This is a genomic window from Bradyrhizobium sp. UFLA06-06 (assembly GCF_054820065.1).
The window spans coordinates 1-41609 of the sequence record NZ_JADFUD010000071.1; the positions used below are offsets into that span (position 1 = coordinate 1).

General features: G+C 58.9%; 26 protein-coding genes and 2 pseudogenes. 13 read left to right on the forward strand and 15 right to left on the reverse strand.

Annotation, left to right across the window (positions count from 1 at the left end; genetic code table 11):
- From IF803_RS36210 to IF803_RS36230, 5 genes are all read left to right on the forward strand, one after another.
- On the forward strand, positions 1-744 hold a 744-nt coding region (locus tag IF803_RS36210; protein WP_461195520.1), incomplete at its 5' end, for a group II intron maturase-specific domain-containing protein.
- A gap of 1052 nt (positions 745-1796) precedes the next feature.
- Positions 1797-2438 (forward strand): hypothetical protein, encoded by a 642-nt coding sequence (locus IF803_RS36215; protein WP_461195521.1) that lies wholly within the window; start codon positions 1797-1799, stop codon positions 2436-2438.
- Positions 2439-2522: 84 nt separating this feature from the next.
- Complete coding sequence (locus IF803_RS36220; protein WP_018270173.1) at positions 2523-2801, forward strand: hypothetical protein; 279 nt, start codon at positions 2523-2525, stop codon at positions 2799-2801.
- A 95-nt stretch (positions 2802-2896) separates the two neighbouring features.
- Positions 2897-9637: a shikimate kinase gene (locus IF803_RS36225; protein WP_461195522.1), complete on the forward strand. Its 6741-nt coding sequence runs from the start codon at positions 2897-2899 to the stop codon at positions 9635-9637.
- A 975-nt stretch (positions 9638-10612) separates the two neighbouring features.
- Positions 10613-11392 (forward strand): hypothetical protein, encoded by a 780-nt coding sequence (locus IF803_RS36230; protein ID WP_240536971.1) that lies wholly within the window; start codon positions 10613-10615, stop codon positions 11390-11392.
- A 143-nt stretch (positions 11393-11535) separates the two neighbouring features.
- Here IF803_RS36230 and IF803_RS36235 read toward each other — a convergent pair whose 3' ends face one another.
- A complete protein-coding gene (locus tag IF803_RS36235; RefSeq protein WP_080586185.1) occupies positions 11536-11874 on the reverse strand; it encodes a DUF2478 domain-containing protein in 339 nt (112 codons plus the stop codon).
- Positions 11875-11890: 16 nt separating this feature from the next.
- Positions 11891-12814, reverse strand: coding sequence for an NAD(P)-binding domain-containing protein (locus IF803_RS36240; protein WP_038379317.1), 924 nt, complete (start codon positions 12812-12814; stop codon positions 11891-11893).
- 518 nt (positions 12815-13332) lie between these two features.
- On the opposite strand from IF803_RS36240, the gene IF803_RS36245 reads away from it, so the two are divergent.
- From IF803_RS36245 to nolL, 4 genes are all read left to right on the forward strand, one after another.
- Complete coding sequence (locus tag IF803_RS36245; protein WP_038379318.1) at positions 13333-14631, forward strand: glycoside hydrolase family 28 protein; 1299 nt, start codon at positions 13333-13335, stop codon at positions 14629-14631.
- Positions 14632-14897: 266 nt separating this feature from the next.
- Positions 14898-15890 (forward strand): pectinesterase family protein, encoded by a 993-nt coding sequence (locus IF803_RS36250; RefSeq protein ID WP_050999397.1) that lies wholly within the window; start codon positions 14898-14900, stop codon positions 15888-15890.
- Between the two features lie 320 nt (positions 15891-16210).
- Entirely contained in the window at positions 16211-18490 is a 2280-nt protein-coding gene (locus IF803_RS36255) for a hypothetical protein (RefSeq protein ID WP_050999398.1), read from the forward strand.
- Between the two features lie 1187 nt (positions 18491-19677).
- Positions 19678-20784 (forward strand): nodulation factor fucose acetyltransferase NolL, encoded by a 1107-nt coding sequence (nolL, locus tag IF803_RS36260; protein WP_253594812.1) that lies wholly within the window; start codon positions 19678-19680, stop codon positions 20782-20784.
- A gap of 163 nt (positions 20785-20947) precedes the next feature.
- Here nolL and IF803_RS36265 read toward each other — a convergent pair whose 3' ends face one another.
- A complete protein-coding gene (locus tag IF803_RS36265) occupies positions 20948-22315 on the reverse strand; it encodes a carbohydrate porin (protein WP_253592506.1) in 1368 nt (455 codons plus the stop codon).
- A 1429-nt stretch (positions 22316-23744) separates the two neighbouring features.
- Between IF803_RS36265 and IF803_RS36270 the strand changes: the two genes are divergently transcribed.
- Positions 23745-24266, forward strand: a complete 522-nt coding sequence (locus IF803_RS36270) for a hypothetical protein (RefSeq protein WP_233475513.1) — start codon at positions 23745-23747, stop codon at positions 24264-24266.
- 101 nt (positions 24267-24367) lie between these two features.
- On the opposite strand, the gene IF803_RS36275 is transcribed toward IF803_RS36270, so the two are convergent.
- Positions 24368-24556 carry a hypothetical protein gene (locus tag IF803_RS36275; protein WP_018270183.1) on the reverse strand — a complete coding sequence of 63 codons (189 nt, stop codon included), beginning with the start codon at positions 24554-24556 and terminating at the stop codon, positions 24368-24370.
- Between the two features lie 66 nt (positions 24557-24622).
- Here IF803_RS36275 and IF803_RS36280 point away from each other — a divergent pair.
- Positions 24623-25959 (forward strand): annotated as a pseudogene (locus IF803_RS36280) (IS5 family transposase).
- Positions 25960-26053: 94 nt separating this feature from the next.
- Here IF803_RS36280 and hemN read toward each other — a convergent pair.
- Positions 26054-27388: an oxygen-independent coproporphyrinogen III oxidase gene (hemN, locus tag IF803_RS36285; protein ID WP_026192370.1), complete on the reverse strand. Its 1335-nt coding sequence runs from the start codon at positions 27386-27388 to the stop codon at positions 26054-26056.
- An 808-nt stretch (positions 27389-28196) separates the two neighbouring features.
- Positions 28197-28913, reverse strand: a complete 717-nt coding sequence (locus IF803_RS36290) for a sulfite exporter TauE/SafE family protein (protein ID WP_016840024.1) — start codon at positions 28911-28913, stop codon at positions 28197-28199.
- Positions 28914-29736: 823 nt separating this feature from the next.
- Here IF803_RS36290 and IF803_RS36295 point away from each other — a divergent pair.
- Both IF803_RS36295 and IF803_RS36300 read left to right on the forward strand, forming a co-directional pair.
- A complete protein-coding gene (locus IF803_RS36295; protein ID WP_016840023.1) occupies positions 29737-29922 on the forward strand; it encodes a hypothetical protein in 186 nt (61 codons plus the stop codon).
- 577 nt (positions 29923-30499) lie between these two features.
- The gene (locus tag IF803_RS36300; protein ID WP_016840022.1) at positions 30500-31225 is read left to right on the forward strand and encodes a LuxR family transcriptional regulator; all 726 of its coding nucleotides are present in this window, start codon (positions 30500-30502) and stop codon (positions 31223-31225) included.
- Positions 31226-31496: 271 nt separating this feature from the next.
- On the opposite strand, the gene IF803_RS36305 is transcribed toward IF803_RS36300, so the two are convergent.
- From IF803_RS36305 to nodD2, 9 genes and pseudogenes are all read right to left on the reverse strand, one after another.
- Positions 31497-32219, reverse strand: a complete 723-nt coding sequence (locus IF803_RS36305) for an outer membrane protein (RefSeq protein WP_016840021.1) — start codon at positions 32217-32219, stop codon at positions 31497-31499.
- A 618-nt stretch (positions 32220-32837) separates the two neighbouring features.
- Positions 32838-33110 (reverse strand): hypothetical protein, encoded by a 273-nt coding sequence (locus tag IF803_RS36310; protein WP_075968984.1) that lies wholly within the window; start codon positions 33108-33110, stop codon positions 32838-32840.
- A gap of 1048 nt (positions 33111-34158) precedes the next feature.
- A complete protein-coding gene (locus IF803_RS36315; RefSeq protein ID WP_016840019.1) occupies positions 34159-34533 on the reverse strand; it encodes a hypothetical protein in 375 nt (124 codons plus the stop codon).
- A 945-nt stretch (positions 34534-35478) separates the two neighbouring features.
- Complete coding sequence (locus tag IF803_RS36320; RefSeq protein WP_026192371.1) at positions 35479-36504, reverse strand: LLM class flavin-dependent oxidoreductase; 1026 nt, start codon at positions 36502-36504, stop codon at positions 35479-35481.
- A 169-nt stretch (positions 36505-36673) separates the two neighbouring features.
- A pseudogene (locus tag IF803_RS36325) lies at positions 36674-36931 on the reverse strand (transposase); the annotation flags it as partial.
- 60 nt (positions 36932-36991) lie between these two features.
- Positions 36992-37201 (reverse strand): hypothetical protein, encoded by a 210-nt coding sequence (locus tag IF803_RS36330; protein ID WP_225164195.1) that lies wholly within the window; start codon positions 37199-37201, stop codon positions 36992-36994.
- 679 nt (positions 37202-37880) lie between these two features.
- Positions 37881-38993: a branched-chain amino acid ABC transporter substrate-binding protein gene (locus IF803_RS36335; RefSeq protein ID WP_018270189.1), complete on the reverse strand. Its 1113-nt coding sequence runs from the start codon at positions 38991-38993 to the stop codon at positions 37881-37883.
- A 240-nt stretch (positions 38994-39233) separates the two neighbouring features.
- The gene (locus tag IF803_RS36340; protein WP_026192373.1) at positions 39234-39947 is read right to left on the reverse strand and encodes a MerR family transcriptional regulator; all 714 of its coding nucleotides are present in this window, start codon (positions 39945-39947) and stop codon (positions 39234-39236) included.
- A 923-nt stretch (positions 39948-40870) separates the two neighbouring features.
- Positions 40871-41609 (reverse strand): transcriptional regulator NodD2 (gene nodD2 / locus IF803_RS36345; protein ID WP_461195523.1); only part of this gene is annotated, 739 nt, incomplete at its 5' end.

Consider the following 41609-nt stretch of genomic DNA (forward strand, 5'->3'; position numbering starts at 1 on the left):
ATCAACAACGGCTCCATCGCGCCAGCCGGTGATGACGCGTTCAAAGCGGAAGTTATCTTTTGCGTTCAGGGAGCCATCTCGCCGCTGTTGTCGAATCTGATGCTGGATGTGCTGGACAAGGAACTGGAGAAGCGCGGCCACCGCTTTGTGCGTTATGCCGATGACTGCAACATCTATGTGCGCAGTCAGCGAGCGGGCGAACGGGTGCTGGCCGGCATCGAGAAGTTCCTCGAAAAGCGCCTCAAGCTCAAGGTCAACAAGGCCAAGAGTGCGGTCGCCAAACCGAGCGTTCGCAAGTTCCTGGGCTTCAGCTTCACCGGCGGGACAGCACCGCGGCGGCGCATTGCGCCGCAGGCGCTCGCGCGCTTCAAGGCGAAAGTTCGGGAGCTGACACGGCGCACGCGCGGCCGAAGCCTTGCGCAGATTGTCAAGGAGTTGTCCGTCTATCTGATCGGATGGCGCGGCTACTTCGGCTTCTGCCAAACCCCGTCGATATTGCGCGACCTTGATCAATGGCTCAGGCGGCGGTTGCGCGCCATCGCCTGGAAGCAGTGGAAGCGCGGAATCACTCGTTTTGCCGAGCTGCGACGCCGCGGCGTCGGCCGGGATCGGGCGGCGCAAACCGCCGGAAGCCCACATGGCCCCTGGCGGCTCGCGAACAGTCCCGCACTCACCATCGCCATGCCAATCGCGTTCTTCAGTTCACTCGGCTTGGCTTCCGTCGCGGCGCTGCAGACCGCATAATCCACTGAACCGCCGGATACGGACCCGTATGTCCGGTGGTGTGGGAGGGGCGGAGCCGCGAGGCTCCCCCCTATCCCGATTGGGAACGATCTGCGGTGTTTTAGGACCATGAGTGCAACGCCCTTGTAGAAAATGCTGGCGGCTGGCACTTCGCACCGGTCGCCGTCGACATCTGTCTGCCTCCCCTGTGAGCTGACAAATCCACTTTCATGGTCAGTTCTCATGGTCAGTTCACGTCAGCTTTCCGTCAGCGGAACTTGGTATCGACCTCACACCGCCGTTCGTGGCGAATGTCCGCGTCGGAGAGCCAGTTTGTGGCGGATGGGTCATGCTGTCCCACCTAGATCGGAGATGAATGTTTATGCGCGGCATTGATGAGGGCAGCAAATCGTTCAATTCAGAGGCTGGCCGCACCGCGGGCGACAATGCCGATAGTGCTCGCGTTGAAACGGCTGCTGGCCAAGGTGAAGGGCGTCAATCATTCAACTCGGTCGTAAATCAAATTCGCTCCGAGCCTGACGATTGGCCCGCGTCCTTCTCTGGTGACGAGCGCCGTACCTGCGCTGGTGTGCCGGAGCGGCCTGTCCGTCCAACTTCAGCTGGTCATCGGATGTTGGTGCAGGCGCTGCACAGCGCGACCGGAGGCAATCAGAATCTCCGCTCTTCCTCCGGCGCCGGCGCGCTGCGTACCGGTGCAAGATCCTCGTTCGATGATCCGCAGACGTCAACCTCGTCAGGGCGCGCGCTCCGTGAGGAAGGGCGCTGGTCCGGCAGGGGGAATGTCGCAGGAAGGTCGCGCCTTGACGATGGATCCGCGCCGAGCGCGCGTGCTCCGGATTCCTGGAGGCCGGATCAATTCCGCGAGCCCGCACAAAATGCGGGCGCAGCATCCGCGCGTTCGGCAGACGAGCCATGGCGTGCCAATCGACCAGACGAAAGCTCGCAAATTGTCTTGCGCGGGCCGTATAGGGTCGGCGATTCGGATCGAGGTGGCGGGGCGCCCGGTTGGAGCTTCAACAACAGGCCCTTTCTGGCACCTGATGGCTCGCTCCGTGAGCGATTTGATTCCCGCCATGGCACGGCAGAAGGCAACGCAGACGGCGCACGTCCGGCAGGCGAACGCTGGCGTGCTGATCGCGCGCGGGAAGACGCGCGAGAAGGCGCCCGTGCCCCGACTGTCGAAGGCCGCTTCGCGCGCCCTGGCGAAATGCCGGCCTGGCGCATCGATGATATGCCATCACACAATATTGGTGCGGGCCCTGACCGATTTCACAGAGGCGATGGCGCAGCTCCTGATGGCGATGCCGGCCCTTCGCGTTTCTCAGGCAGGTCCTGGCACGGCGATCAAGCCGCAGGCGGCTTCCCGAGAGAGCCGCGGCATTCGCATATCGAAGCCGGTTTCGGCCAGGGCAGCGGCGCGCAAGGATGGCGCCTCGAGGAGCTGCCCGCGACGTCCGCCGACCTTCGAGGACCTGAGCGAAATCGGAAAGGTCACCGTGGCGCACCGCATCCGGATGCAAGCTCGTCACGTTCGGACCGCGGGCCGTGGCGTGCCGATCGAGCCGCCGGAACACCGCAAGGTGAGGGGCTTGCCTTGCAATCGCAATTTGCCTCCAATTGGCGCGGTGAAGCGCCAGGCTGGCGTCGCTTCGAGGGCACGCCCGCGGCGCCCCTTCATGCCGCACCAGGCATGAACGACGGTCTTCCGGGTCGCGGTGGAGAGCCTTGGCGGAGCGATCGAGTAGCCGGAAACTCGCGGCAAAGCGCACTCCCGCGACATGCCCGGCCGCTTCCCGGTCGGCAGGACCAGAGGGGCGGATGGCATCCTGACGCGGCGCCTGCGCATCAGAATTCGCCGCAGCCTTATGGAGCTTCCGGTGGCGCAGCTTGTCGTGAGGCTGGTGACTTGCGACCGCAAGAGCAGCCCTGGCGACAAGGCCGCGCCGATCTTGAGCAAAGAGGCCAGCTTGCACCGCATCCTCAATCGGTCGCGGGACGAGGTCGCGGACCTGGATGGCGCGGTGACAATGCCACAGGCCGGAACGTTGAGCATGTAACATCCCAAGCTCATTTTAGGAATTCGCACGACCTCAATGCCGCGCTGGCAGACATTGCGGGCGCTCGCAACATCGATGTCTTCTCGCGTGGGTTGGTGCGTTATGCCAAAAAGTTCCGTGGGCACGAACTCGCCGAATTCGACCAAAAGGCGGCTGCACATTTCGAGGCGCGTTTTGTCCCGCAGCTCGAAGACAACATCGGCTGCTCCTGGGCGTACGCAACGGCATGCAACGTGATCAGCCGCACAGGTGAAGCCGGGGCAAGTGCTTGCAGAGCTCTGGCGGCTCGACTCTCGCGCCTTGACAATGCCGATATGAAGCGGGTCGATCCCAGAGGCTTCTCCCTCTTTGCTTCCTCCTTTGGCCGCCACTCCCGGGCCATGGAATGCCGCGATGCGACGATCCGGATCGCCGAATTCTGCTGCGATGAGCCAGGCGTGCTTTACAAGTCAAGCAGTCAAGACCTCTCCCTGCTGATGAACGGCTTCAGCAAGTGGCCCGAACAGCGGGCCTGCCGTGAAGCGGGCCTCAAGGTGGCAAACGATGTAGAGGCCGATCTGTTGACCGATTTTGCCTTACAACATCTCTCCACCCTGGTGAACAGTTTCAGCAAGTGGCCGCAAGAGCCGGCTTGCGAGCGAGCCACAATTGCGGTTGCGAGCGAACTCGTCCGTCGCGGCGCAGCTGAGCTCTTTCGTGCCGATGAGCAGCAACTGGCGAACCTCGTCAACGGCTTTGGCAAATGGCCCCAAGACGCAAATCTTGGCGGCGCCGAAGCCTTGATTGCCGCTGAAATTGATCAACGTGCAAACGGCAGGTCGGGTCTGTCCGGTTTTAAGCCAAAGGACCTGGCAATGCTGCTGAACGGCTTCGCCAACAGGGCGGAAGACGAGGCATGTGTTCGCGCCAGCTCCGAGATCGCCCGGGCGATCGTTCGCCGCGCCGAGCGTCCAGCTCAGCTCTTTGATTTTTCGTCCCAGGATCTGTCGAACCTCGTCAGCGGGTTCGGCAAGTTGAACGGAAAACTGCCAACCGAGGACGTTGCGCGCGCGCTAGCCAGTGAGATTCTTCGCCGCGCCGACCGGCCTTCCCGTTTGTCTGAATTCAACCCACAGGACATGGCCAGCCTGGCGAACGGATTCGCGAAATGGCCGCAGATTGCGCAAGCGTTCCACGCAATAAGCGCGATCGCAGGCGAAGTCGTGGGCCGTCGCGTCCGGCTCTCGCGTTTTCAGGAACGGGAGCTCGCCCGCCTGGTGCACGCGTTCAGCAAGACCATGTCGATGGACGACGATATCAATCGGGCCGCGACGGTCGAGATCGCAAGACAGATCGTGGTCCGTGCCACGCGGGGAGAACGGCTCGCCCGCTTTAGTGAGCAGGATCTTGCAAATCTGGTGAACGGCTTCAGCAAATGGCCAACAGAAGAGGACTGCGGCCAGGCGATAGCTTCGATCGCAGCCGAAATCCGTCGCCGCGCCACAAGCATCGAGGGGCTCGCAGATTTTAGGTTCCAGCACCTGGCAAACCTGGTCAATGGCTTCAGCAAATGGCCGGAGCGGGCGGGTCAAGCCGCGTTGTCGATTGCAACGGAACTCAGCCGCCGCGCCGAGCACCGCAATGGCCTTGCAAATGCAACCCCGCAGGACTTGGCGAATATTGTGAACGGATTGAGCAAGCGGCCCGGCGAACTGAGCTCCCATCCCGTGATTGCAGCGCTTGCCAGCGAGCTCCGCGATCGCGCCGGCCGGGACAGCGGACTGTCCGATTTCACTGAGCAGCACCTGGCAAATCTGGCGAACGGCTTTTCCAAATGGCCAGAACAGGCCGCTCGTCCAGCCCTGATTTCGATCGCCACTGAACTGCTCAACTATCGCGCCAATTCGCTCGCTAGCTTCGATGGCCAGCATTTGTCAATGCTGGCGAACGGTTTGAGCAAGCTCGCAGAAGATGACGACTGCGCGCAGGCAATGGCCTTGATAGGCGGCGAAATCGCACGCCACGCTGGCCAGCGTGGGCTCGCCGAGTTTTCCCCGCAAGGACTTGCAAACCTCGTGAATGGGTTCAGCAAGTTGCCGCGCGAGAGGAATTGCAGCGAGGCCATGTTGGCAATCGCGGCCGAAATCTGCGGCCGCGCCGACCGACGAGATGGGCTGTTCGGCTTTACGCAGCAGAATTTGCGGAATCTTGCGAACGGATTCGGCAAGTTCGAGCATGAACGCTGCGGCGAGGCGACAGCTGCTATTGCGCGCGAGATGATGCATCGCGAGGCCGGACTGTCCGATTTTGAGCCGCTGGCGGTCGCGACCCTGTTGCACGATTTTGCCAAATGGCCGGAAGAGGAGGCATGCAGGCAGGCGGTGATGGAGATCGCGCGCAGTGTCGGCGCCGGAGCGCGACGATTTAATGCCTTCACCACCCCTGAGCTCGGCATGCTTGCCAATGCTCTGGCGCGCTGCACGATGGAGGCCGAAGACCGTGGAGAGAGCGATCAAGCCGCCCTTCTGAAGAACCGCCTGCACAAGCTCGCGCACCATCTGTACTATGCCAACGATCGACTGCAACAGGCTGGCGTTCTTAGCATCGCCAACATTTTCAAAGCCTTTGGCAAGGCGCGGCTGTTTGACGATTTGTCCTTGCTGGCGCCATTGGGGCTGACCAGGCTTGCGGAATTGAGCGCCGGTGACGATTTTGCCGCTGAGCATGACCTTGAGACCATGGGACACCTCAGCGTCGCTGTGCTGCCCCTGGCGCGCAGCTCGCAGAAGCAGCTGCGCTGGCACCGCAGGCAAGCGCTGACCTTGTTGAACGACATTCAGCGCATCGCGCACGACAAGATCACGGCGCATTTGGCCGCGACCGATGCGGAACGGATCCGTGGCCCATACGCGAGCCGTACCCCCGCTTTGTCGATCTACCAGGTCCTTAAGGCCCGGGTGATCCTCGAGAAACTTTATCGACGCCCCTATGTCGAAGGCGATCAATCCCAATTGCGAATCAGGCAGCAGGACATCGCGCGCGGGACCAGAGAGATCCTGCACTCTACACGCGATCTGATTGAACGCGATCTGTCCAACATGAGCTGGAACCTGATCGCGGACATCGAGGCCGACGACCCCATCGATGCGCTGGATTCGTTCTTGGAGCAAAATGTCGCGACAGTCCATGCGCAGCGTCCTGCCGCGAAATTCAACACCCACCAAGTGTTGCGCGACATGGACCACGAGCCGCGTCCCCCGGAGGGGAATGCCGGATTGATGCAGCTGCCGGTCGTGGATATGCGAGGTCAGCGGCTGACCACGGATCCGGAAATACGATATTCGGTTTTGCATCGCCTGACTGAGGGGAAAGTACCGGTGGTTGCGGTCCAACTGCCTGGAAAGCCCAGCAGCTTCATGCTGACCCGCACGCTCAGTGTCGATGGCATCCCGTATCGTATGGATTTGTTCGGCGGCAGCAAGCTGAAGCCGCCGCGATTGACCCTGGCGCAGGTCGGTGCGCGCGCGCCTGGCGGGCGGCGGATCGAGCAGGCGGGGGGGAAGCTGCTCGCAATTCCGTATGCCGACACCGCAGCGGGTACGGACTTCGAGCAGCTATCGCGTGCCTGGGCGCCATTCAAGGAAGCTTACTTTTATACCCAGCGCAGGGGATTTGCAGGCTCACCATCCATCAAAGGCCTCGCGCCCCAGGACAGCGTGCTCGAAGGCGCTTTCAAAATCTCGCTGCTCCCGGACCGGCCTGCGGAGCGGGCTCACCCATTCGCGCTCGTTGGACCAAACGGTCCGATCGCGTTGCGACCACATGACGGCACCGGCTTCATCAAGGCCTCACTGGCTGGGAAAATGCGCGCTGTTCGCCTCGCTGGCGAACAGAATGGCCCCGATCGGGTCCCCGCCTATGCTGAAGGCAAGAGAGCATCTGTGCCTGCCTCGGCGCTGCATCATTATCCGCGCAGCGAAAAGGTGGCGGACGAGGCAAGAGATAAAGCCAGGAACTGGCTCAATAGCAGACAGAACAAGGAGCTCACGTCCGAGGAGCTCTATCGCACCGTAACGGCTGCACACATCGATGCCCCTGCCGCTATTGCCGTGCCCTCAAGCGATGGGCGTCTGCATGTGTCGACCATCAAGAGCGACACCTTGGCGGGTACGACGGGGGTGCTGATCGGGCGATCACCGTATGACAAGCCTAACCTGCGTCCATTTGCAGCTGAGCAAGTCACATCGGCTGCCGATGGAGATCCGACGGCGGCGTTCCTTGATCGGTGCATTGCCGTTCAATATAGCTTGAATGTCGCCCAGAAATCGCATGGCGAACTGGCCGCGGACGATCCGACCTTCTTTGCCAAGGGCTTGCTGATCGTGGTGCCTGACGAGATCTGGCCAGCTGACTTTGCCGACCGCGACCTCGTCATGTCTGCTGAAGACGTCAAGATCCATTCGAGCTGGACGAGCGCGAAGGACCGCACGAAGCAGGACACAGCGCTCGAAACTGTCGGCGTCCTCCAGGCAGCCGAAGTGTTCGCTCCGGGCTCGCTGGTTGCCGTTCCGCCTGTGGAGCAAAAGCGGCTCGATGGCGATTTCGACGGAGACGCCGTCATTATCGTCGGTGACCGTCCCGCGCTTTATCAGCATGTGCGGCAATTCGATCAGCAGGAGCAGGCGCAGGGCGTGCGTTCGCTCAAACCGCCGAAATCGCACACCCCCGCGATCGAGGACGATCGTTATCAATTCAGCCGCACAAGCCAGATCCTCGCCGCCACACAAGGGGTCTTGGAAACTTATACTGGCCTATTGCGAAGCTTTCTGGCGCAATCGCCTGAGGCGCGCCACTGGTTTGCCGAGCGTGCCCTGTTCGGCAGCTACGAGGGCATTCACCACCAGCTCAAGCGCGAGCTTCGTGATCTGCTGGACCAGGAGCCGGCGAGCCGGACCGATATTGAGGGCAAGCTCGACCAAGCGAGAGCGGAAATGGGGGCGGCACGACACCCGGTCGCCCGCGAAATGGCCGATCTACTCATCGCCGACCTTGAGGCGTGGACAGCGCAAGGGCAATCCGTGGGCGTTGCCACCGACGGTTCGAATGACGCAAGGCTGACGCTGAGTGCGCAGCTGTGCGAATTGTTCCCGGACCTGGCCGAGGCATATCCGGCAGCTGCTCAGCCGCGAGAGCGCATCCAGCTGCTTGTCGACAACTATCCGACGCGTATCCATCCTTTGCCGGACGGTTACGTTGCCGATGACCCTGTCAAAAGCGCGAACAACTTCCTGAGTCTTGGCGTCAAGGTTGGCACCGACGCCTATAAATCCGACACCGGCGCCCGGCTGTTCGCAGCGAAAAGCAAACGTCTGCAGGAATTGCTGCAGGCAACCCCGGCTCTGAAATCGGTGCCTTATACCAAGAGCATGGCGGCCCATCTCAACTGCGGCAGATTGGACGTCGAGGCGACTTTGGCCGATCTGAAGGACAATCCGACGCTGGCAGCCTCCGTCATGGAAGCCGCGATCAAGCTTAGTGTGGAAAGTGGTATTCTGCCCGAACCTTCCGCCCCGCGGCCGACCAACGACGACGGTGCGATGATCACGCTAAGTCGCGAGGAGGCCACCGTGCGCGCCAGGCGTGAGGCTGATCGGGCGAGAGGCGAAGATGAGACGATCAGGAAGGTGGTCGGCGATGTCGTCGCGAACTTGCAGCAACAACACGGCATTCAGGTGAATCTGCCGCACGATCAGCATCGCCTGCGGACAGAACAATCATTGAGCGACCAACTCACAGGCAAAAGCCTTCCCTCCGGGACTGCCTCACAGCTGATCAGCAACGCCGTCCGGCACGTTTTTCAAATCCCTGACGGCGCTTTTACAATGGGGTTCAGGAAGGCCGTGCTCGCCTTTGAGGAGCAGGGTTATACCGAGCTCAGCACAACCAATTGGTTCAGGACGCGAAATCCGACCTATGTCGGAATCAAAACCGTCTTTGCAACACCCGAAGGTTACCGTTTCGAGGTCGAGTTCCATACACCGGCCAGCTACCAGGCCAAGCTTGCCAATCACGATACATACAAGATGCTGCAGCGAGGCAGCAGAGGGACGATGGACCAATCGAGGGCCGAGCAGCTCGTGCAGCGCGCAAGACAGATCGTCAACGAGGTGCCAGTTCCCGATCAGGCGACGAGCATCCCCAACTGGGAAGCGGAAGCGGTCGGCACGGCCGACGCCAGCGCGGTCCTCGCCTTGCGAAGTGCCAAGCCCCAGATGCCCAAGCGCTCTCCCATCGCGGGGCAAATCGTTGCAGCCTTGGGCGAGAGGCCGATCGTGCTCGTCGGCATGATGGGCGCTGGGAAATCATCAATCGGCAGCCGGCTCTCCAAGCTGCTGGGCCTCGATTTCGTCGATACCGACAAATCGATCGAGACCAGGATGGGCAAACAGATCAACGAAATCTTCAAAGACCACGGCGAGCAGTATTTCAGGGATCTGGAGGAGAGCGAGATTTTGCAATTGCTCGAGCGAGGTGCCGTGGTGCTCGCAACGGGCGGCGGCGCGTTCATGAGCGAGAGGATCCGCGATCGTATCCGCGAGAGAGGGATCTCGATCTGGATCAATACCGATCCGGAGACCATAACGAAGCGCTTGGTCAAAAACACGACGCGTCCGCTCCTGCAAGCCGACAATCCGGAAGAGACGATCAAAGAGATGATGCGCGAGCGCGCACCTGTCTATCAGATGGCAGATCTGAAAATTGACCCGATCGACCGGAGGATCAACAAAAGCGCAGATGCGTTGCTGGATAAGCTCCATGCGAAGCTGAGCGGTGGCGTTGTCAGCGAACCTGGTTGAGCGGGTGGCTTATCGCGCGTGAGCCACTCACGTATATCTCGAAGGCGCACGGGAATGATGAAGGCCCGCTTAGGCGGACCTTCAGAATTTAGGCGTATACCCACCAGTTCGTATTGAGCCATCAGGGCGTCAATTGGAATGTTCCACTGCTTGCTAATGGTGCGGATCATTTCCAGCGTTAGAGGGCGAATTCGGTTCAGTATTTCAGACGCGCGATTGCGCCCGACAGGATTGCCGAGTGCGGCTTGAGATTTGCCCATAGACTCAAACGCAAAATGGAGGACGTCGACCGGATCGCCGTGTGCGGTGGAGAAATGCCCGTCCTCCTATTCCTCAATGAGCGAGGAAAGCACTTTGAAACGATCGCCATCGGGCGTGCCAGGAGTGGGCTCTGCCTCGAAATAGCGGGTTACTCTGTCTGAGGATGCTGGGTATCTTCAGCATCCTCCGGCAGAGCGAACCGGGAGAAAACATGCCCCCTCACGCAACACGAGGCCTTGGTCGCATGTCCGCCCGAACGCGGAGCCGAGATCTGACGGCGCACTCGTCGCAACGACGGCGATTCAAACGGCGTCGATGACGCGGCACGGAGCCTTCATCCGGGTCTGAACTTGCTGAAAAACACTTGTACAATCGATAACCTCCCGGCGGCACATGAAGCTGCCACGGATGATCCATGAATGGAAAGAAACAAGACGAGCCCAAGTCGCAAAGCAAACAAAGCGGGACACAACGAATACGAATCGCGGGCTGTTACCGTGGCACGAACAATGCAGACCCTTGGAATGCACAGGACGCCCTCACTTGGCATGGCCACCATCGCAAGTTGAGGCCATGGCTGGCCACTGAAGTTGGCGACACGTGGAACTTAAGCCGGAGACGGCGCCTGCTGATGTAGATCCCGGCGGGCCCGTATCACGCCGACGAAGAGCCATTAGCGGGGCGCGCTAGAAAGGACATGAAGGGCCTCGGCAAATGAACGCAGAGAATAACTTCGCGGCGCGGCTCATTGACGCCGGACGCCGCGCAGCAATAGCACGTACATGTGGCCTGAAAGCTGACGTCTCATCTTACGTCAATGAGGCGCTCAAGGAGCTTTGGCGAACCAGGTCTCCTGAAGAGGCAAAAAAGATTGCAGCGCGGTGGGTCTTGTGGGACGCAGATGGAAGGCCATGGCCGCGCATGCCTCCGCTGGAAAACGTGGTCTCGTTCCACCGCACCGCTGCGGCACCGGTCGTGAAGCCGCCTGCGACGCCATTACAGGTAATCCGGGATTGGTTCGAAAAGCAGGATGAAGAGATACGACGCGAGATCGCTGGCATGACGATGCTTTTGGGCTTCGAATTTCGCGGTCCTCCCGAGAATGGCAGCCAAGAGCGGTGTGGGTATCTCCGGCGGTGGCTGAGCCAAGCGGGACTACCAAACCATACGGTCATTGGCCGCGCTTTGACGTTCCGCACGTGTTTTGAGTATTTCGCGGAGAGCAGGTTCACCGAGTCGGGTTGGACGCGGTCCGAAAAGGCCGCTTTCAAAATTCTTGAAGATACCAAGCGCGACCCGAACTCCGAAACTGCGCACCTGGCTCCGATTGCCCAAAAAATACTTGATGCCTTGCCCGCTCGAAAAAGCCGCTGGATCGAGGTGCGGAAGTCCTGGAAACAACTTGCCGGTGCCAGCCTCACACCGCGAGCCCTCAGGGTTTGGAGCGCCTTGCACATGGAGAGGGGGAGGCTGGACACCAGTCGGGAAGTGTAGCGGTACAGCCGAACGATTTTAGCGAGGCACCAAGGGCGGTCCGTAAGTAGGCGGAAGTTTATCTGAGTGCTACTTCAATCAAGAAGTACGATGTCGGTACTACTACTGCGGTCAATCTCGGGCGTGGCGCGCTCCGGTCGGATTCACCCAGGATGAAATCGAGCATATCTCCATGGGTTGGACGCGACGCTAAGGAATCGGCTGCACGCTAGACACGTGGAGACGTCGCGCAACCAATGCTTCACGACTTGATAAACGTAAGGCAATCGGGTGCAGAAATCGGTAAGACACGTAGCCGAAATCACGGTCAGCAGTGGTGCGCCACGGGCGACCGTGCACGCGAATTCGCCGCGCAGGCCGCCGCCAGCTGCATCCTCCCGGCGAAGTTTGCTGATCGCGGAGAGATCGACCCGGCCGGGAAGCGCTCGGGAAACGAAAAGAGAGCCCGGGAATCGAGATTTCTTGCCCTGTCGGAACGACAGTCATACGCCTATGTCTTCAATCTCGATCACACCGCGCAAGGCGGCATTCGCCGGAGCGATACTCGTATTCGCTCATCTCTAGAGGGAAAATCGGGCACGCAAATAGGCGCTCGCAGGTCTCGGCGGCCGGTTTGAGACGTGGCGCGAGATCGCTCCACTCACGGCGAAGGTGATCTAGGACTTCCTGGCCGCCCCCGCTTAGCCTCTCGAGTTCCGCGATCAGACGCAAGCGGACTGCCGCCGCAAAAGGATTCTCCGTCTGAATCTCAGCAAACGTCTCGGGGGCGCCGCTCAACATGCGCCCGACTCCCGCCAGGAGAAGGTGATAAGGAGGCGGACCGACCTCAAGCGGAAATTTAGTGTTCTCGTCGCGAAGGATGCTTGCAAGCGACAGGAGCAGCGCATGCGCAGCCAGCTGACGCTGCGCAAGAAGTCGGTCGTGAGCTTCAGCATCGAGCGCGACAAGGCTTGCATTCGTGCGTCGTAAAAGCTGCAGAAAGACTTCGAGCCGCGGCCCTGATCGATACGCGATCACCGCGACCGGACGATTTGCCCACCCGAGCTCCGGGCCAAACAGTGGATTGAGGCCAAGATATTCCACCTCGCGCGGTAAGGTGACCGCCCAGGAGGCGGGTTTCGTCTTGACCGAAAGCGTCTCGATCAACAATGCGTCGCCTTTGAGCCACGGACAGGCGGATCCGAACGCGGTTCCTGCTACCGTGAACGGCAAGGAAAGAACGACAATATCGGACTCCGCAATCGCGGATTTGGCCTCCAGCGTCAGGTGGATCGCATCGCTCACGATCAGATTCTGATCTATTTCAGCCACCGGCCTGTGATCCACGAAGCGTACTCGTCCGCCAGACGTTGTGAGAAGTTCAGCGAGCTTTAACCCGACGCGTCCGGCGCCAATGATCGTCGCTTGTGAACCTTGTGTCATCTGTTCCCGTTTGATCGCAATTAGAGTGTTTGCGTTGCGTCACCGTTCTCGCGCGCTCAGCCATCAATTGTGGACCACGCGCTCACTCGCAAGATCAATCACAATGCATGCCACATCTGAATTGCGGCCCCGGCGGGCAGCCACCGCCTAGAGGGAACGGAAAGCCATAAATCCGGAACTGGCGTGGTTTGAGATAATCAGAGCCGCTCACCGTCTCTACGCCGTTGGTGTGCAGGCCGTGTAAAGGTTGGGCCGCCTCGAACCGAGTGTCGCACGCCAATTGAAGACGCACCCGTGCTGCAATAGCACCACCTGCCGCTCAAGTGCATGTCGTCACAAGCTGTGATCTCTTGCGAAACGCTCATTCTTCATGGCGTGAACTCCCAAGACCTAGGCCTTTTTTGCGTCTTATAAATGTCATCTTGCGTTGGCCTGTGAGGCGAGCTGCGGCTGGTTGGTCAGCGCTCAGCTCAGGATAACGAAGCGGCGATGATGCTCGCGGCAAAGAGACGAAGTTAATGACAAAGCATTTTCGCGAATGGACGCTGATGTCCATCGTTGCCACCATGGTTGTCTGCCCCGGCGCGAACGCGCAAGATCGCCGCATTGTCGCCGAGCCCGTTGCACCTCATACGGTCTGCGACCGCCCGGTGCCGTCTGGCAGCAACGATACGGCGAGGCTCCAGGATGCCATCGACCATTGCCCCGCCGGTGCTGCGGTCTATCTCGGACGTGGCGAGTTCCGGTCGTATCCGCTCGAGATGAAATCGGGCGTAACCTTGTGGATTGGACGCGGTGCAACACTTTTGGCTATTCCCGAGCCAGCTGCGTACGACAAGGGCCGCGGACAGTGTGGCCGCATCGCAGGTAAGGGCGATGGTTGCCGGCCGTTGATCAGCTTCTCCAAAACGCGCGGCGGCGGCATTTATGGCGACGGCATCATCGATGGCCAGGGCGGTGCGCCGATGGTCGGCAGCGCCGAGACCTGGTGGCAGCTGGCCCGCCGCGCGCAAGCCGAGGGCGGTAGTCAGAACGCTCCGCGTTTGATTCAGATCGATCATGCGCAGGACATCACGCTTTCTGGTGTCACCTTGCGCAATGCACCCAATTTCCATGTCGCGATGAACCGGGTCGAAGGTGCCACTGTCTGGGGTCTGACGATCGATACACCGGCCGATGCCCGCAATACCGACGGCATCGACCCAGGCGCCAGCCAGGATGTGACCATCATCCACAGCTTCATCCGCACTGGAGATGATAACGTAGCGATCAAAGCCGGCGATAATGGTTCAACTCGCCATATCTCCATCACCGATAATTATTTCGGGTGGGGACACGGGATGTCGATCGGCAGCGAGGTGAACTCTGGCGCCAGCGACATACTCGTGCGCAACCTGACCCTGGACGGCACGACGTCCGGCCTGCGCATCAAGAGCGATGTCAGCCGAGGCGGCCTGGTCGAGCGCGTGACTTATGAGAATGTGTGTCTGCGTGGCAACCGATGGCCGGTCGTGTTCGATACAAAGTACGATCCACGTGCCCAAGGCATGAGGATTCCAGTCTATCGCCAGATCGTTCTGCGCCATGTGCGCGGCGACAATGGTGCGCTACTGATGCGCGGGTTAGACGAGGGTCATGCGCTTGACGTGACGCTAGAGGATGTTCGGTTTGCCGATTCCGCGACTTGGCAGCTCGAACATGCAAATGTGACCACCGATCATTCTGACGTGTCGCCGCCGCTGCCCGGGCGAGCAAGAGAACCGGTGCCACGCGGTTGGCGGGGCTGCGCCAGGGCATTCCGCGACGGTAACCAGTAAGCACAACAACTCGATGCCGAGCCTTAAGACCGCTCAGGTCTGCCTTGATACGGCTTTGATTCGCTGGTCTTGCGAATGGCGGGGCGGCGCTCGCGCCTTATTGCAGGAGTCCGACAAGCGTGACCGCGCTCGGACGTTTCGGCTATCGCGGGTAAGTTCCAGTTCGGTAGGAAACGTTGTTTGACCATGCTCGGCTGCCAGGTCGCGGCGGCACATTGTACCGATAGCATCAAGCGTGCAGCGAACCCGATAACAGGTGAGGTCACATGCGGAATTTCGCGGTGTTCGCTGCGGTTCTGGCCGGATGTTTTTGCATCTGTGCAGCCCATGCTCAGCCACTTCTTGTCTCGCACGGCGACAGGGCAGCCTATCATTCCGTGCAGGCAGCCATCGACGCATTACCGGCCCAAGGCGGGGATATCGAGATCCTACCCGGCATTTATCGCGAGAAGGTCAAAGTCTTCAAATCCGGTGTTCATATCAAAGGCTTAGGCAGGAAGCCGGATGATACGGTCATTGTGTACGGCGACGGCGCGATCAACGTCGGAGGAACCATCCGTTCTGCGACGCTGGACGCCTCAGGCGATGACTTCCGGCTCGACAACCTGACGATCCAAAACGATTACGCGCTCAATTCGGCAAATCCAGCTTCGCAGGCCGTCGCACTGTCTGTTACCGGAGACAGGGACATCATCAGCCGCGTCCGCCTGCTCGGCGCCCAGGACACATTGTTCGCCGGTAAGGGGCAGAACGGCCGAATGTCGCGACAATACTTCTCGGATTGCTATATCGAGGGACACGTCGATTTCATATTCGGCAATGCCAAGGCCTATTTCCGACACTGTGAGTTGCACGGTATCGCCAATCAGGCGGTCGTCTATACCGCGCAGAGCAAGGCAGCGCCGGACGAGGACAGTGCCTATGTGTTCGATCATTGCAGACTGACTGCCGACTCCGCCGCGCGGGATGTTGCGCTTGGCCGACCCTGGCGCCCCTATGCAACGGTGGTGTTCCTATCGACGAAGTTGGATGCACCGGTGGTCGCGGAAGGCTGGCGCGAATGGGCTCCGGGCAAGACCAATTCGCTGAGGACGGCCTACTATGCTGAATACAAATCCACCGGTGTTGGGGCCAATCCCGCAGGTCGCGAGCCTTATTCTCACCAATTGACCGATGGCGAAGCCGCGAAATGGTCGCTGAAAACGTTCTTCGCAGGTGCCACAGATTGGCTATCCGCCGGACCTTCCAGATCGGAATAGAGGAACGCTTACGGGCTGTCTTCTCATCTTTAAGCGGCTCTCGGGTCAATAGCGGGGACGAGATCGTCCTTGCGCTGGGGCGTCCCGTCGACAGCAACTGAAATTGGGGCAGGGCCCGGCCGTCGCGCCACGCCGGCTTCTTGCTGCCCCTTCAGAGGAGATCATCGCAAGCGCCATTGCCCGCTGTGAATTCTTCTCGTCAGCTTTTCGAAAGCTAGGTCCCATAAAAATCCAAAATCTGACCTCGCTTCACAGCTGCCGCTTAGCGGCCGTGCAAGCGTGTGGATTGCGCAGGGCCAATACATCACAAGGAGAGCAGGATGGATCCAGTCGACCCATTCTTCGATTCAGGCGCTTGGATGGAGGCCTACGCCGCCCGACAGGGGCGAGCGGGGCAGCAAGGGGGCAGCGCAAGCCAGCAAGGCGATTTTGAGCGGCGGATGGAAGATTTGCAGCTCGATTCGCCTGATGAGAGTTCCGCAAAGTCGAGTTCGCCGGACCAGACTCCCGCAGGAGCGGGAGGGGCAGTTCGACGGGACGAGCTCGGCGGTTCGATGCGGGTGCCGCCACGCTCGGATTTTAGGGACAGCGCGCGGGGCGATGCGCGGCGGAGCGTAGACATTCCCCGCTTTCAGCTTGATGCTCCGGCCCAAGTGCCGCAGTCCAGTTTGCGCGATGATCTATTCAGCAGCGCGCGCTACAGCTTGCCGGACGCGGAGCCTGGGGTTCAGGCCAGGAGCGGTAAAAGCCGCGGACTGTGGTCGCGCTTCAAGTCGGGGGTCGGCAAGGCCTTTGGAGGGAGTAGCAAGTCCTCGCGGGAGACCGCGCAGTCGGATGCTTCCTCGACGAGTTTTCGCGTCGATTACGCCAGACAGCCGGGCCGGACGCGCGGGGTCGATCCGGAAGACGAGGCGCTCATCAAAGAGTTTAGACAAAGAGCAGTCCGCAACCGCACCGACGGCACCGCAGCCGGCAACCTCACCGACGGCACCATCAGAAATGCGGCAGCCGACCTGCGCATTTTGAGCGCGCGCCTGAATGACAACGATAGGCCCTCAATTGCGGATCGCATTCGCCTCGAGATGGAAAATGCGCAACTGGAAGATCCGGAGGTGGAAAACCACCAGCTCGAAGCTGAGCTCGACCAAGATGTCGACACCTATGCAGCGGACCGCGCAAGGCGTATCAAAGCTGCCTTGAAAAAGCTCCGTGAGGTCGGCGCCGGAAACACCTTGTCAGCCGATCTCCGTCGCCTGGCTCCCCATTCCGCGGACGCGACCCTCATCGGCATGTGGGCCGCGGCGGAAAAGGCGACACGCAGGGTTGAGCCGAAGACGATCGACAGGCAGGCTCGCCGAATGTCGAGGCTGAGTGAATGGCTGCAAAAGCACGATAAGCAGGCCATCGCCGGCCGGCTCTTCACCTCCGGGCTCGACCAGGATGTCGCGGAGTATAGGCAAGAAACCGAAGACGGCAAAATCAAAGCTGATTTGCTCAGGCTTGGCCGCTACCAGCAAATCCTTGAGGCGAACAGGGCCCTCGGCTTGCACCCTGCCGAGGATGCGGGGCAGCCCGTCGCCGAAGGCGCCCGACAGGCGCACTCGCCGCAGGAGGTCCCGGCAACGCCAGCCACGCCGAGTGCGGGAGCGTGGGATTGGCTTGGTGAGCAGATCCACGGACCCACCTCATCACTGGCAGTGCCGCACCACGGTTGGCAGGCCAGCTCGTCGCAGCAGCTTCCCGCAACATCGGCCAGCCCGAGCGCCGGGGCTTGGGATCGGTCCAGCGAGCAGATTCTCCAACCCGCCGCACCTGTGCAAGCGCCCTATTGGCTCCCGCAACCCAATCTGCCGCACGGGCTTCCTGCGACTCCAGCCAGCCTAAGCCAAGGGGCCTGGGATTGGCTCGGGCAACAGATGCAGGAACCCGCCTCACCATCGTCGGTGAGGCCTCGGTCATCAAACATCTACAGCGGTCTGGATCCCTTGGTTGATTTGGATCCGTCCACACCGCACGACTTGCACGACGATGCACGCTCTGCGCCCGCACCTGAATTTCGCAGAGCGCCGTCATTCGCTGGACCGTCCGGGGGCGCCCAGGAACTGCGGGATATTGGGGCCGTCGTTGGCTCGGATTGGCGTCACGGCTCCCAAGCGGCCTCGGACGTGTTGGTTGACGTCCTCGGCAACATCAATCTGCTGCCAAACCAGTTCGGGCCAAGTCAGTTTATGATCAACGGTGAGCGCTACTCGGCCACATTCGGACCAGGAGGGCGCACGGATGTCCGCCTGATCCATCATCCGCGCCCGAGCTACCTTGATGAAGCTGGGCCATCCCAGCCGCTTCATCATCCACCGCAGATCGTCCAAGCCGAGCAACCCCGTGAGGGCCTACGGGACCTTGGGTATCTGATCCGCGGCGGATGGGAGCACCGCGAGCGGTTCCTTCCGCCTTACCTTGTCCGCGTCCTGCAGGGGGAACGCATCATGCCGCAGGCTGGGCGTCCAACCTATTTCCAGATCCGCGGTGTGCCCTACAGGGGCGAGTTGGATGAAAGCGAGGGGCGCCAGCGCGTTCGCATCTATCCTGAACGTGGCTGAAGAGCGCAGGCGGACGGCAATCTCAGGCGCTCGGCGGGGCAGCTCGCGCGAGGCGTTCTACAGCCCGGCCCTTGACAGCCGATGTATCCATTCGAAGTACTGAGATGGGCACCGCCTGAGCGGTCTAGCCTCCTGTTTGTTGGCGCAGCTTGAACGCGGCCTTCTCTATCCCTCAGGCTTTCACAAATCTTCCGCCGATCATCTTGCCTTAGAAGCCGTTGCTCAGTAAGCGCAACTGTTCGAACCATTTCGACCGCCCACAGCCCGGAGTGCGGACGACGCGAGCGTCTGGTGGATGTAGGAACGCTCGCCAACAAACGTCGGTTTGCTGACGCTGGCTAATCGTGATGGCAAGGTCGAATACTTTCGGAAGGAGGCCCTGCTGCGCAACCTACATATATTTAGGCCTTCATGCTCGAGTTGGGTATTGCCGCTGTTCAAAATTCTCGTAGTGCGTTGCAAACACTTTTTCCGGACGGGACACCCAGCAAGGTGACTGCTCGGTCTGGCAGCCGATCGAAGTGAGGTAGCACCACTTTAAATCGGTAAACCGTCGTATAGCTCGTTCCCGCTTTCTTTATAACGATCGCCCACATCCATATAATTGAACATTGGCGCGCAGCCAGCTATCGGAGCGTAGAGTTGCGATGGCAATTGCCTCCACGATCATCGGTCGGATCGATTTCCATGGAGCAAAAGCTGCAGCAGTTGCTTTTCATACTAAGTGGTTGGCCGCCGGATCCCGATGTTCGGCTGCTCAGCCTATCTCGTTCTTGGACCAGGCATCCCGTGCTCCGGTATAACGCGGCATCTCATGAAACTTGGCTTTAAGAACAGTCGTCATGATGTGGTGTCTTCTCGGGCGCCGCCAGGCCACGGCCGACCTTCGCACGCCTGGTTCACCAGCACCCGATATTCCAGCTGACCTGAACGGCTAGCTTCAAAGCAGCGTTCCGGAGAGTGGCCCTGTGACATCCGGCAGGGATGTCTTTGATGTCGGCTCGGAACTCCAAATTGATGCGCATGATGGACCGACGTATAGCGCGACAATCTGGCTGGGAAGCACTTCCATCCTGATTGCCGCGCGGCACCGACGACCTGATGATGCAGCTTCCGGCCAGTACTTGGTCGCGGCAGCTACCCAACGTCAGACGGATCTCCAGCTCGTTGGATTAAGGGATGTCGAGATGATGCGAAATGTAACTGGGTCGACTTTGCCTGGTACGCCAGAGGAAAACGATCGCGATCTAGCTTTGGATTTCGACAAAGCAGTGCTCATCATTTTGGTGATCGTCGGTCACTTGATCCAATATCTCCTCTACCGAGATGAAGGATTCTGGGATTCGCCATTCTTCAAATGGATCTACATGTTCGACATGCCTCTCTTCATGGCGATAAGCGGATATCTTTCTTGCCGAGCGCTGTTGCGAAAGTCGTTGATGCAAGCCGTCGGTGATCGGGCGATGCAGCTCTTGGTGCCCATGCTGTTTTGGTGCGCTCTCCTGGAGACAGCAAAGTTAGCCGTGCTTCCCCGCGCCCCTGACGCATCAGGCAACATTTTACAGCTTCTAAACGATGTCGCCGGCACATACTGGTTCATCTGGGCCGCGCTCGTTTGTTTTCTTTTCGTCAAAATTCTTTCGATCTTCAATCGTTGGTCGCCCTGGATCCTATTCTTATCGGTCATCCTGGTCGCACTTGCACCTCTGACATTCTCCATATTTCCTCTCATAAAGTACACTTACCCGTTCTTCTGCTTGGGATTCTCATTTGCGCAGTCAAGAGACTGGTGGACGAGCATAACGGGCGCTTACAAGCCGCTCTTGATCATGTCTGCCTCAATAGCCGCACTGGTGTGCTTTCTGGCCTGGCGCAAAGACACCTACGTCTACAACAATCTCGCCCTGGTCAAAGATATGCAGTCGGCAAAAGACGTGCTTCTGATGCTTTTTGGCTCAGCAGCGGCCTCAGCGATCATGAGTGAACTCTTCCGGCAATGCTGGAGAGTTGGCCGCTCCAATCGAGTGGTCCGCTTTATCGCCGTGGAAATAGGACAGAGCACGCTGGTGCTGTACCTGATTCAGGGCATGGCATTTCGTCTCATGGATTCGATACCGTACGCAGAGCCGTTGGATCTCACATCCAAGTTGGCTGTGGCGGGAATTCTAGGGGCTGCGATTGTCCTCGTCGCGCTAATGGTGCGCCGAACCGTGCATGACATTCCCTATCTGTCTCAGCTCATTCTTGGAACTTCACCCCCGCGCCCTATGTCGAGCGGGGCAGCCTGCGGATAAGTAGCTGTAGCCGAAATCCGGCCAGGAGGCTCTTAGATCATGAGATAGCAGGCCCCCTGGTTCGTCTCCTCTCACAGCGTCTCGCCGGCGCGCTGGCAGAACTTTGCGCGCAATTGTTTCGAACCGAGAGTTTGGTAGCAGAATTGGTGGCATCCTCACTGATCTAGAAAAATATCAGCGTAGACACCAACAGATTGAGGGCGTGCTCTGTTTGAGGCGTGTGGATGACGCTTATCGGGTTGTGAATGTAGGACAGTCCGAGGCTTGCATATATCCCCGGAGCGAGATGCGCGGTATAGGTCCCCGTGATGGCTGTGGTATCGTGATGCGCAAGCTGCCCTTTGGCCAAGGCAGCATCCACTGCAAACCTGCTCCAGGTCGTGTTGTTGGCAACCAGAGCAATCAAATCACTGGGCCGGCTGTCAAACAGTCCCTTTGCATAAAGACGAAGCTCGTAATACTGGCCGATCCTGTTTAGGTCAGGTGAAGCTCCCATGATGGAGAATCCGCCATAGATGCCGCGAGATGGCGTCCCCTCAACGTCACTCTGCCAGAGCTGCCTGTCAGCAGCTATGTAATAAAAGTTATTCCCGCTCTCCCTTTGTTGATCCGGATCTGCCAAATTCCTGTAGCGGCTGCTGTTCAAAGCAATGCCGGCCCGCAGCCACGTGTCGGGAACGCCAGGAGCGGCCTTGCTCTTGTAGCCAAGTTCATCAATGAACAGAATGCCGGCATTGGCTGTGCTCCAGTTTAAACCCGAAGGATTTTCGGTTATCTGCGCATAGGGACCATCTGGACTGATTGACCGCTGCACGGAAACTTTGTTGTACAAGTGATCATCAAAATTGTACTTCAGGTTGGCGGCGGGCGTTGGCGCGGCGTTGGTGCTCATCCCTGCTTGGAAAAGGGCAAACATGTTTGATCCTGAAATTCCTCCGAATAATGTGCCGGTGAACTCATTCGCATTTCTGAGATAGCCAAGCTTGAGTTCGAATTTTCTGTCGAAGAACGTTTGATAGTAGGCGAATGTATTCAATCCTACTCGATCCGGTCCCGGTCGTTTCCATGTCCAGTATTGCTGCTCGGCTCCAACGACAATCTGTCCATCGGGAATACCAAACCGGCTGAGATCATAAGTGACGATCACGAAGTTCGTCGTAGCAAACGTCGGATTCTGCCCCATATAGAGTTGGTTGGCGATGCTGCTTCTGGTCGCATTCGGCAGCTGGTTGTTTGCAAAGGTGTTGTGCGTCCAGCCGATATAGCCAATGCCGACGTCTGCCAGTACGGATCTAACGCCATGCTTGTCCTGATCAATTGTATCAGCAGGGCCGGGTATGTTGAGCCAAATCCCTTTTTCTCGGAAAGCATCAAAGCGTGCGAAGGGGGCGATCGTCTTTCGCGTTTGCGTCTGAGCAACCCGACCGGCGCTGCCGGGCTTTATGAGAGGTAGGTTGGGGGCTGACGCCGACGCCGAGGCATGAAGTCGAATCGGCTGATTGACCACGCCGATCCGGAGCTTTGTAGCCATATCCGGGGGCGTTAACGTTCTTCTCTTGGTGGCTTGGTCCGCAGCGTTGCTCCTGGGGACAGGCTCGTCGGCAGTTTGTGCCGAAACGGGGGCGCCGACCAAACAAGCCGCGAGCGAAAGCGCAACGGCAAGTCGCCGTTGCGGCTCGCTTGATCGCAAACTGCAGGCAAATGCTGCGATAGCCGAAGATGTCCGAGGCGTCGTCGCCGCAACAAAGCAATCACGCACAGTCTACTTCGCATCCTTGTTTTGCGAGCCATGAATGGATTGAAAGTCGGCCTCTCTAGTCCAGAACGGACCTCCCGAGCCGTGGCGTCTGGGGACAAGAGGACGACGCCTCATGGGCAGGACGTCTATCCCAGCGAGATTCACTAGACCTGGCGACTTGGTCACCCGTAAGCGCGAGCATGATCTGGTCTGCACCTTGCGTGTGCGTCAGGCCGGATTTGCCGAGAGTGAGCAACGCTTGCTGGCTGAGCGAGAACCGTTGGCCGCGAGCGCGCGGAGCCGCAGCTGTCCAAGCCGCCAAGACATTTCGAACCTCGACCTTGCTCCACTATGAGGTAGAGGATTGCGGCCGTGCCGAGCATCTTGCTCGAAGTGCCTTTCTCGACGAAGTGGCAGCCACGGGGATGCAATGCCTGCCAAAGCGGAGCCGTGGCTTCGTGAAGCTGTCCTGGTATCGTGGTCCGCCAAGGACGAAGCGATCGTCGACGACCGCGATTTCCACAGAGCCTTGGAATTTGTTCGCGCAGCGATCGCGTCACAACGTCCACGATGGTGGCCCAGAACAGCGGGGGAAGCAGGTTTCGAGCTGCTTTAAGGGCTGTGGGCGAGAAGTTGCTAATTCCGTCCGCTGCATTGGCACGGACAAATCTGCGGTGCATTTCGAGTGCCTAGCTATGATCCCGTAACGTTCGTGGGCCACGCTTGCCATGCGTCCGTCGTCTCGATCAACCTGCCAGGATTGGTAGTTGGCCATGCTCAACACTTGCCGCTCCAATGGCATGGTGGCTCGAGCGCCAGCTGTGGCGCCTTTTTCGTAGCGCCTGGCCGCGAAGTTGCCAGCCTCGGCAGCACGGAAACCGAGAGTCCGACTTTGAAGGAAATAGCGGCCGGCTCGCATCAGGCGTCGGCAGGGTGCAGAATCTGCAACGTTATCCTGAATGATGCGAAAATGCTGCACCATGGCCGAGGAAGATGAGAACTAGTGCTACCGCCAGCCCTATAATGCAGGAGTTCCCCGTAGGGTGTTCGCTTTGCCTTGGTCAAGACGGGCCGCTTCATTGGAGCCAAGGGAGCAAATGGTCGGCGAGTTGAAGAATGTTTTTGGGGCGGCCGCGGCTCGCTGGGATGCGTGAGCATCGCGAGCTCTCGCGTCAACCAAGAAGTCTATCGAAACGGGGAAGTCGGGCAAGGAACGATGGAGATGGTTGACCAGGCGGCCGCCTCAGACTTGCGGCCGCTCTTATACGGCTCGTCAGGGCGAATTCGCTGCGGTTTGGTGTTTCTCGTCCTCGTCGGCTTGTGTGCGGCAGCAGCCCATTTTGGCGGCAGCCTCGCGGGGTTTGTCGAGACGTCGGCAGCCGGGCACGCAGATGCGGCGGTGGGCCTGTCGGCGCAGGACAGAATATCCCTAACCGAGATACGTTGGGCGCAGGAGAAGGTGAGCGAGGATATCGCAGAGCTTAACCGGTACATCGATGCGCAGCGGAAGGACCTCAAGGGGATCTTAGATCAGATCACGGTGCTGGCTTCGCGGATTGATTCCTTGCAGAATCCAGCAGCTGTCACTTCTGCTCCCTCCGCCATTTCTTCGTCGCCCCCACAAGCTGCTTCGAGCCCGACCAAGAAGCGCGCCGAGAAGCGCGTAGAGCGGTCCAACCCACAAGGCCCCGTTTCCGTCGGAGGTGCGCCAGTGATCACAGGACAGAAGAGGGGCAGGCCTTGATATGTTAAGGCTGTTACAGGCGTGGCCGAGGCCTTTAGCCGCACTCACTGAGGTCAGCCGTACGTTTCGCAAAGTGGCTTGTTGCGATAGATAGCCGAAGCCTACGAACGCAACGTCGTCACCAAGGTCACGCTCGCCGAGGTGATCCGAATCAAGGCAGCCGACAGCATTCCGGCCGCTTGTTTGTCGTCCGTGAAGAATGCAGATCGGCCTGAGAGATAGGCAGAAGTTGTCTCGATAAAGTATTCGATTTGCAGGAAAGCGGGGTGTTGGGCCGCGGTTTCTTGCATTTTTGGATTTTGCTTTCGAGCGATTCGTGATTCCCTGACGGCTGGTCATCGGCATTGGGGACGGCGATGAGCAAACCGCGAGATGATCGCCAAAAAGACCTGTTGCTTCCGGCGCTCGATCAAATCATCGACATGGGCCACCCGCTGGTGCGGTTGGCCCGGCGCTGATCGACTGGAAGTTTCTGGATGACCGCTTTGGTTCGGTGTGCCAAACCGGCCCAGGGCAGCCTGGCCTGCCGACGCGGCTTGTCGCCGGCCTGTTCATCCTGAAGCACATGCACAATCTCTCGGATGAGGTGCTGTGCGGCCGCTGGATCGAGAACCCCTATTATCAATACTTCTGCGGCGAGTTGAGCTTCTGCCACCGGCTGCCGTTCGATCGATCGTCGATGACGCGCTGGCGCCAGCGGCTCGGCGAGGAGCAGCTCGTCGCGCTGATCCAGGAAAGTCTGTCGGTGGCACACAAGACTGGCGCCATCGGTCCCCAGGATCTGGAGCGGGTGGTGGTCGGTACCACGGTGCAGCCCAAGGCCGTTGCGCATCCGACCGACGCGCGGCTGATGCATCGGGCCATCACCAAGCTCGTCGGGCTTGCCAAGCGCAACCGTGTGCCGCTGCGCCAGAGCTATCTGCGCCTGGCGAAGCGCGCCGCCATCATGGTCGGCCGCTATACCCACGCGCATCAGTTCAAGCGCGCCCGGCGCCAACTCAGGTTCCTGCGGACGCGGCTTGGCCGGATCATCCGCGATATCCGCCGCAAGATTGATGGCGATGCGGCGCTGGAAGCGCGCTTCGGCCCGCTGCTCGATCTGGCGCAGCGGGTGCGCAGCCAGGATCAGCATCAGCGCGGCCCCAAGGTCTATGCGTTGCATGCGCCGGAGGTCGAGTGCATCGGCAAGGGCAAAGCCCGCGCGCCTTACGAGTTCGGCTGCAAGGTCAGTATCGCCACCCCCGTGACGTCCCCGAAGGGTGGACAGTTCGTGCTCCATGCCAAGGCGCTGCACGGCAATCCCTTCGACGGCCACACGCTCGGCCCCGTGGTCGCCGACATGGAGAAGTTCACCGGCGTGGAGGCTCGCCGCATCCATGTCGACAAAGGGTACCGCGGCCACAACCACCCGCACCGGCTCAGGGTCTGGATCTCAGGTCAGGTTCGCCGCGTCACGGCTTCCATCCGGCGCGAGATGAAGCGTCGTGCGGCTGTCGAGCCCGTCATCGGTCACGTCAAGGCCGAGCACCGCATGGACCGCAACTATCTCAAAGGCCGCGTCGGCGACCGTATCAACGCCGTCCTCGCAGCGGCCGGCTACAACTTCGGCCTGCTCCTGCGATGGCTCGCAGAACTCTTGCGGGCCATCATCCGGGCCTTCGCCGAAACTGTCCCGGCTCAAAACATCGCTTAAATCAGCGCTCGTCGGCGTTCTTCACGGCGGACTTGTTTCGATCATTCGTCCGCAAGCAGCGTTGATGCATCGAAACCGTGCTCGGATCCGTGGCTTAGTAGGGTGTGCGGTCGAGATGAGCGTCGAATGCCGCAGCGACAGCGCGCACGACAAAACGGTGCTCGTGCTTGACGCGGATGAAGCCGTCCTGGATCTCCACTATGCCGTCCTCGGAGAGCATTTCCAAGCGGTCGGCTGAATCGAGAAACCCAATCGGATCAACTCCATGGGCAGCACAGAGTGCCGGCACGTCGGCCTCCAGATCGCACATCAGGCGCTCGATAATCGCAGCCCGCAGCCGATCTTCCTCAGTGAGACAGCAGCCCTTCGATGTTGCCAGACGGCCAGCTCTGATATGCCGGCTATAAGTAGCGGTTTCGGCCGCGTTCTGGACGTACCCGTCACCGAGACGGCCGATGGCTGACGGACCAAGGCCGATCACGGTCTTGCAGGTATCTGCCGAATAACCCAGCGAGTTGCGGCGTAGCCGTCCAGCTTCTTGTGCCAGCGTGAGTTCGTCGTCCGGCAAGGCGAAATGGTCGAGCCCGATTTGGCGGTAGCCGGCAGACACCAGCGTGTTCGCCATGGCCGCAGCTTGCTCGACGCGGGCAACATTGTCCGGCAGTGCCGTCTCATCGATCTGGCGCTGACGTTTCATATAGGAGGGCACATGGGCATAACCGAAGACCGCAAGCCGGTCGGGTCGCATGGCCGCGGCCGTCCTTGCCGAGTTCACACAGGACTGCACCGTCTGGTGCGGCAGTCCAAAAAGCAGGTCAAAGTTGATGCGGCTTATTCCCTGCTGGCGAAGACTTTCGACAGCAGAAGCCGTCTGCGTTTCGCTCTGAATGCGGTTGACCGCCCTTTGAACCTTGGTGTCGAAGCTTTGCACACCAATGCTCGCGCGGCTGACCCCGGCTGCCCCTAAGCTTTGCGCCATCTCGGTCGTGAGCGCGCGCGGGTCGATCTCGATGGCGACGCTAGCGGACGTGCTGAAGGCAAAATAGCGGCGTAATAGCTCCATCAGAGCTAGGAAATCGACCGCCGCAATGCTGGTTGGCGTTCCGCCGCCGAAATGCACGTCGTTGACGGGCAAGGCGCGCGGCAGTCGCTCCGCAACCAAACGAATCTCTTCCCGCAGCGACGTCAAGTAATTGCGAATCGGCCGTTCGCTGCGCGTGAGGCTTGTAGGAAACCCGCAGTACCAGCAGATCGACCGGCAGAACGGAACGTGGATATAGAGCGATACGGGTTCGTCGGGCGGCAGCCGGTTCAACCAAGTCTGACAGGTCCTGGCGCCGATTGTCGTGGAGAAATCCGGTACAGTTGGGTAGATGGTGTACCAAGGCAGGCGAGCATCGCAATATTTGTTCAGGAGTGCGGTCTGCAAGGCTTGGCTTCCCATGCTTATACAGCCGCGAAGCTGGCCGATGCGCCCTCCTGTGTCTTTGAGTTATGTCAACTGGTCCGAACTAAGTCGAAATCGGAATTCCGTTCTCGATATCACGGCCTAGGGACTGACGTGGCGAGAGGTATCCAGGGCCGAAGGCTGCGCTGCGAGCGTGGATGTGATCCACCATCTCGACCCATCACCGCGAGGCAAGCGACATCCCGCGCAGGTCCGGGTGGAGCGGCTTCTCATCGCTCACCTTCCTTCGCTATAGGCGGCAGCTCTCGGATAGATGCCATGAGCAGGACGTGTCCGTTGGAGATACCATGGATAAGAAGTTGCTCATTAGATGAGGCGCGACAAGCGCGAGATCATACAACCTGACGCTACGTGAGATTCAAGGCTCTTGGAGCCACGCAGAAAGCATTTTAGACGCCACGCCCAAAAAAATGGACAGGCCTCATTTCCGCCACGCTGCTTGTCTCATTGCCGCAAGCATCGTCACGGATGTACTGATGATGTTGGGGCGGACCCGGCGCACTTCCAACCCCGGCAAAGTGCGTCGGGGCGCCTTGGCTCGGCGACGTCCCATCGCCAATACAGGCAGCTCACCAATTCACAACCAAGTGTCAGGTTTTGCTAATCCCGGATCCGAGTCCGACCAACTTCTCACGCGATCGCTATCTGACGATGCGTTTCTGTCCGCCTAGCGCTTTATGTCGCTTGCTTTTGCGCTTGCTTTTACAGTTATCAATCTTCGTAAGATTATCCAGTTCAGGTCTTCATTGGTCGCGCTTCAGCTGCGCGATCATGCGCAAACCAATTGGATACCGGCAACGAATAGAACCGCCACGAGAATGAACCTGGCAGTTGTCTGGCTCATCCATTTCAGGCCGATCATCGTGCCTGCGACGGCACCCCCCAGCGCGGCGACTGCGTAAAGCCAGAAATACGAAGACGGAAATTGACCAGCGAGAAGAGCTCCAACGAAGCCGATTGTGGAATTAGCCAGAATAAATGGGGGCGACAGCGCGGCGCTCTGCTTCGGCGACGCCCAATTCAGGGCGATGAGCGTCGGGGCGAGGAACACCCCGCCGCCGACGCCGGTCAGGCCGGAAACCAGGCCAATCGCCGCTCCAATGCCCACCGTTCCCCAGATCGGATTTTCGCAAATGCGATCGGCGGCGCCTCCACGCCGCACGATCATCACGGCTCCTGCCAGTAGAATGACGACCCCGGTCAGCGTCTTATAAATGTCTTCTCCGAGCACCATAAGGCCACCGGCAAACGCCGCCGGCATCGATGAGAGCAGAAGCGGACGCAGCATTATCCAGTCGACGACTTTGTTGCGGTTGAAGACCCATGTAGCGTAAGTCGCGACAACAATGTTGAGACCAAGCGCCGTCGGGCGCATCTCTGTCGATGGCAGAGCAGCAAAAGCCATTAGCGCCAGAAATGCAGTACCACCCGCCTGGCCAACGGTCGTATAGAGCAGTGAGATGATCGCCAGGACCAGAGAAAACATACTTCACCGGTTTTGGCGACGCGCTTCGCCTTGGTTGCGAACCGCATCAAGGATGCCCTCCCGAGGCGAGGTGCAATTGTCTTTCCCGCGGGGTTGTTGCTTTGAATTCCGAGTTTAGTCAGAATGCGCTGCCGGACCGATCCTCAACCCAAATTGCATGACGATTGCCATGTGTCGATCGTCTCCATCAATTGTCAAGTTGGGTAGTTGACTGGACTGCCCAAGACTCTTGCAGGTGGATGGACAACGCATGTCGGGTAGGCAGTACTCCCGACCTCGCCTGACGTCCACGGGCATTCCGAGCCGTTACACATGCAAGGTCGGTTGCCGGTGATCGGACCCGTGTTTGTCGTCGATCTCTGATCGGCCAGCCTCCGTGCTTTCAGGCCAGAAGTTCGCTGCGCTTGGGATATCGACGCGTTGGAGGGGCTGCCGTCGCGAAAACGGCATTCTTTTTTTGATCTGGATCAATTGGTGCCGCGGCTCGCGCAAATGGTGCTGTCGCGTTTCCTTCCGATGTCACGATTGCTTCAATACGCCATGTACTGGAACCGCCCGTTTGCCAAGCCCTTGCTTCCACGAATGATTGTGCAAACACAAAAACTGGTATGACACTTGCTGGTCCGATCCCAAGTCCTCTCCCTTCTGGAGATGCACATGCAACGTGTCCTCTGCGTCAAGGAGCTCTCGCGACATCGCGTGTCTCTCGTTGCATCGTTGGCGCCACTTCTATTCGCCCCTTCGATTTATTCGCGCCGGACCTGCACGCCCCTCAGAGACCACGCATTAATGCTAGGTCGTTACCTCTTGGGGTTTCTGCTGCATGTTGCTTATCGATCGCGTCCTCGACGCCGCGGAGGGGCCCAGGATCGGCCAAGGGCTGGCGATGCGAATTCGCAAGAGGGGGAGGAAAAATGACGCCACTATCACCTTCGCCGGCAAGCAGAGCATCGACGGTGACACCACGCAGTGGGGAGCCGGCGCCCGCCAGCGGGTCGGCGTACCCTAGCTCACCTCGTTCGGGAAGCTCAGTGCCTATAGTCTGCTCGTGCTCGACCTTGACATGCAGCGAAGCTTCATTCGCACCGGACCTGGGTTTCGCACGAGCCAATCTGACCTATGCTGACGCCGCAACCGGTCGTGCTGTTTGGTTCGTATCGCCGGCTGAACCGTTAGGACAGTCGGATTTCCTCAAATCCGCGCGCTCCGCATGTGCGTCAGAGATCGAGAGCGCGGACCAATCAAGGTGGCCGGCCCAGCGGCGATTCCTAGATTACCAGCGCGTCACAGGGGAGCCGGTTAGATCACATTGGATGGGCATCGGCGCTACGGTTGCGTCGCGTTGTTCGGCTTAAGACACAGGATAGCAGCGGCGCCTCGGTTGTTTGACGAAGACGATCACGCCGCCGCAGTGGCCGGCAGAGCCCCGAATTCGGAAATGGCGTCTGGCAGCATGCGGGCGCTCCAGACTTCTCGTAGAGCAAACCCGGGAGGTTCAGGCCGTGGAATCCAACTTGGCTCCGCCTGAAACAAGCGCAATCGAACGCAGCGACACCGACCATGATCGGCGTCCTCAGCCGCCGATCATGGATCGTTTTAGCTTCACTGAATGCGCAAAACAGACGCATTCGCTCAGAGCGCTGTTCGAGCTCCTCGTAAACTGCGCCACCGAAGAGGGGTTCGGTGAGGTTGCTTATGGCGCCCTCAACTTCGTTGAGCCACTTCGCCTGGCGGAATATCCACCCCCAACCGTGGCCGTGAAGTGGCCACCAGATTGGTGCGAGCGATACTTCAAACACAAGTATCACACCATCGATCCGGTGGTTCGGCGGACGCCGATGCTGTTGCGGCCGTTTTTGTGGGATCAACTCGCGAACCACTATGAACTTCAGCCAGACGAGAGACGCGTACTGGACGAGGCCAGGGAGGCCGGCTTGAAGCATGGTATGAGCGTGCCGTTGTTTGGGCCGCTGGGCCGTGTATCGGTGGTGTCGTTTGCATCTCCATCCGACGATGTTGATCCTCAGGACCGCATCGGCCATCTCAACGCATTGGCTTCGCTCTTTCATACCGCCCATGGCGAGATCGCACGTCCTTGCAATAATGGCGGAGAGAAGAAAGTGACCCTGTCGCAGCGGGAGATCACTTGCATGCGGTGGGTGGCGGAGGGAAAATCGTCATGGGAAATTGGGGTGATCTTGGAAATCAGCTTGAATACCGTCAATTTTCATATCAAAAACGCGATGCGAAAGTTGGGTGCGACCACCCGGATCCAGGCAGTCGCTATTGCGATTCGCCTCAATGTTTTTTGAATTGCTCACTCGAATTGGAGCTGGCGCCAACGGTTAATTGTTGCTCGCGCTTCCGTTGAGGCAAGCGATTGCAACCCCTCGTCGCGTCGGATCGGAGCTCCTCAACGAGTGTTGGAGCACGGCGATGCGTTTTATCCAGCCTATGAGCCAGCTGGGACGACTGGTGTTTGGAAAAGGCCGGCAGGGGGTGCTTGTTGGTCAAAGGAACTTGAAGAAAGAACCCCGACCGACGGTCGGGGATCTCGATTCGACGCCGCTGGCGTGGATATCACTATCTGCCAAACGCCGGGCTGAACTTGTAATTGAGCCGTGCCGAGATGAGATCGACGTCCTGGTGGACGCGATCGCCGCCGGATGTTGGGAAGAGCACGCTGCTGCCCTGCATGAACAAATGGTCATACTCAACGCCAGCCGACCAACTCGGCGTGAGGCTGACTTCGACCCCTGCGCCCAGCGCACCACCCCAACGCACATCGTCGTTCCTGGAAATCCCGGCTCCGGTAGTCACTGAATTGATGTGATAGGTGTTGCTGGTCACCGCAGCACCGCCCTTAGCGTACAACAGAACGGCATTGAACGCGTAACCGATGTGACCGGTGAGCAAGCCGAACGCATCCGTCTTGGTGCCAATGACGTCTGCCGGGAAGGCGGTGCTGACATTGGAGCCGTTGAAATCGGCCCAGTTGCCCTGACCTTCGATGCCATAGACTGTATTGAAGATCTGCCAACGATAGCCAATCTGACCACCGACGGTGGCTCCAGCCGAATTATGGCAGCCCTCGGGAGTGACGCCATTGAAATCCCAGCAATTATGGCTCGATCCCCAGCCCCCATTGATACCGATATAGTAGCCGGTCCAGTCGGTAACTGGGGGGGCAACCGGCAGCGGAGGCGCTTTGACGTTGAGGGGCTGCCCGGCGAAGTCCGCGCCAAATGCGGGAGCGGCCGCACCGAGTGCGCCGATGCATGCAGTCAGAATCAGCAAATTCTTCATTCGAGTGTTGTTCCTTTCGATGCCCCCCGGCGCTGTGCGTCTTAACAACATCGCCGCGAATTGCTGTAACTGCAGCACAACATTGTTTTGCAAGAAACGGGTCGAATCGAACGCTGCGTCAGATTGTTGGGCGCGCATTCATCGCCATGCACAGCCCGACCAAGATGCTCTTAGCCGATAGGCACGCACCATGAGCGAAGGTCAATACCGCCGATAGTAACTCTTGCACGCTTCTCAACGGTCTCTGTGCGCCCGCGGAGGAGCCAAAAAGGTCGATGCGGCTTGCCTGCTTCTAGTAGCTAATTTGCTTCGCGCTTGCGGATGCGGCAGCGCCTAACGAGGCATTACGCTGAAGTTGTCCAAGCGCGTCCCGAGTTTAGGGCATGAGTAGAATCTTCGTATGCACAGTGTCACGTTAAGGGGTAACGAGCTTATCCTGCCTCGTCGTCGCTTACTCTGACCCTTAGCTGACTTGCCCAGCGCTTGGCGCTTTGTACCCGCTGCATTAGTTCAGAAGCGGTTCGGGCAAAATAGTGGTGGAAAAATAATGCGACAACCATGTATCGAGAATGCTAATCTGCGACTTAAGATTGCGGAGAGCAGTGACATAGCTGATCGTTATTGCCGCGGAAGTGTGAGTAATCTTGCTGCCTTGGTCGAGGCTGTCAATTCTGCGCGTAATTTTCGTATCGCCTCGTTCGCCAGATGCAAGGTATTCCGTTCGCCGTTCCTTATCGAAGATTCCAGGGAAGCTCGCAATCGGCTATGAAGTACTGTCTTGTGATTATGTGCCAGCAGCGGATCCTTCTCGACAAAGCGCCACGCCTTGTCAAACGCGGCGCTCACGAGAATTTCGGGCGCCTGCATCTGCTCGGATGAGATCTGATCCATCTCAAACTCCAATCGATATCTTGAATACGAAGAGGTCGCGTTGTCGAAGCATCGAGTGCCGGTGGCCTATCAAGCAAGCAAGAGATCGGGTCCGTAGGCGCGCTCACGCATCGAGCCACTGTCGACGCTACGATCAGATTTATACAGACGCTTATTGAAGCGCGGATGACCGAACGTCGTAGTATCAAATTCAGTTCAATGATTCTGTATCACTCGAAGGCGGGCGTGCGTTATCGCGCGCTTTCATGCCGAATTGCCCAAATTGCTTGCGGTCGGTGGTGGTGGCTAATCCAAGAAACTAGAAGAGCGGGCCAGATTGGGTCGGCGCGACGGTGCTAGCGGACGAGCTGACCTTTCACCACATTCGTAACCTCGAAATACGAAGCGTTTGAACCCCAGTATTGACCGTTTTGTACGATTCACCGCCTAAGCGCGTGACGCAGTCTGGACAGTGTTTGTCGGCGTTCTAACATGATCGACGGCGCGCCCGTCTTTCTGTTGTTTGACCCGTTCGCATGGCCGCGTGGTGTGACGTTTTGCGTCAAGTGGGAGTGCAGTAGAGAAGGCGGTGACGAGATGCGGGGTAATTGCGATGATCTGGTTGGTGTTGTCCTGCAAGGAGCCGTGGAATGTAGTGCGTTGCGGGATGTAAGAGGTGCTGCCGCAACACAAGCGCCGAACCATTGAGGAAAACGTACCGAACGAGACAACCATGCCTCTGCGTCGCCACATACGTTGCTTCGCATTCATTCGCTTAGCTGCGGAATATAAGTCATTATAGATACGATGTACTTGATACAAGAAAGTCCAGCTGAGATGAGAGTCGATGATGACCTCCCCGGCGCGATGGCGTCCTTTCAAACCCCGCTGTGATGCCGGAGGTTGCAATATGACAGGGCAACGGAAGCGGCTCGCTCGCGAGACATAAGCCCATTGAATCTTGAGCCTTGCTGCGGTGCTGGGCGCGCAAAACCGCAGCGCGGCGTAAGCCCAGCTATGAATGGCGTTTCATCGCGTCCTCAACGGCCGGAGTACACCGAATCGAACGTCACTCCGCTGCACGCGACAGAATCAGTTTGGCGATCTTAATTCGGTTGGCAGGCGTACGCAGAGCCTCAGGTAAAGCTGCCACTGTTTGATCGAAAAGCCGGCCCAAGGCCTGAAGGTCTTCTGGATGATAGATGCCGCGGTCCGCCGACATTCGCGCTGTTTGCCCGTCGCTAGTGTAGCCGTTGGTCCTCGCATCGCCGAGCTGACCGAGCGCAAGCTCCGCATTTATCATTTCGTTTGTGAGTGCGTTAAGCAGCCGGACCGCTTCGAGTTCGTTGCCTTCTTCACCGATGAGGGCGGCAACGATGCCCAGTTGCAGGTCGATGCGGTGCTTCAGGTCCTGTATACGCGAATTGGAAGGATCGAGTTCCACGGTGTTTCTCCAGAGTAATTAAGAGCAGGCCTAGGCTAAGTAAAGAGGTGCGTCGTTTGTCGCGTTCGCGGGGCTGCAGGCGCGTGACGAGAACGAATTGCCGCTGCAGAAGGCTGTGCACACGCGCAGTCAGTCGCGAACAGCGCATAGAATGAGATGACCGCGGTGCAAGTTTGCAGAAAGCAGGTGAAGGCGGCCAGCGCCGAGTAGCGCTGAGGGTGTGAGCGAGTGAGAATCGCCGACCACGATGATGTGGGGGTCCGGTTCGCCTTGGCCGAGGGCCCAGTTCGCTTGTCAGAGGCCTAGCCGGCGCACGCATGGACCCCAGCCGATAAGAGTGCGTGAGAGCCAATCTCCTGGAACGCCTTTAGCATGACGACAATTAGGTCGGCGACTACGCGGTAGATGGCGCGTGGGACGTTGCGATGCGCCATCCGACTATGGGTGCGCAGCACGTGCCGCGATTTGCAGGATGGGGTAGTCTCATTGGTGATGCAGGCACGCGCGGCTGGAGATGCCCGGCGACGACGCTCAAAGCAAACTGGGTTCATTGTCACACGTGGTTCGTGAAGGGCTGCTTTCCGAAAATCGGCGATTGACTATGGGGTATTTGGTTAAGAACGGTAAAATCGAAAGTTTTGATGGGATGCATCCAGCTCGCGGATAGCGCGCGCGATCGGGGGATCCGCTCTGGAAGACGCATGAGGCCAGCAGCATATGAACAACGTTGGCTTGACATGCCGCCGCTCTCCAAATCAGTTCACGTCACCGCCGACGACGTCGGCCGAGAGGCCTGCACGATGGTCATCGGGGCGAGTCAGTCCTCATCGGTCTTTGGACCTCCTGCTGAATAAGGCAGGAGGTCCTAGATAAGCGACTTCGGGACATCCAATCATAGATGGAGGTCGCGACGCGCTGCCTCTCTGAGGTGCCAAAATCGGATAGTCATTGTCTGGCGATGATCTCGGATCTGATTGTGGTTGCGGTGTATAGAGAAGTTTCCAGCGGGAGGTTCCCGAATGCAAGCTGGCAAAGTAGGTAGTTGGCGCCCGCTTCCTCCATCTGGTTAAGAAGGAGCTGTCGGGCGGAAGCTGGTGTTCCGACGACGCACAATTCGTTCTCGAGCGCTGCATCGAAGGTCAGCGGCAGGGTAGGTGGTGTCGGAATGGCGTTCAGCTCGTATACGAATCTAAAGCTCTCGAGCCATCGCTGATAAGCGGTTTCCGCTGCTGCATGGGCGTCTCGGTCAGACTGCGCAATCACGACCATGCGGAGCAGACCAAGAAACGGCTCCCGATCGTCCGCGTCCGTCATGCCCGCCCGATGCGAGCGGAACGCATTCGTAATGTTTCGGACAGCTGAGGAGCGGCCTTGGCACGCCAGATTGGCGCCATTTTCAGCGGCCCATTCCGCCGACTCGGTCCGGCTGCTCGTGATCCAGGTCGGCGGACATGGATGCTGATGAGGCTTCATGGTCAAAGGTATCTCGCTCAGCTCAAAAAATCGTCCGTGATAGGATAGCGTATGCCCCTTAAGCGCGGCATTTAGGATTTCGCTGGCTTCCTCATAACGCTCTGGCGCCGCGTCCGCGCTGACGCCGAAATAGCCCCATTCGGTCGGCAGGGAGCCACGTCCGATACCGAGCTCGAGCCTGCCGCCGCTCAATTGGTCAAGCATGCAGATCTCTTCGAACGCGCGCAAAGGATGATAGAGGTTGAGCAACAGGACCAGCGGACCAACGCGCAGTCTCTGGGTACGCTGCGCGACGCTCGATAAAAACAGATTCGGCGACGGCCCTCTGCCATGTGGTGTGCAGTGATGCTCGGCTAGGTGATAAGCGTAAAATCCCAGAGAATCACACACTTCCGCCAACTTGAGGCGATCTTCGTATTGTCGCGCGACATCGCGACCGTCGTCGTCCAAATGGTCGAAAATGCCGCACGTTAGTCTTGGAGGAGGGCTGTTTTTCACTTGATCATCTCCGTTTGTGGAACAGAAGTCCCGGTTGCCTGATGTCGTCTGTCTCAAAGACGGCTCGTTCGCTATTTGACCGCTTTTGACTTCTCTCGTTGGGTGCAGGCACCGAGCTTGCACGATGCGATTGGGTCATGAGAATCTGCAAATGGCGGTCTGATCACTACTTTGACAGGAGCTCGCGAAGGGCCGTCACACCGAGCATGTGCTCCACCAGAAGCATCTTTAGCTTCACGTTCTCCTCTTCCAGGGCCCTCAATCGCTTGGCCGCAGGAACGTCCATGCCGCCAAACTTGGCTTTCCAATTGTAGATTGCCGCCTCAGAGATCCTGTGCCTACGAGCTAGATCGGCCGCTTTCGCGCCGGCCTCATGCTCCCTCAATATCGCGATAATGTGCTCTTCCGTGAATCTCGGTCGCTTCATCTGTCCGCCCTTCTTGGGGGAGGACTTGCACTCCGGCCAGAGCAAATTGCCAATAGGAGGTCAGCTGCCGCGCGCCAGCACGACGCTTGGGTCGGAGGGTACTCCAGAAGGGTCAAGTTCAGCGAAGTCGGCTGCAACTTCCTGCCTTTCAGGCCCGACAGGCCGAAGGTTGTTCGCGAAGGCATAACGGCGCCCAAAGATGCGCACGCCGATGGCATGGCCGATCACATTGATGTCGAGAATGTTCTGGCTCGTGTGTAGCCAGCCCATTGGCATGTCGCGGCGGCCGGCCTGACGGCGGTTCGCTCCAAGGTGGAGCTTTTCCTCGCATGTCGGCATTGCCGTGCCAGGACGGTAACGAGCCTTCCAGTAAGGCGGCGGACAGCGGGAATGGGGGCCCATTGATGGCAACGCAAGTCACGAGGAGAGCTGTTCGGTCGGAACGCCAATTGGCCGTCTTGCCGTGTGCTGTTCGCAGGACCTCGCACGGGGCGCGCCTGCTCATAGAGTGCAGCGCGCATGTGCATCTGTCGGTATGCCGGCTCGATGACGCAAATTGCTGATGCAAATTGAGTTCCATGGCTACGTTGTGGGAAGAAACCACCGGCACTTCGTGATGTCGCCGAGCCGTTGCAGACGGCATAGAGGCCTACTTGAGGAGGAGCCGGTGAACCAAAAAGAGCGACCATCGGTCTGATCAAGACATGCCTGCCAAGGTGGTCGTGCGATACTGAGGGTTTGCACAAGCACTACTTGTTTATCATCGGACGCAACTCATCCCCCAGTGGATCGACGTCAGGCAGCTCTGCCAGCGCTGCAGCGAACGCCAAAAATGCTCCGAAAACCGCGAGTATAAGAGTGCACGCCAGTAGGGCCGCACCAAGGTCGTGAGGGCGTTTCATTCTCTGTATCACTGGCTGAATTGTGGGAGGTTGCTCGTCGTCCCCGATCAGTTCTGCTTGACGGCTTCAACATGCCCGTCACGCCAGCGGTAAACGAGAAATCCAGGAGCCGCGTTGTCTCCTTTAAAATCAAACAGTATTGGGCCTATCACGGTATCGATCGGCCACGAACGAAGTGCGCTGGCCACTCGTCGAGCATCGAAAGAGCTGGCCCGCTTTACCGCCTCTGCCCATGCTTGGACTGCTGCATAGGCGTAAAGCGTGTATCCTTCGGCAGACAGATTGGCAGCGCTGAGTCTGGCCACGATGCCGGCCGCTTTGGCATTCTTGACGGGGTCGGCCATGAAGGTGAACAATGTGCCATTTCCTGCACTGCTGGTAATGGCCCAGAATTCAGAGGTCATCAGTGGATCGTTTGCCATGACGATGAGGCCGGCACCTGCTTCTGACGCCTGGCGTACGATCAGTCCAATTTCGGTATGATAGCCGCCGATATAGGCGACCCGCACGCCGTCCTTCTTCATTCTTGAGACCAGTGCTGCGTAATCCTTTTCACCGGCTATGTAGCTTTTTCGAATGACGTGCTCGCCGGATTTCTGCAGCTGTGCCGCAACCACGTCGGCAATGCCCTTACCCGCCGTGCTCTTGTCGTCGAGCACTGCGATCGTCTCGTTATGGTGATTTGCGTGAATGTACTCAGCTGCAACGAGACCCTGTTGGTCGTCACGGCCGCAAATCCGAAACACCGTCTTAAGGCCACGTTCTGTCAGTTGAGGACTTGTCGAGCCAGGTGACATTTGAATGATGCCTGCTTCATCGTAGACGTCAGAGGCCGGAATCGACGAAGAAGAACAAAAGTGACCAACGACTAGCCGGACGCGCTCGGTTGTGAGTTTATTCGCAACTGCGACGGCTTGCTTGGGGTCGCAAGCGTCATCGACGACGGTCAATATCAGCTTGGTATCGGGAAGTATGCCCGACGCGTTCAAAGCCTCGACGGCGGCCGCCGCTCCATTGCGCATTTGTGCGCCAAACGCCGCGCTGCTTCCGCTCATAGGACCAGCTACGGCAATATTGACGTCGGAGGCGCGCGTAGTCGAGCCGACGGCGCAGAAGAGCAGTGCTGCACTGGCAGCTAAAACGTAACGCCGACCCAACATTGTAGGGCTCCAATGCTCACCTGAAGTGAACCGCCAGCGCCGGCGGCTCGATTTGCTTCCAAGCCTGATGTGGTCGCTTCTGCCAAGCGAAGTCGTGCGCGTCAGCTTGGCTACGCCGCGACCATGATAGAGCCTACAATTTGACGTTACGTGCGGTTCAAGTCCCTTTGTGAGAAACTAATAAACCGTGGTCTCGGCGGAATGATCAGCGAGATCCTGCGCATCCCTGCGCCCAGGCCGTCAGTACGGCTGATCCTCCAGCCCCGCAAGGGCGAGGTCGAGATACTGCATAAGAGTAGGATCCCAACCGGCCAGACTGCGAGGGGCACTCAACCGCGCAAGGACCTTCAGGATCGTTGAAACGCGCGAATCGGCTCCGGCGATTTCGCTGATCAGCAGCCGCGCTGCAACCGCCACAGCTTTCGCTCGCTCACCGCAAGGGTGTTCGCCCCGATCCATGCAATCACGCAGTTCGTCGCGGATTCGCCTCCACCGCTCCTCGCGCTCTATAGCCAATTTGCACGTACATCGGGACGTCTGACTACGCGTCTGGACCTTAGACATCGCATCCAAGGTTGCAGGCAGCTCATCTACACTTACCTGGATCTCACTGCCTGTCGTCATGTCGCGTAAACGATCTCGCAACAGGGTCGCTCGAGCGACTTGAAGTTCGATCCGCTCCAAATGTTTGCGCAGCAGGTCAATGAGTGAGGTAGTGCCCTCCATTGCCTTACGTATCTCGTGAAGGGAGAAGCCAAGCTCACGTAACGCGCGAATCTGATGAACTCGTTGGACGCTTTCACGATCGTACATCCGGTGACCGCCGTCTGTGCGCTCCGATGCGGCCAAGAGCCCGGTATGTTCATAATGATGCAGCGTGCGTACCGTCACTCCGGTCGCCTCTGCAAGTTCGCCAATGCGCCATCGACGCCTTCGTGGTGTAGCTTTGCTCATGTTGTTCAATTTCAAAGCCTACAACCTGACGTCACGTATGATTCAAGCTATTTCAAAGCTCTAGCTGGATCGTCTTCCATTCCAGCGTAAGAGATGGTGACTATCCTCAGAATGGTTGGCGATCAACCCTTAGGTGAAATGATGATCAACAAGTTCATCAGGCATGCCAGCCTGGACGCGCCGCTCTCTGTACTATCCAAGATGTTTGGCGACTGCGGTCCGATTTTCAGGCGTTCGCATCGACGGCGGTAACGCATTGATTGCGCCATCAAACAGGCTTCCTAAGACAGATAGTTCTTCCGGATCGAATACGCCGCTGTACTGTTCCAACGGTCGGCTCCTTGTTTGTCATTGCGCCAAGGCGGCGCACGTCGTCAAGACGTTTGGCCGCGATAGGGCCAAAAGAAGTCAGATCAGCGGCGCGGAGCGAGGAAGATGCATGGCGCCTTAAGGTGATGCGACAAGGCAACACAGGCGCGCGGTGTCTTGCAAAATAGCACGAGCGATTCCCGTCATCTGTACAATCGCTCGGCGGGCTGGCCGCGCGTCATGTGCGGCTCGGCGGAGGAATCGACTCCGCGCATTCGGAGCACGACTGGTTCTGAGCGCGGATGGCGCGAGCCCCGAGTTGATCTTGCTCATGCCGCTACGTGAGGCCGCGCTCAAGGGCGGGGCCTGGCCCGCGCGATGTATCGAGCGCTTGGTGCGGCGCTTCTGACGTGTGGCCCCTCTGAAACAACTCAATAGGTGACTTGAACTGCCACCTGACGTCGGGCGGCATGCCAATTTGCAAATCCCGCGGCAACGTCATGATAGCCGTCGGCAGCGAAGACGCTGGACGTGAGTTAGAGCAGGAGAAGTCTAAAGTGTGGCTGTAGAGACATGCAGCGGGATATAGGAGGCGTGCACGTCCTTGAGAGGAGTCACGATAGTCGCGAGGCAACGCTCGTCAGGCGTCCTTCAGTGTCCGCTTGCTCCGAAGCGTAGCTCATGGAGCAATCATCACTCGTAGAGGTCATGCGAGCCGCCTCCTGCAACAATATCTCTCGCATCCAGATGCTTTCCGGATCGCTGTTCTGAAGGACAGGCCATTGGACCGCTTCGGTAAATGTTGGGAACGGCCGCGGAAGCTCGGCGATCCGAAGGGGCATCGTTGTTTCGAAATGCTTAACGAGCCTTAAAGGCATGGTTCCTATCCGGCTCGTGCCCATCAGCATGGGCGGGATCATGCCGTAGCTGTGCACGAGGATGTCGATGCGTCGGTTCAGGCCGCGATCAAGTAGAAACGACTCCTCGATGGGAGGCATGCGCGCAACTCCGAGCTTAACCGCAACATGGCCCATCGTCATGTATCGATCAAATGTAAGCCGTCGCCGTAGCTCGCCGTTCGTGCCGCAGCCTACACACACGAGCCTTTCCTCGAACAGGGCTATCCGCGGGTGCGCGCTGGACATGAATGGTTCCGGGAGGATAATGAAATCAAGCTCGCCGCGCCGGAGAAGTTCATCGTGCTCATCGGCGAGCGCTACCAGTTCGAAGCTGACGGCAGGAGCTTCGCGCGCGACACGCTCGGCGACATGTCGGAAGAATACGATCGTTATAAAATCGCAAAGGCCGATCCTGAACCTGTCTCTTATACACATCTGACGCTGCCGACGAACT

Excerpts from the sequence above, each read along its gene's own strand:
- IF803_RS36290 (WP_016840024.1), bottom strand. The coding sequence starts at position 28,913 with ATGTTTTCTCTGGTCCTGGCGATCATCTCACTGCTCTATACGACCGTT.
- IF803_RS36220 (WP_018270173.1), top strand. The coding sequence starts at position 2,523 with ATGCCCGGCCGCTTCCCGGTCGGCAGGACCAGAGGGGCGGATGGCATC.
- IF803_RS36300 (WP_016840022.1), top strand. The coding sequence starts at position 30,500 with ATGGATCGTTTTAGCTTCACTGAATGCGCAAAACAGACGCATTCGCTC.
- IF803_RS36265 (WP_253592506.1), bottom strand. The coding sequence starts at position 22,315 with ATGGCTACAAAGCTCCGGATCGGCGTGGTCAATCAGCCGATTCGACTT.
- IF803_RS36270 (WP_233475513.1), top strand. The coding sequence starts at position 23,745 with ATGGTTGACCAGGCGGCCGCCTCAGACTTGCGGCCGCTCTTATACGGC.
- IF803_RS36295 (WP_016840023.1), top strand. The coding sequence starts at position 29,737 with ATGTTGCTTATCGATCGCGTCCTCGACGCCGCGGAGGGGCCCAGGATC.
- IF803_RS36310 (WP_075968984.1), bottom strand. The coding sequence starts at position 33,110 with ATGGATCAGATCTCATCCGAGCAGATGCAGGCGCCCGAAATTCTCGTG.
- IF803_RS36335 (WP_018270189.1), bottom strand. The coding sequence starts at position 38,993 with ATGTTGGGTCGGCGTTACGTTTTAGCTGCCAGTGCAGCACTGCTCTTC.
- IF803_RS36305 (WP_016840021.1), bottom strand. The coding sequence starts at position 32,219 with ATGAAGAATTTGCTGATTCTGACTGCATGCATCGGCGCACTCGGTGCG.
- IF803_RS36330 (WP_225164195.1), bottom strand. The coding sequence starts at position 37,201 with ATGGGCTGGCTACACACGAGCCAGAACATTCTCGACATCAATGTGATC.
- IF803_RS36245 (WP_038379318.1), top strand. The coding sequence starts at position 13,333 with ATGACAAAGCATTTTCGCGAATGGACGCTGATGTCCATCGTTGCCACC.
- IF803_RS36340 (WP_026192373.1), bottom strand. The coding sequence starts at position 39,947 with ATGAGCAAAGCTACACCACGAAGGCGTCGATGGCGCATTGGCGAACTT.
- nolL (WP_253594812.1), top strand. The coding sequence starts at position 19,678 with ATGATGCGAAATGTAACTGGGTCGACTTTGCCTGGTACGCCAGAGGAA.
- IF803_RS36250 (WP_050999397.1), top strand. The coding sequence starts at position 14,898 with ATGCGGAATTTCGCGGTGTTCGCTGCGGTTCTGGCCGGATGTTTTTGC.
- IF803_RS36240 (WP_038379317.1), bottom strand. The coding sequence starts at position 12,814 with ATGACACAAGGTTCACAAGCGACGATCATTGGCGCCGGACGCGTCGGG.
- IF803_RS36230 (WP_240536971.1), top strand. The coding sequence starts at position 10,613 with ATGAACGCAGAGAATAACTTCGCGGCGCGGCTCATTGACGCCGGACGC.
- IF803_RS36275 (WP_018270183.1), bottom strand. The coding sequence starts at position 24,556 with ATGCAAGAAACCGCGGCCCAACACCCCGCTTTCCTGCAAATCGAATAC.
- IF803_RS36255 (WP_050999398.1), top strand. The coding sequence starts at position 16,211 with ATGGATCCAGTCGACCCATTCTTCGATTCAGGCGCTTGGATGGAGGCC.